This window comes from Njordella aestuarii (genome assembly GCF_056494165.1).
Genome location: NZ_CM151397.1, coordinates 3,516,785 through 3,574,455, shown reverse-complemented (window position 1 = coordinate 3,574,455; position 57,671 = coordinate 3,516,785). Strand labels below are relative to the sequence as shown.

39 protein-coding genes and 1 tRNA gene (1 of these 40 cut by a window edge) are annotated in these 57,671 nt (G+C 51.1%); 20 read left to right on the top strand and 20 right to left on the bottom strand.

What is annotated here, in order from left to right; all coding sequences use genetic code 11:
- Positions 1–11 precede the first annotated feature (11 nt).
- The 4 genes from SH451x_RS14325 to SH451x_RS14310 all read right to left on the bottom strand — a co-directional run bounded on the left by SH451x_RS14325 (position 12) and on the right by SH451x_RS14310 (position 6,420).
- A complete protein-coding gene (locus SH451x_RS14325; protein WP_479357665.1) occupies positions 12–389 on the bottom strand; it encodes a GspE/PulE/PilB domain-containing protein in 378 nt (125 codons plus the stop codon).
- A gap of 206 nt (positions 390–595) precedes the next feature.
- On the bottom strand, positions 596–1,036 hold the full coding sequence (locus tag SH451x_RS14320; protein WP_479357664.1) for a CBS domain-containing protein: 441 nt from the start codon (positions 1,034–1,036) through the stop codon (positions 596–598).
- 273 nt (positions 1,037–1,309) lie between these two features.
- Positions 1,310–4,855 (bottom strand): carbohydrate-binding domain-containing protein, encoded by a 3,546-nt coding sequence (locus SH451x_RS14315; RefSeq protein WP_479357663.1) that lies wholly within the window; start codon positions 4,853–4,855, stop codon positions 1,310–1,312.
- A 233-nt stretch (positions 4,856–5,088) separates the two neighbouring features.
- Positions 5,089–6,420, bottom strand: coding sequence for a carbohydrate-binding domain-containing protein (locus tag SH451x_RS14310; protein WP_479357662.1), 1,332 nt, complete (start codon positions 6,418–6,420; stop codon positions 5,089–5,091).
- 329 nt (positions 6,421–6,749) lie between these two features.
- Here SH451x_RS14310 and SH451x_RS14305 point away from each other — a divergent pair, with 329 nt between their 5' ends.
- Positions 6,750–6,944 (top strand): hypothetical protein, encoded by a 195-nt coding sequence (locus SH451x_RS14305; RefSeq protein ID WP_479357661.1) that lies wholly within the window; start codon positions 6,750–6,752, stop codon positions 6,942–6,944.
- 560 nt (positions 6,945–7,504) lie between these two features.
- Here the strand turns inward: SH451x_RS14305 and SH451x_RS14300 are convergent.
- Together SH451x_RS14300 and SH451x_RS14295 are read right to left on the bottom strand one after the other, a co-directional pair.
- Positions 7,505–7,578 (bottom strand) — tRNA-His (locus tag SH451x_RS14300).
- Between the two features lie 168 nt (positions 7,579–7,746).
- Positions 7,747–9,216: a thioredoxin family protein gene (locus SH451x_RS14295; protein ID WP_479357660.1), complete on the bottom strand. Its 1,470-nt coding sequence runs from the start codon at positions 9,214–9,216 to the stop codon at positions 7,747–7,749.
- An 848-nt stretch (positions 9,217–10,064) separates the two neighbouring features.
- Here SH451x_RS14295 and rho point away from each other — a divergent pair.
- Together rho and SH451x_RS14285 are read left to right on the top strand one after the other, a co-directional pair.
- A complete protein-coding gene (rho, locus tag SH451x_RS14290; protein WP_479357659.1) occupies positions 10,065–11,381 on the top strand; it encodes a transcription termination factor Rho in 1,317 nt (438 codons plus the stop codon).
- Positions 11,382–11,448: 67 nt separating this feature from the next.
- The gene (locus SH451x_RS14285; RefSeq protein ID WP_479357658.1) at positions 11,449–12,468 is read left to right on the top strand and encodes a hypothetical protein; all 1,020 of its coding nucleotides are present in this window, start codon (positions 11,449–11,451) and stop codon (positions 12,466–12,468) included.
- Between the two features lie 11 nt (positions 12,469–12,479).
- On the opposite strand, the gene SH451x_RS14280 is transcribed toward SH451x_RS14285, so the two are convergent.
- Positions 12,480–14,807, bottom strand: coding sequence for a YncE family protein (locus SH451x_RS14280; RefSeq protein ID WP_479357657.1), 2,328 nt, complete (start codon positions 14,805–14,807; stop codon positions 12,480–12,482).
- Positions 14,808–15,071: 264 nt separating this feature from the next.
- Here SH451x_RS14280 and SH451x_RS14275 point away from each other — a divergent pair, with 264 nt between their 5' ends.
- From SH451x_RS14275 to SH451x_RS14260, 4 genes are all read left to right on the top strand, one after another.
- The gene (locus tag SH451x_RS14275; protein WP_479357656.1) at positions 15,072–16,058 is read left to right on the top strand and encodes an aldo/keto reductase; all 987 of its coding nucleotides are present in this window, start codon (positions 15,072–15,074) and stop codon (positions 16,056–16,058) included.
- A 116-nt stretch (positions 16,059–16,174) separates the two neighbouring features.
- Entirely contained in the window at positions 16,175–16,501 is a 327-nt protein-coding gene (hisE, locus tag SH451x_RS14270; RefSeq protein WP_479357655.1) for a phosphoribosyl-ATP diphosphatase, read from the top strand.
- A gap of 165 nt (positions 16,502–16,666) precedes the next feature.
- Entirely contained in the window at positions 16,667–17,062 is a 396-nt protein-coding gene (locus SH451x_RS14265; protein ID WP_479357654.1) for a DUF4440 domain-containing protein, read from the top strand.
- Between the two features lie 54 nt (positions 17,063–17,116).
- Positions 17,117–18,070: a sugar phosphate isomerase/epimerase family protein gene (locus SH451x_RS14260; protein ID WP_479357653.1), complete on the top strand. Its 954-nt coding sequence runs from the start codon at positions 17,117–17,119 to the stop codon at positions 18,068–18,070.
- A 17-nt stretch (positions 18,071–18,087) separates the two neighbouring features.
- On the opposite strand, the gene SH451x_RS14255 is transcribed toward SH451x_RS14260, so the two are convergent.
- The gene (locus SH451x_RS14255) at positions 18,088–18,492 is read right to left on the bottom strand and encodes a class I SAM-dependent methyltransferase (RefSeq protein ID WP_479357652.1); all 405 of its coding nucleotides are present in this window, start codon (positions 18,490–18,492) and stop codon (positions 18,088–18,090) included.
- 303 nt (positions 18,493–18,795) lie between these two features.
- Between SH451x_RS14255 and SH451x_RS14250 the strand changes: the two genes are divergently transcribed.
- Positions 18,796–18,903 carry a PEP-CTERM sorting domain-containing protein gene (locus SH451x_RS14250; RefSeq protein ID WP_479357651.1) on the top strand — a complete coding sequence of 36 codons (108 nt, stop codon included), beginning with the start codon at positions 18,796–18,798 and terminating at the stop codon, positions 18,901–18,903.
- Between the two features lie 317 nt (positions 18,904–19,220).
- Here the strand turns inward: SH451x_RS14250 and SH451x_RS14245 are convergent, their stop codons facing one another.
- Positions 19,221–20,153 carry an HDOD domain-containing protein gene (locus tag SH451x_RS14245; RefSeq protein WP_479357650.1) on the bottom strand — a complete coding sequence of 311 codons (933 nt, stop codon included), beginning with the start codon at positions 20,151–20,153 and terminating at the stop codon, positions 19,221–19,223.
- A gap of 175 nt (positions 20,154–20,328) precedes the next feature.
- Between SH451x_RS14245 and SH451x_RS14240 the strand changes: the two genes are divergently transcribed.
- Positions 20,329–20,877 carry a DUF456 family protein gene (locus SH451x_RS14240; RefSeq protein ID WP_479357649.1) on the top strand — a complete coding sequence of 183 codons (549 nt, stop codon included), beginning with the start codon at positions 20,329–20,331 and terminating at the stop codon, positions 20,875–20,877.
- Between the two features lie 179 nt (positions 20,878–21,056).
- Here the strand turns inward: SH451x_RS14240 and SH451x_RS14235 are convergent, their stop codons facing one another.
- Positions 21,057–22,286, bottom strand: a complete 1,230-nt coding sequence (locus tag SH451x_RS14235; protein WP_479357648.1) for an ISL3 family transposase — start codon at positions 22,284–22,286, stop codon at positions 21,057–21,059.
- A gap of 224 nt (positions 22,287–22,510) precedes the next feature.
- On the opposite strand from SH451x_RS14235, the gene SH451x_RS14230 reads away from it, so the two are divergent.
- On the top strand, positions 22,511–23,245 hold the full coding sequence (locus SH451x_RS14230; protein WP_479357647.1) for a PEP-CTERM sorting domain-containing protein: 735 nt from the start codon (positions 22,511–22,513) through the stop codon (positions 23,243–23,245).
- On the opposite strand, the gene SH451x_RS14225 is transcribed toward SH451x_RS14230, so the two are convergent.
- Complete coding sequence (locus tag SH451x_RS14225; RefSeq protein WP_479357646.1) at positions 23,235–23,879, bottom strand: hypothetical protein; 645 nt, start codon at positions 23,877–23,879, stop codon at positions 23,235–23,237. The two genes, SH451x_RS14230 and SH451x_RS14225, sit on opposite strands and share 11 nt — an antisense overlap.
- Before the next feature lie 538 nt (positions 23,880–24,417).
- Here SH451x_RS14225 and SH451x_RS14220 point away from each other — a divergent pair.
- The 5 genes from SH451x_RS14220 to SH451x_RS14200 all read left to right on the top strand — a co-directional run bounded on the left by SH451x_RS14220 (position 24,418) and on the right by SH451x_RS14200 (position 31,246).
- A complete protein-coding gene (locus tag SH451x_RS14220) occupies positions 24,418–25,650 on the top strand; it encodes a cation:proton antiporter (RefSeq protein WP_479357645.1) in 1,233 nt (410 codons plus the stop codon).
- A gap of 401 nt (positions 25,651–26,051) precedes the next feature.
- Positions 26,052–26,357: a hypothetical protein gene (locus SH451x_RS14215; RefSeq protein ID WP_479357644.1), complete on the top strand. Its 306-nt coding sequence runs from the start codon at positions 26,052–26,054 to the stop codon at positions 26,355–26,357.
- A gap of 311 nt (positions 26,358–26,668) precedes the next feature.
- Positions 26,669–29,038, top strand: a complete 2,370-nt coding sequence (locus SH451x_RS14210) for a SurA N-terminal domain-containing protein (RefSeq protein ID WP_479357643.1) — start codon at positions 26,669–26,671, stop codon at positions 29,036–29,038.
- 221 nt (positions 29,039–29,259) lie between these two features.
- The gene (gene argJ, locus SH451x_RS14205) at positions 29,260–30,465 is read left to right on the top strand and encodes a bifunctional glutamate N-acetyltransferase/amino-acid acetyltransferase ArgJ (protein WP_479357642.1); all 1,206 of its coding nucleotides are present in this window, start codon (positions 29,260–29,262) and stop codon (positions 30,463–30,465) included.
- A gap of 190 nt (positions 30,466–30,655) precedes the next feature.
- Entirely contained in the window at positions 30,656–31,246 is a 591-nt protein-coding gene (locus SH451x_RS14200) for a GNAT family N-acetyltransferase (RefSeq protein WP_479357641.1), read from the top strand.
- 194 nt (positions 31,247–31,440) lie between these two features.
- On the opposite strand, the gene SH451x_RS14195 is transcribed toward SH451x_RS14200, so the two are convergent.
- From SH451x_RS14195 to SH451x_RS14180, 4 genes are all read right to left on the bottom strand, one after another.
- Positions 31,441–32,712: an acyltransferase family protein gene (locus SH451x_RS14195; RefSeq protein ID WP_479357640.1), complete on the bottom strand. Its 1,272-nt coding sequence runs from the start codon at positions 32,710–32,712 to the stop codon at positions 31,441–31,443.
- Positions 32,713–32,819: 107 nt separating this feature from the next.
- Complete coding sequence (locus SH451x_RS14190; protein WP_479357639.1) at positions 32,820–33,494, bottom strand: hypothetical protein; 675 nt, start codon at positions 33,492–33,494, stop codon at positions 32,820–32,822.
- Entirely contained in the window at positions 33,491–34,384 is an 894-nt protein-coding gene (locus SH451x_RS14185) for an ABC transporter ATP-binding protein (RefSeq protein WP_479357638.1), read from the bottom strand. Before SH451x_RS14185 ends, SH451x_RS14190 begins: the two co-directional genes overlap by 4 nt.
- Positions 34,381–34,779 (bottom strand): GntR family transcriptional regulator, encoded by a 399-nt coding sequence (locus tag SH451x_RS14180; protein WP_479357637.1) that lies wholly within the window; start codon positions 34,777–34,779, stop codon positions 34,381–34,383. Before SH451x_RS14180 ends, SH451x_RS14185 begins: the two co-directional genes overlap by 4 nt.
- A 366-nt stretch (positions 34,780–35,145) precedes the next feature.
- On the opposite strand from SH451x_RS14180, the gene SH451x_RS14175 reads away from it, so the two are divergent.
- Entirely contained in the window at positions 35,146–35,496 is a 351-nt protein-coding gene (locus SH451x_RS14175; protein WP_479357636.1) for a hypothetical protein, read from the top strand.
- 179 nt (positions 35,497–35,675) lie between these two features.
- The gene (locus tag SH451x_RS14170; RefSeq protein WP_479357635.1) at positions 35,676–36,122 is read left to right on the top strand and encodes a hypothetical protein; all 447 of its coding nucleotides are present in this window, start codon (positions 35,676–35,678) and stop codon (positions 36,120–36,122) included.
- A 273-nt stretch (positions 36,123–36,395) separates the two neighbouring features.
- On the opposite strand, the gene SH451x_RS14165 is transcribed toward SH451x_RS14170, so the two are convergent.
- The 5 genes from SH451x_RS14165 to SH451x_RS14145 all read right to left on the bottom strand — a co-directional run bounded on the left by SH451x_RS14165 (position 36,396) and on the right by SH451x_RS14145 (position 47,828).
- Complete coding sequence (locus tag SH451x_RS14165; protein ID WP_479357634.1) at positions 36,396–38,984, bottom strand: M56 family metallopeptidase; 2,589 nt, start codon at positions 38,982–38,984, stop codon at positions 36,396–36,398.
- Positions 38,977–39,390, bottom strand: a complete 414-nt coding sequence (locus tag SH451x_RS14160; RefSeq protein WP_479357633.1) for a BlaI/MecI/CopY family transcriptional regulator — start codon at positions 39,388–39,390, stop codon at positions 38,977–38,979. The genes SH451x_RS14165 and SH451x_RS14160 overlap by 8 nt, the downstream gene beginning before the upstream one ends.
- Positions 39,391–39,703: 313 nt before the next feature.
- Positions 39,704–41,050, bottom strand: a complete 1,347-nt coding sequence (locus tag SH451x_RS14155) for a proprotein convertase P-domain-containing protein (RefSeq protein WP_479357632.1) — start codon at positions 41,048–41,050, stop codon at positions 39,704–39,706.
- Positions 41,051–41,066: 16 nt separating this feature from the next.
- On the bottom strand, positions 41,067–43,547 hold the full coding sequence (locus SH451x_RS14150; RefSeq protein ID WP_479357631.1) for a secretin N-terminal domain-containing protein: 2,481 nt from the start codon (positions 43,545–43,547) through the stop codon (positions 41,067–41,069).
- 501 nt (positions 43,548–44,048) lie between these two features.
- Positions 44,049–47,828: a S1 RNA-binding domain-containing protein gene (locus SH451x_RS14145; RefSeq protein ID WP_479357630.1), complete on the bottom strand. Its 3,780-nt coding sequence runs from the start codon at positions 47,826–47,828 to the stop codon at positions 44,049–44,051.
- Positions 47,829–48,214: 386 nt separating this feature from the next.
- Here SH451x_RS14145 and SH451x_RS14140 point away from each other — a divergent pair, with 386 nt between their 5' ends.
- From SH451x_RS14140 to SH451x_RS14130, 3 genes are all read left to right on the top strand, one after another.
- Positions 48,215–48,610, top strand: a complete 396-nt coding sequence (locus SH451x_RS14140; protein ID WP_479357629.1) for a hypothetical protein — start codon at positions 48,215–48,217, stop codon at positions 48,608–48,610.
- Positions 48,611–49,008: 398 nt separating this feature from the next.
- Entirely contained in the window at positions 49,009–49,482 is a 474-nt protein-coding gene (locus SH451x_RS14135) for a hypothetical protein (RefSeq protein ID WP_479357628.1), read from the top strand.
- Positions 49,483–49,726: 244 nt separating this feature from the next.
- Positions 49,727–57,671 carry the 5' portion of a choice-of-anchor M domain-containing protein gene (locus SH451x_RS14130; RefSeq protein WP_479357627.1) on the top strand. The gene runs 449 nt beyond the window's last position, so 7,945 of the gene's 8,394 nt are visible here — the first part of the coding sequence; it begins with the start codon at positions 49,727–49,729; the stop codon falls past the right edge of the window.

Genomic DNA, 57,671 nt, shown 5'->3' with positions numbered 1-57,671 from the left:
TCTGGTTTCAACTATCGAAAATATAATTCGTTCAATCGTGCCTGTAGCACACTTCTATCACAGTAGACAAAATGAATCGGCCGATTCAATATAAATTTCAACCCTTCTTGAGACTCGCGGGATGACGTTTTGGTTAGATTAAGTGCAATTACCATTCGCTCGTCATCCTCGTTGTAGGGAAGACATTGCATTTCGCAAGCAACCGATGGCGGGATCTGTTCAAGTAACGCATCGCTTAGTTCGCAGCATTCAAGCTTCGCTGTGACATCTAGTAATCTACGCAAACATAATGGACATTGTTTAGCTGCGGCATCGTGTGCTGCTGCGATAAAGCCCTTGCATAGGTCACAGCCATTAGGTCTTTGAGAGAGATCGTTCGTCTGAATCACGCTTTACGTCAAATTTAAAACGGGCATAGCTATTTGCATAACGGCTGCGATGACTCGGTCGCGGCCTAAAAGTTTCCATTTAATTACGGCCGACCCGTTATTGAGGTGCCTGGCATAGCTTTGAAACAGACAATGACGCATCGACAGAGCACAGCGTCATTGTGTTCAAGATTCAGGTCTAGTATCCAACGAGCTTAGCCGCTCGATCAACCAACGTCTTGGCCTTGCTGGATGTAGACTTTCATGTAATGGTTCTCAACCGCCAAGTCATCGAATTGCGATTTGACTACGTCGCCGATTGAGATCATGCCAGCTAGATTGCCGTCTTCGATGATAGGAAGATGGCGAACTCGATGGTTCGTCATTTTGCCCATCACTTCGGACAGATCATCTCGAGGATGACCCACCACGATGTCGGTCGTCATAAAGTCCCGCACCACCAGGTCCTTCAATGGTCGCTTCTGAGATGCGATCGCTCGTAAAAGATCTCGCTCAGTTATGATTCCGAGAACGGAGTCGTCTTTACATACCATCAGCGATCCAACATTGAATTTGACAAGCCTCTCGACTACGTCTGCTAACGTTGCATCCTGCGATATCTTGTAGACAGAATCGCCCTTTACACGAAGAACATCTTGCACGCGCATACCAACACCTCAGCTAATTAACGTTGTGAAACTCAACAGACGTACCGACGGTGTGCATCCTTGGTAAACAAGCCTCTTTTGCATACCTGCGTCGAATTCGAGTACTACTCGTTCGGGATTCTTAGGCTTCGTTCTAGGACGACAATGCGATTCTAACCGCCGTAGAATGGTTTTTCAACCATGCTCACGGGAATCGCCGACAGACAAGTTCAAAGAATTGCAAGGTCTAAAGTTAGCCTTAGAAGTAGACGCTCGCGTGCTAAAGGTCAATTCTCACACAAACAGCCAGCGACCGATTTGGCCGTTGTCAAGGTCGACGTAATACAGAGTCCCATCGATCCCATGCACGATCTGTGTCACATAGTTCGCTCCGGTGGTAAACGTGCTGACACTCGCCACGCTGCCGTCTGGGTTGAACGCTACGTTGCTCACAATACCCTGACCTAGGTCATTGTAGAACAGGTTGCCTTGATACTGCGCTGGATAGACGTCGCCGCGGTAGACGGCACCTGCCACAATCGCATTGATCCCAGTTGCAGCATGATTCAAGCCCAACAACGGTGCCACGACCGTTTGCCCACTGCCGTAGAAGGCCTGTGCCTGCGCGAGGTCCTCATAACCGCCAGTTCTCAACGAAGTCCCGTTGCCGCCTTCAAAATAAGGCCACCCGAAATTAGCTCCCGGACCGGCGGCATTGATTTCTTCCCAACGCGTCCAGCCCACGTCCCCAACGTACAACTGACCCGTTACCGAATCAAACGACATGCGGAACGGATTCCTTAAACCGAGTTGATAGACCTTGGAACGGTTGGCGTCGACATCGCCGTTGAAGAACGGATTGTCCGGTAAGCCTTCACCAGTCAGCGGATCGATTCGCAAGATCTTGCCGGAGAGATTATCGATGTCTTGAACTCGCACTGTTCGAGGATCGACGCGATTGTACGACGTACCATCTCCGATGGAAACATACAGGGCTCCGTCGAGCCCGAACTCGACAGATCCTACCGTATGCGATTCGCTATCGGTCGCGATGAAATCTTGGATGTTGGTACCGTTTGGCAGGATGCCAGCTGGCGGTACATCAAAGTTACTTGTGCTGTTCACAAAGGCATTGAAATTGGACCAAATGCTATTGTTTCCCAGCAGGACGACTTCACTTCCGGCCACCGCTGTGCTGTAGATAGTTGCAGCGTCGGCCGTGACGCGAATCAGTCGACCCGCGCGATTCCCATTGCGGTCGGGCCCAGCCAGCGGATGGGACGCGTTCTGGTAAACTTCGGGCGGATCGTAGGTAAACAACAAGTACACGTAGGGGTTGTTTTCAAAGTCGGGGTGAACGGCGATATCGAGCAAACCTCGATCGCGCGTTCCATTCACTTGGGCGCTAATGTCGACAAATGGTGTCGCCAGTCGCTGGCCGTCACGTACCACAAAAACCTGTCCAGCTTGTTGCGCCACATAGAGGTTTCTTCCATCAGGTGAAAAGTCCATTGATGTGGGTTGGCTATACCCGGAAGAAACAATTTGACTGACCAATTGCGTCCCGGGACTCGGAGGATCGATCGTCGGAGGTATAAAAGAAAATTCCCAGTCCAGAATGCGATGCCGGTTCGACGCACCACCGGTTGCTGCCGTGAAGCCCAGATAGCCTTGACTGCCCACAACCGCCTCTAAATTGAGGTTTGTCACTAACAACGCAGTGTCTGGTTTCGTTGATCCGTTGGAGACGAATAAGGCTAACGACTGAGCGTCGCCGTTGTAATCAATCCACGCGCGAAGCGTGGCTCCACTGTTGAAATCAATATTCGAGTTCCGCGTGATCAGCGCCGTCGGGGAACCATTGATCACGACAGACACATGGTTGTTCGAGACTTCTCCTGGATTCTGGTAAGTATCAAACTCGATCACCAAGCTGCGGTCGATTCCAAGATACCCCAGCGTTCCGCCAGCGGCTGAACTGATCGCACCGGCACCGGCTGCTGAATTTTGGATAATGAAGGAAAAACCATCGGCGCCGGAACTACCTTGTCCTCCGTCTAACGTAAACCCAAAACTTGTCTGAAACGATGTCGTTGCATTGATGGGCATCGGCGTTGCGAAATAGGTACTGCCTCGGAGGTTATTCACGGCCCGCGTCAGCCGCAGGGCTCCATTTTCCAGGGAAGTATCGCCATTAAGCTGGAGTGACTGCGACGAAGTAAAGCTCGTGAAGTTCGGAATGACCGTGTCGTCGTCATTGATCAACACAGTTGCCGTACGAGGAGCGGCTAGAGTGCCATTGCCGCGCATGTTGTCGACGGTAAAGCTGAAGGTCTCATTACCTTCGTAAAGTGCATCGTTCAAGATCGGGATCGACACGGTGGCTAATGTCTGGCCGGGTAGGAAGACCAGAGAACCGCTGGTGCTGACGTAGTCTTGTCCAGCAAGCGCGGGCCCTGGAACGGTCGCGTAGTCCACAATCAACGTTCCATTCGCGCCACCTTGGCGGCGGATGTCGATGTTGACCGAGCTTTGGGTTTCATTCACTGCATAGCGGCTGTTGGCCAAAGAAACCGCGCCTGGGTTGGTTCCACCCGACGTATATTGAAAGAGCCCTTCGGTGTGCAAGAATTCACTTTGAGGAAATCCTGGAAAAACTCCATCGCCATTCCATGTGCCATTGGAGAACACGCTCGACGACTCCGTCTGAAACTCGACGCCGTCAACCAAAATGCGATCGACCCTCAAATTGGCATCGAACACTCCAGGGATAAAACTATCGCCGACGAATTCAACTTGAATCTGATCTGCGGTTACAGCGGTCGCCGCGCGGTAACCATAGACTTGAAAAGCTCCGTTGTTCGCACCTTGATCGACAAACCAACTACGTACCAACTCGCCGTCGATCCTCAGGTTCATCTGCTCGCCACCTTCGGATCCGCTCGCAACGATCAGTACCTGACTGCCTTGATTGGTCGTATCGGAACTAAAGGCAAAGTAACCATTCGTGTGAAGGATTTGCGAACCGAAGAAGCCGGGACGTACATCACCCGTCTCACTTCTCCACGTTCCGGTGCTCAGGACTGTTGGCGAGTCGGTTTGGTAGTCGACGCCGTCAACGGTGATCCCTTGAACAAAAAGATTTCTGTCCAAGCCAAATGGTGGATCGAAGAAATCGTTGGTGAATTCTACGCGAATGCGATCTGCCGTGACGAATTCGTTCGCGTTGTAGTTGAAGGACCGGAATATCTGTTCGTCAGGAATGCCCCCAACGTTGCTCCATGATGCAACCACATTTCCATCAATAAGCAAACGCATCTGCTCCTGTGCGGTCAGCCCCGCCGCTCGAACGGTAATTTGCGATCCGTTTCCTCCCGCCGCAGCAAATTGAAAATATCCGTTGGCATGCAGATACTCCGATTCCCGAAAACCGGGTGTTACGCCATCTTCAGCTCGCCATGTCCCGGTAGAAAAAACCGAAGGCGATTCCGTCTCGTAGCGAATCTCATCCAACACCATCGCATCCAAGCGAAGATTCGCATCGACTCCGTTTGCAGGATCATACGAGTCGTTGAGAAAGGCGACACGAATCCGATCGGGGGAAAGCGTATCGGGCGATTCGTAAACGTAGCGTTGCAAGTTCCCTTGGTCGGCGCCCTCCTCTAGTATCCAAGTCCAAACGGGAGCCCCGTCTACTTGAAGTTCCATCAACTCATTGCCCGCCGACCCTGCTGCAAACAATTCGACTGTCGATAACATGACTCTGGGTTCAAGGCTTTCGCAAGCCAGAGACAATTCACCGGAGTTATCGGACTTCAACAAGCGTTTGATTTTTAGCATCGGACAACGGCTGGAGTTGGGAGTTGTGGAATCGGACCCTGTTGCTGGACAAGCCACCAAAATCTTCTGCCACGATATCTGCCGAGTCGGTCATTTCAATCGTCAGAATCGCTCCATTATGAAAAAGCTGGATATTTCGTCAGTCACATGATGTCGGTGCGACCGCGAAGTCTACAAGTTTCCTGAGCAGCATTACATGAGCTAGTGGGCTAGATTGCATCGTCCGCGGAACATCAGCTTACGTTCGTGCGATTCAAGCTTCCTGTATTGCGACTATTGGCCAACGAAGAAGCGGCCAAGTTGGGGGCTCCCGTCGAGTATTGGAAAAAACCATCAATATGTAAGAATTCACTTTCCGGAAATCCGGGAACGACCCCGTCGCCAATCCACGTTCCGTTTGAAAAAACGCTCGACGACTCCGTCTGAAACTCGACACCGTCAACCACGATACGATCGACCCTCAAGTTAGCGTCAAACACTCCAGGATTATAGCTATCGCCGACAAACTCGATCTGAATCTGATCAGCAGTGGCCGTCGATGCGGTTCGGAATCCGTATACTTGCAAAGCTCCGTCGTTCGCACCTTGATCGACAATCCAACTACGGACCAACTCGCCGTCGATCCTCAGGTTCATCTGCTCGCCACCTTCCGAACCACCAGCGACGATTAGAACCTGACTGCCTTGGCTGGTCGTGTTGCTGCTGAAAGCAAAGTAGCCGTTGACGTGCAGGGCTTGCGAGCCAAAGAAGCCTGGTCGAGCGTCGCCAGTCTCACTCCTCCACGTCCCGGTACTGAGAACGGATGGAGCATCGGTGCGGTAATTGGTGCCATCGATCGTAATGCTTTGAACAAACAGGTTGTTATCGAACCGAGTCGAAGGATCGTAGGCATCGTTTGTGAACTCCACCCGAATCTGATCGGCGGTCACGAATTCGTCGGCGAGAAAGTTATAACTTTCCCATAGCTCCAGACTCGCACTTCCCCCCACGACAAAGAGACTGTCCCAGGTAGCGACGACTTGTTCGTCGATCAACAATCGCATTTGCTCCTGACCGGTCTGTCCGGCTGCTCGAACTGTGATCAGAGATCCATTCGGTCTAGGTGCATCGAAATGGAAGTATCCGTTGGCATGCAGATACTCCGATTCACGAAAGCCGGGTGCTACGCCATCTTCAGGACGCCAAGTCCCGGTGGAGAAAACTGTTGGCGATTCGGTTTCGTAGCGGATACCATCAAGCACCATGGCATCCAAACGAAGATTCGCATCGATTATTCTTCCACGGTCGTAAAAGTCGTTGAGAAAGACAACGCGAATTTGGTTGGGTGAAAGCGTCTCCGCGGATTCGTATACGTAGCGCTGCAGGTTTCCTTGATCAGCGCCCGCTTCTAAAGTCCAAGTCTGAACGGGCACCTCATCGATTTGCAGTTCCATCAGTTCGTTGCCTAACGAACCTGCTGCCAACAATTCGACCGTCGACAACATGACTCTGGATTCAAGGCTTTCGCACTGAAGATCAAGGTTGTTTGAATTGTTGTGTTGCGTGAAGCACTTTAGTTTTTTCATTGCGTAATTCCGGAAAAGCGCACGTTGAAAAGAAGAGCCATTGATGTGTCAACATAAACATAAGCATTGCCAATTCAATCACTATACTGTCATTCGAAAGAAAATCGCAGACTTAGGGGCGTTTTTTGTTGATCTTGTAGATCCGAGAAAGTTGCCTTCAGAGTGCCGGACCGAAGAGCTTCGGCGAGCTTGTTTTGATTTGTTATGGGGGCTTGGCGCTGGCATTTAACAACCTTAGCTGAGGAAAGACTAAACGCAAGATAGCGCAGTTGATCCACCGTAGTCCCTTGATTACAATTTTTCTTTTTTCATTGATAGGAAGATCTCGGATGCTGTTCTTGGTTATTTTGCTAGTGATGTCCTTCCTCTACTACAGCAGTGTTGGCATTCGCGTGCTGTTGATTGCATGGGGGGCAATGATTGGGCTCATCATCCTTGCTCCGCTTCTCGGTCTTGGCATACTGGTCACGCTTCCGTTAGGAATTGGGATATTGGCGTATGTGTACTATGAAGCGAACAGCTAAAAGGATTGCTTGCCAGGGAAATGCACCCGAGTTAGGTTGAGAAGCGGCATCGAGAAGATGCATCGTCAAGTGTATTCTTGGCCGAAGTTCAAATACGGTTTCCGTCTGCCGATTTATTCCTGACAGGATAATTTAAATCGGCGAGCCAAGCGATGGCCTGCCGAAGGACGCGAACGGTTGGTAGTATCTCCTGGCTAACACAGTTGAGCTCCGGAGGCTTTTGTTGTTGCGATGAAGCAATCGAGCCGGAATTCAGCTAGACAGATTTCCAGCAAATGGACTGGGCAGTTTCTTGGGTACAGCTTATTCGAATCGCGCTTCCGAGGGTGCAATTGCGGCTAGCAAGATGTCTCACACACTAGAAAGTTTCTGCTACCGCGAATAAGGGCCACACCAATCTCGGCGGCCTACGACGCGCAACAGTCGGTTCTGGAAGAAGGATCAAGTCCCTCCCAGCGGGCAAATTCTTTGTTTACCAACCTGCCAATTCAAGATTTCTTGGCGTCGCAGAAACGCAGAACACACGTTCCGAGCTGTAAAAACACTGGTAAACAAAGAAGGGTGATAAACGGGACTCGAACCCGCGACCTTCGGAGCCACAATCCGACGCTCTAACCAACTGAGCTACTACCACCATGTAATTCGGTCCGCAAGTTTATCGACGCTTTCACTTCACGTCAATTGTTCCCGCGTAGTCCACACTTTTTTCCCGATCTTCTCGCCAAGCAACCCGTTTCATGCGTCCAAGTATTTTCACGATCTGCCAACTGAACGTTGCTTCCGGCGGGTGGTCCGGTTCGCCTTATCTTGCACTGGTCCACTGAGGTGCGTTCGCGATACGGCCACCAGACTCGTCCGATTCAGCTGGTTTGAGCGGGTTTGCAGGTTGAATCGCTTCGGCGGTCGCCGCAACTTGCATCACGTTCTGATCAAAATACTCTCGATTCTCGGCTGTCGCGAACAAATACACTCGGCCTCGGTACCAGCAACCGTATTCCCGCAATCCATCGGCAAAGTCACCTGTGCGAAGAAAATGGACTAGGTCAAAGCCGCTGAGCATTGGTGCAAATCGGTCTGGCGACTCGAGAAACTTTTTCTGAGCTTGGGCGGACGATAAATTGTAGATGCGGCCGCGATGACGTACCGAGAATGATTCCGACCCCTCCACCCACTCGGATCGTTCGTCCAAAGCGACTGGGCAATAACCATTCATTGCTGGACCCGAAATTCGTGTCTTCGCAAGTTCAATTTGCTGTGCAATCGCATCATCCGTTAGCCCCGAAACATTGGAGTTCTTGTTGCTGACCAACTGAGCTCTGACAGGTTGCCCAAAGGACGGTTGGGTCGGACGCGAAGTATTAGGAGTTACAGGTGCATTTGTCGGTTGTGCTGCCTGCGTTGGGCTCATTTGTGGTGAAAATGAGGCCGCTTGTGCTGGTACTAGAAAGCGGTTGTTAGGGCTTGGCGCAATTGCGGCCTGAGCGTTGAACTGTGGTTGTGGTGGGGCTATCGCGGGTGGGATACTGGCTCCGGTTGGGGCGGTTTGCGCTTGAGCGATTGCGTTTTGCGGAGTCTGTTGTCTCGGCTGCGCATATTGTAGAGCTGGATGAGTTGGAGGTGCTACGCAGAATGAGTTTTCCACTTCGCGGTTATTTCCAGTTGCGGTGAATCCGTTGTTTGCGCCTTGTGGTGGTGCACCAGTCGATGAAGATGCTTCCGGCGATGCATTGTAGGTGACTTGGAGCGTGGAGGGTGTTGTTGTGTTGGCTGATGCGAAACTGGGCGGGTGGCGATCGTTCGTGCTGGACGACATAGCCATCTGTTGCGAACGAGTTGTCAGTACATAGTCGCGGTTGCGGAGCTCAACGCGTTCTAAAAGCTTGAGATAGTCCGCGGTCTTCTGAGGCGAAACGGTGCGAACCAGTTCGGTCCCGTCTGCAGCCAAATAGACGTCGGTTGGCCATCTTGTAACATGATATTTCTGGGCGACTTGAGGCGTCGAATCGACATGGATCTTAACAGGAATAACGGTCATCTTAATTTTGTTGATGAGACCGGGATCTTGGTACGCACGGCTGTCGAGCATCTTGCAGGGAACGCAATTGTCTGAGTAAAAGTGCAGCATCACGATTCCGTCACGGCTCATTGCGGCTCGGCTGGCAGCACCAATGTCGTTAGTCCAGGGGATCTGCGCTTGAGCGTCGGCTGTATAAGCGAACTGAACGACGCAGGCCGCAATAATACTGAGAGTCTTGACGAGAGTTCGATCCATTCCTGGTGTCCCTGTAAAGTGGAACTTTCGAGCGGGCCGTCGCACGACAAGCTTGAGCGATAGCTGTCAGTTGCAGACGACGATAAGTCCGGCACGGCTCAATCCCCACAGAGGAATGCTAGCTAGCAAGCTTTCGAGATGGAGTGGAGCTGTATCTGGTGGATCGGTTGTGACGATCGCATCGCTTGAACCAATTTTGGCGAGATTATCGATTAAGCTAGTATTTTTGTCGAAAAATTCATGGCGCCCTTGACATTCGGTTGCTGCGATGCAAAAGTATCGGGGACGCTATTGAAAGCTCTTTTCAAAGTTGTACGAATAAGATTGCCGAGCAACATTGCGGCGAACTGCATATTATTGCAGAAGACTGCCCAGTCTTTTAACAGTTTTAGCTCATCAAATTTTTCCGCTAGTTGTGGATTGGTTTGAAAAGTATTTCGAAGGATTCTTCGAGTTAGACATTAGAAGGAAACGTCTTGCTGAGTTCCCCTGAGTTGGTGGTACTAGTGACAGCGGATGACGAATATCGCTAAGTGAATGGTTGTTGGAAACACCTTTTACATACCCGCACACAACCCGTGTAGCATTGTCTTGATTTATTGTCCCTCGTAGTTTGTCCATCCATGATTGATTAATTCCGAGTGACTTATATTATTGGTCCGCAGCAACAAGCGATTGGTGCTGAGGTTTTCTCCGTTTCATCCTTTATAGGTTTGGACTCTTTGTCGAGGGAGTCCTCAATCGATCCGTCCTGATTTTCTGTACTGACAATACGATTTTCCTGCCCCATCTGGGCTCGTTTGTCGCAAGCATACCAGGGCAAATATTCATCTTCTGGATAGTTCTCAATGCCAAAGAAAAAGCGTTTTCGTTCGCGGTTTAGTGGAAGTTCCGACGGTTTTGAAGGTAGCGGTCCGACGTCATCACGTCCGCGTCCCAAGCGACCTCGCAGTGGCGGTCCACGCCGAAATTTTCCCGGTACTCGGTCTGCCGATGCGGGTGGTACAGCCGTCGATGAAGCACCACAGGATGGCGAGCCCGAAGTAGTCAAAGAATTTGTTGGGCTGCTTGAAATGCATCCCAATGGTTATGGGTTCTTACGAAGTCCCGAGAATAACTACTCGCGTGAACGTACTGATCCATTTGTGCCTGGCACGATGATCGAAAAGTTTCAACTGCGGCCAGGTGTCATGGTTCGTGCTCAATCGATCCATGCTCGAAAACAGCAAGGGCCGCGAATTAAAGAGATCGTCGACATCGAAGGCATGTCGCCGGAAGATTATCTAAACGTAAAATCTTTCGACACACTAACCGCAATTAACCCCGAGCAATGGCTACAGCTTGAGATCGGTCAGACGCCGTTGACGAATCGCGTTATCGATTTGCTTGCTCCTCTTGGGCGTGGGCAACGTGCACTGATCGTCGCGCCGCCAAGGTCTGGCAAGACCATTATGTTGCAGCATATCAGCAAGGGTATCGCGATGAACTACCCAGATGTAAAGCTGATTGTTCTACTGGTTGACGAACGACCTGAAGAAGTGACCGACATGCGCCGCAGTGTGCTTGAAGGAGAGGTTATCGCTAGCTCGCTAGATGAAGACGTCGACTCGCACGTACGACTGAGCCAATTGGTGATCGAGCGTTGCAAACGTATGGCTGAAACTGGCAAGGACGTGTTCTTGTTGATGGATTCGATTACGCGTTTGGCGCGTGCCTTTAATAAGTGGGTTGGCAACGGTCCGACGATGTCAGGCGGTGTGAACATCAAAGCGATGGACATTCCCAAGAAGCTGTTTGCAACCGCGCGAGCTTTCCACGAAGGTGGCTCGTTGACAATCGTTGGTACGGCGCTAGTCGATACTGGGTCGCGGATGGATGAGCTGATTTTCCAAGAGTTCAAGGGAACCGGTAATATGGAATTGGTGCTCGACCGTAAGCTTGCCGATCGCCGCGTTTGGCCTGCGATCGATATTTCGCAATCGGGCACTCGTCGTGAAGAACTGTTGCACGATCCTGAAACGTTGCATGCCGTTACGATGATTCGTCGAACGCTTAATTCGATGAACCCTGTAGAGGCGATGGAGCAACTTACAACGCAACTTGGTAAGTTCAAGACGAACCAAGAGTTCTTGAAGCTGATCGCAAACGCTCGAATCCTCGATTAGTGGACCAAGGTTGAGGTCTAGGTCTTGAACATAACACCACGTTGGCACTTCGATCTGGATGTGAATCTTGTCGCAACGCGTGACTATCGAGTTAAGATTTGGTGCAGTTCTGCTGGCCGCATTGCAAGCGGTCAGTATTTTGGCAACGGATGCGAGTGCTGAGCAAGCGACCGTGTACTGGGACAAGCCTCAGCGGTCCGACGAAAGCGTTATATTCAGTCAACGTGTCCAAGCTATAACCGGTGAAGTTCAAGAATTCTCGGGCAAGCGGATTGTGGTCCAGCAAGTTGGTCGGACCGAACCAACGGTAATAGCCGTCGACCAACTCACGGGAGTGAGAGTTATCTGGGAGTCGGAACCGGCCGTTCGAGCGCACGAGCATTTTCGGATTGGCAATTGGAGAGACTGCATCTTAGCGACCAAGGAAGCGAACGATCTTCCTGATGTGCCCGACTGGCAGCGGAAGATGTTAAGTCTGCAAGTTGTTTCGGCGGCAACGCATTTTGAAAAGCTTGAGACCGCAACTCTTGTTTTCAAAGCATTGCGGCAACGCGATATGCCGAATTTTGGTTATGCATATCTTCCTGTGGCTTGGAGTACGGTTGCCCCTAATTCGGCCGTCGTGCAAGCAGCTGAGAAGTTTGCTTCCGATACGGACGCTGCCGCAAAGCTGGTCGCGGCGACTTGGTTGCTCGATGGTCCTCAACGCCAAACAGCTGTTAAAGCACTCGAATCAATTGCTCAAGGTAACGAGCCTGTGCTTAGTCAAATTTCGAAAACTCAACTTTGGCGAACCATTGCGCCGCAAGAATTCGTAACAAGTCACTTGAGTAAGGCGATAAATTTCCGCGATTCAATGCCACTTTATTTGCAGGCTGGCCCGACGGCTGTAATTGCGGATCGGGTAGAACGTTCTGGAGACTTAGCAGGGGCGTGGAATTATTGGCTGGAGGTGGCGATGACGAGTCGTAACTCGCAATTGCCCGTTTTTAATACCGCGATCGATCATCTCACAGATTTAGCTCAGCGCACCGGACGCGAAGCGGATTGGCTCGCAATTCGTGAAGCACTCAAAGTGACTGAGTAAAAACGCAACTTCTATTGCGCAGTTACTTCCTCGGCGGTTGTTGTGTCGGAGATGGTTTGCTCGGTGTCCGAAGCCGAGCTTTCTTGTTGTCTCTCCTGCTCTGCTTTTTGTTGGTTCAGCAATACGCGGTAGGCATCCAAATGCGTGATCCTTCGACTAAGCAAACCGTATCGTCCGTTATCGTTATAGGCAAATTTTGACGCGCTGGCAAAGTTGGTGATATGGTAGTCTGCCAAGCGAGTCACTTCTGGCATGCGATGAAGGTAGTATGCAATTGCGATAATTCTTTCACAGGTGTCACGAGTTAGCAGACCATCATCGAGCAATGATTCGCCACCTCGAATCATTCGAGTGAAATCGAAATTGCCTTCATTCGGATCGACCAAAGTGGGCCCAAATGGGTTGGTCAAACCTGCGATGGAATTCGCGTAGACTTGGTCACGAATGGCTTGCGGATAGAGTTGGCAAACATAGTTAAGATATCTCTCTCCCGCGCCGGGCGAACCGCCCCATCGAGGCAACAACTCTAATAGCACGAGCGAGTGAATTTTTGTATTTGCGGGATAGAGCTTAATGCAGCGTGTAACAACTTGAATGAGATCGTCATTATCTCCGATCCCTTCTTTCATTAGGTCGAGTTTCAGCTCGAAGGCCGTAAACGGAGGTTTTTCAAGTTTCATCAGATCTACGACATCTGGGTTGGCTTTGCGGAGGTACTTGTGAAACTCATCGAAATCATGGTCTGAAACGGTATCGGCATAGCCTCCTCCTCGGTGCGACAATCCGAAGTTGTAATAGCGAAGTGCAGATGCGCATTTGGCCACCTCTCCTCCCTTTTCATACCACTGCCGAAACTGCTCGGCTATTTTTGGGGCTTCTGGCTCATTGGGGTTCGAGTCAGTCCATTTCCAAGCGTAAGCTATTTTTTCGATCAAGTTTCCGTAAAGCTCTTCGCCGGTTACCATTTTCGAAGGCCAGTTTCGTTTACGAAGTTCTTGCCCAATTTGCTCTAATAGTTCGAGTTTATCCTCGTAAGCGTATTGGCCGATATATGTGACCATTTGCAGCCCCGTCGGATCGTCAAAAACAGGTCGTTGAAGAACTTGAATTCCGGACTCAGTATAAATTGCGATGCGCGAGCCCGAAGTGTTCGTTCGAAGTCGGTCAACGCGATCGGCGTCTAACGGCAACAACTTGCTACAAACATAGCGAGAGCCGTCCATATCAATCGACGTAACTACGGTTTGCAGCGGGAGCTTGCCATTCATGATCTTGCCAACCACAACTGACCATCCGTTTATTTGGTTGTAGCAACAAGCCGTCTGGTATGCGCTAATCCCCATGTAGAAGGGATCTTTTCCGTAAACAGGTAACGCTTGATTAAGCTTATCGCCTTGGAACTCGTGCATTGAGACAGAGTCGAACCAGCGATCGGCATCGAATCCACTATTAATCGGAGTGTAGCCCGTCGCGAATCGTTCGAAAGTCATAGTTTCCTTCATCTGATTCTCAGATTCCGGAAACCATCGAAGCGCTTGAGAACTCAACGTTCCAAGCACAAATTTACCTTCTGGATGGATTGCAACAGTCTTACTCTCCATACGGTATTTTTCGCAGGTGACCAAGGACATTGAATCTCCATCGATAAAGAAAAGTAGGCCGTCGAGCGTGACTGCGCCGATTTTATTTACCTTCGTGGCGCGGTTCCATTGGGCGACAAATCCCTCGGGCGCATCAATCGTCGCCAGTGTTTTCTCGTTTTTCCAGTCGAACTTGACCACCTGCGCTGGATTAATCAGGAACAGTTGCTCCCCTTGAACATCCACCAGTAACCCGTAGGTCTTTTCGAGCGGGCTTTTGACCCTGGCAATCACTTTCTTCGTATCAACTTCGACGACAGTAATCATGTCCTCCTTATCGACTACGTATAAATGATTGCCATTGCGGTTTATGTCAAAACACAAGTGTGAAGGCAATTTCTTGTTAGGCAGTCGCAACAGTTCCGTCAAGGTAGGCTCCACTAGAAATTGATCCATGATTTGACGAAGACCGTCTGGCGTGCCTTCAGGGTAGGACCATTCCTCAGAATCAGTCGCTGGAATAATGGATTCGAGATTCACGTCCTCTTTCAGCTCGTCCAGCGGGCTCAGATCCAACTCCGTGTACCATGGGCTAGCCGAATAAACGACTTGTGGAGTTCCTGAAGCTGCTTTAGTACCAGTAATTAGATCCCAGACTCGTTGGCAACCTGCAGTTGCAATCAGCATCGCAAATAGGGCCGATAGATGCATCACCCAATCTCGGGACGAACGGTGAGCAGAGTTGCGCGGAAGTACCATGTTTTTCTCGTCAAATAGATTTTGGCCGACAGATGGGAAGAGACGTAGGTGCACTTGAGAACGTCCATTCTATCCGCCAGAGATACGTGTTGCGCGATGAGTAACTGCAATTTTTTAACATTTGTCTCAACTGCTGGGTTCCAATACAGACCTACGTTTTCCCCTCATTTGAGAATTGCCGCATTCGGCTACAATATCGCTATCTGACAACTTCATGGACGAACTAACGCTTTATTCCGCTTACCAATCAAACCGCGAATACCTATGACCAACTGCAGAGAGATTTCGATTAGCCAAGAATCAAAGTTACCCACCCTGGGCCTTGGGCTTTGGAAGATTGAGCAAGATCGCACGGCTATGATGGTTGAGGCGGCGATTCGTGCTGGGTACAGGCATATCGACGCCGCCTGCGACTATGGGAACGAAGCTCAAGCGGGTGAAGGCATTGCAAATGCTATTTCCAACAAGGTTTGCACTCGAGACGAACTGTGGGTCACCAGCAAGCTTTGGAACACTTATCATCGTCCTGAAAATGTGCGGCCTGCTATCGAGCGAACGTTGAAGGACTTGCGCCTTGAGCAGCTAGATGTGTATCTCATTCACTTTCCGATCACGCTTAAACATGTTTCAATCGACCAGCGTTATCCACCCGGTTGGTTCTATGACCCTGCCGCGCCGCAACCGCGGATGGAACTTGACTCGGTGCCGATCTCGGAAACGTGGGGAGCCATGGAGGAACTTCATAAAGCTGGCCTTACCAAACATATCGGTATAAGCAATTTTGGTTGCTCGCTGATACGTGATCTTCTGTCGTACGCGTCCATTCGCCCCGCCGTTCTCCAAGTAGAATCGCATCCATATTTAAAGCAGGAAAAATTGCTGCGGTACTGTCAGCAAGAATCGATTGCGTACACGGCGTTTTCGCCATTGGGCGCAGGCTCCTACGTACCGCTTGGTATGGCGACGTCCGACGACAGTGTGCTTGAGGAAGAGACGGTCCGCAAGCTTGCCGCCGAGCACAACAAGACAGCTGCGCAGATCGTTTTACGTTGGGGCGTGCAACGTGGGACGGCGGTTATTCCGAAAACTGGACGCACGGAGAGGCTAAAAGAGAACATCGACATATACGACTTCGAGCTGACTGCTGAAGATATGGCGGCGATCAATGCGCTTGATAAACACCAAAGGTTTAATGATCCGGGAGTCTTCTGCGAAGCTGCGTTCGGTCGTTACTATCCGATTTTTGATTAGTTCAATGCGACCCGCGATAGAAGACTTAAGAGGCGATAGACGTTTGCTTTACAAAGCGTTGCGGTTAAACTGTCAGCCTGATACATAAACTGAAACGACTGTGTAGAGTTGAATGAATGAGCGACGACGTCCTTGACCGATTGATGGCACAAATTCACGAGCGCGTGCGTCAGATGCCCGAAGGTTCATATACTACCAAGCTTGTGCGAGGCGGTTCGGCGGCCATGGGTGCCAAGATTCGCGAGGAAGCCGAGGAACTGATTGAAGCGGCTGACGAGGATGATCGCCAACATTTCATCTACGAAGCCTGCGATTTGATCTATCACACCTGGGTTCTGCTGGGCAGCAAAGGGGTCACTGTGGATGACTTGCGAACGGAACTCGCGCGTCGCGAAGGCACTAGCGGGATTGCAGAGAAAAATAGTCGCCCGCCCAAGTCCTAGAAAATCTTGCGCAACCTCGCAGTTCTGCCGCTTTGGTGGACTAGATTCTCAGCAACCGGCAGAATCTCGACTGCTCTACTAGCAGAACGCATCGGCATGCATTAAAACCGCCAGTGTCCGTGCAAAGTCACGGTTTTGAGTGGAAAAGATACTGAAGAAACAATCATGAGCATTGAAGACGATCGCGAAGAAATCCTGGAGTTGACTCAGCGTGTTTTGATGGCTGCGACCAGCGGCGACTGGGACTCGTATGCGGAGTTGTGTGATCCGTCGCTAACTAGTTTTGAGCCAGAAGCGGTTGGTAATTTGGTGGATGGTCTGGACTTTCATCACTTTTACTTCAAGCTGGGCGGCGGCGACAATTCCCCTGTTCAGTCGACGATTGTTGCTCCTCACATTCGTGTGATGGGTGATTGCGCGGTCATAGCGTACGTCCGATTGACTCAAAAAATCGGAGACAACGGTAAGCCAACAACGACCGCGATGGAAGAGACTCGAGTCTGGCACCGTCAAAAAGGTGGCTGGAAGCATGTTCATTTCCATCGCAGCCCTACCCACTAAACAGTTCGGCATTTTAACATCGGTGCCGATCGAATTCCTTTCATCGAAGTCACCATGATACAAAACTCTCGCCGCGAAGCGTTAGCTTCGCTTGCCGCTGGCGCTGCTTTGTCAGTTCTTTCGCCGTCGAAAGTGTTTGGTCAAGCGCCTTTGGATGTAGTGTCCGCGAAAGGGTCGGCTTCTTGGCCAATCGCCGTCTTTGGGAAGATTTTTGAGGGGCTCGATTACAAACGTTTGGGCGAGACTTTGGCTCAAATAGACGCTGACGGGATCGAAGCGACGGTCCGACCAGGTGGCCATATTGAACCCGATCGCGCACCTGACGAAGTTCCCAAGATGGTCGCGGCGTTGAAACAACACGACCGATCTCTATTGATTGCTGCAACGGCCGTCAATGATGCGAACGAACCTCTGTCTAGAAAGTTACTAGAGGCCTTGGTCGCAAGTGGCGTCCGCTACTACCGCATGGGGTACTACCGGTATGACTTGAGTAAACCGGTACAGCCGCAGCTAGATATTTTCGCCGCCCAAGCTCGAGAACTAGCTCAGTTGAACAAAGAAGTAGGCATCCAAGGGCTCTATCAGAACCACAGCGGATCTACTCTTAAACAATCGTACGTTGGGGCGCTCGGGTTTGATGCGGTTAGGTTGCTGGAAGGCATCGACGCGAACGCAATTGGGCTGGCGGTAGACACGCTTCATCTGCGTGTTGAAACTGGATCGAGTTGGCCGACGGCTGCCTCGGTTTGTAAGCCGAAGATGCGTGCAATCTATATCAAAGACGGCAAGTGGGCCGGAGAAAGAACCGACAACTTTGAAAGTGTGCCGCTCGACACTGGGTTCGTGAATCGCCAGATGTTTGACACGATTCGTCAGGACGCACCCATGATGCCGCTCTCGGTGTACATGGAATGGTTAGGCTATAGGGTGTTTAAAGTCGACGAGCTGCCAAGTGCAATCGAAGCGTACAATCGCGACATCGCGACGTTGCGAAGCTGGCTTGTCTAGTCCAGTGCTCGCAGTGGTCAGAACAGATTCGCCTGCGATAGCATCAAAATCACGTGTGCGATGGTAGCGATAGCCGCGCTAGCCAATGCAGCATACTTCCCAATTTCAAAGTAGCGTGACAAGCGGCGGTGATTGCCCCAGAACCATTGGAAGTGCATGAACAGTCCGAGGCAAGCTATGGTGATCCCTAAGCTGACAGCCGTTGCACCTTGAACTTTCTGCAAGCCGAACCCGCGGTCTTGAGGAAAACCAAAAACGGGCAAACTCAGTGACGTGCCTTGTTGTACTGCGACGACATAACAGCCGTATGCGGCAAGTATACCGGCGGCGAATATTCCACTACCCCAGCTCCACAATGGCCCTCCGCCCGGACCGCTGGTAAGCCAGTCGGCGAAATCAGTTGCGCGTTCGTTCTTTTGCATGAAAAAGAGCTCTCAAGCTAAAACGGAAGACGTGATTATCCACACGTGTGGATAGTCGCATTGTAGCTCATCTCATGTGCATCGTGTTCGACGTTGCTTGGGCACAAGTCACAGACGGCAGATCATACTTGGTGATCCCTGGGGAATTACGCATTCCTTGCTACACAGGCGTAACGCATTGGAGAGCGAGAGCGGATGGCCGCAAGCTAATGACTGTTTCGCAGCCTTTGAAACAATAGTGGCGACGGTGCAGCAACTCCTCCTCCATTCACGTCAGCAACGGTTTATATCGATAACCTAACCGTGACCGCGAATCCAGTCGCTGTGCCTGAGCCGACATCTTTGGGGATTCTGACCTTAGCTGGTATCGGCATTCTCAGGCGTGCTCGCAAGGGCAAGAAATCGCTGTAGGTAGCGAACCAAGAAACTGCGACATGCAGTAAATAATTTTTAGAAATGTCGATTTTGAGAAGGAAGACATCGAATCGACAACGGTCCACCGATTATGTTTCGGTGGAAGTAGGCCGTAGGGATCGCGAGTTCCAGCATGTCCCGACTGTTAGTTTCTGAAATTGCAGCGAAGCTCACACGGTTCTCAAGCGCGGATTGATGTTTAAATCTGCTACCGTGGAGACTTAAAATTTGTTGCTTCGCCGTTCAACTATGTGCCGTTCGCAGGTGACATCCAGGCAAAGCACGTTCACTCAGGTGTGAGTGCGTCGATTAGGTTACTTTAAAACCTTAATATTGGGGATAGATCGGGCGGCGTGGACGAGCCACATTTCAAGCGTCTTCTTGGGTGGTGCGAGCTTGAGCAGCGGAGCAAATTCGGCTGAGATCGTGTCGACACGTGTGAACATTGCTACAAAGTCAATCGCAACACCGTGCATTAACAAATCAATGGCCTGGAAAAAGCGATGTTGTTCTGGCCACTCTTCATCGGCACACGATGGTGTCATGGCCGCGACCGCGACGCAGGCTGCGTCCAATCGAGGTTTTGAACCATCAAGTAGTGCTAATGGATTCGCATGTTGCTCAATCAAGTCTGCAAAGGAATCTGGCAATGACCAGTTGCGGCAAAGTGCGGCGGCAGCTTGGGCGTGGTTCCAGCCGAGTTTTTCTCGTTCAATTTCTGACAATCGGCGATGCAATTGCGCTCGTTCGCTGATCATCGGTTCGTAAATTTCGGGGATCGCTTTTAAAAGAATAGGAATTGCAATGTCTTGAAGCAGCGCCGCTGCAAACAATTCTTCACTGTTAGCAAGCTTCAACGCCTTGCCGAACTCGCGTGAAAGGATGCCGCGGCGAAGCGAGTCTTGCCAGAGTTTTTTGAGGTCGAACGAGCCGAATTTGGGGCTTGGAACAAGACTAAAGACGGCACTCCAAAGTGCAAAGTTTTGGATGGGACGAATGCCGACGAGTGCAATCGCTTGCTGAACGTTGGTTATTTCCCTAGAAAATCCGAAGTATGACGAATTGACAAAGCGGAGCACTTGGCCCATAAGTCCAACGTCAGCTTCAATTGGTCTGGCGAATTCGGCTGGTCCTGCTTTTTCATCTTGAGCAATTCGTAGGATTTCGACAGCACTGGTAGGAAGTGCAGGCAATTGTGTCGATGCAAGGACATCGTTCAACGATAGATTCATAGTATTCGTTGACATGCGACAGCCGTCGGAGAGTGTTTGTATGTGGCGATGCGTATTTAGACTACTCGTAAACATAGCTTGGCTTTCAAGGCTCAATGATGAAATCGTCCTTAGATTGGGTGGTGGTTAAGCCTTGCATCAAATCGAAAATCGTCATAATCGGTTTAACTCTTACGAACGGATCTGAAGAATGTATATCGATGTTTTGATTAGTATTTGCATCACGTTGTTCGCTTTGACGGGGTTGGCGATAACGATTGTTGGGCTGCCTGGACCGTGGATATTGGTCGCAATTGGGGCGGTGATGACGTTTTACTTTAGCGACTCGCGGTTGCCCGCCATGTCGATATTTGCGTTTGCCTGTATCGTGGGTATCGCTGCACTGGGCGAATTAATCGAATTTGTTGCAGGCGCGGCGGGTGTCAAGAAGACTGGTGGTTCGCGCCGCGCGGCGGCATTGGCCATTGTTGGGTCTATTGTCGGAGCCATCGTGGGACTGTTCGTCGGCACCCCCGTGCCTGTCATCGGTTCAGTCGTCGTATCGTTGCTATTGGGAGGGCTTGGGGCATTTACTGGCGCGGTCTTAGGAGAGCGTTGGAAAGGCCGCGTGTGGGACGATTCGATCGCCGTCGGTAAAGCTGCATTTTGGGGCCGCCTCGCAGGAACTCTCGGCAAAGTCATCTGCGCAGCAACGATCATGTCGGTCATAATCGGAGCCGCTTGGCTACCTAATTCTTAATCGCCAATGCTTAAGGCGTTTGCCAGAAATTACGGCTCAGGCCCATTGTCAGCAGATTCAAACTTTCAAAAAAGTCAATCGTTGTCGAAGCGAGCGAAGCACGAAGGTTTGTATCCCCCGCGAGGAAGTAAGAACACGCCGAAGAACCGGATGAGCTAAACAAAATGGTCCATCCGGGATTATCGTGGGTAGAGATCTAATCCGCCGCAGTGGAAGTAAACTGCAGTCTTGAAGTTCTCTACGTTGCGATAGCCGCCTACTCGCCTTTTGATCGACATGATCTTACTGTTCATCCCTTCGGCCACTGCGTTCGTGATCCGATGCGTACAGTAACTGACTACGTTGCCCAGTCGCTCTTTGATCGTCCGGGCTACGGACTTCATCGGCTCAAGTTTCGTATGGATCACGCTGCGATACCACTTGTTAAAATACTGCGTCGCTGTGCTCGCATCGCACTGGTCCCAAAGTCCTCGAAGAATTTCTTTGGAGCACCAAGCTTTCGCTGTTTGCATCGTACCATGATAAATCGAGGCGAACGTTTCGCTTTGTGCTTCGCTCAAACTCTCTTCGCCTTTGAGCCACAAGTATTTTGTCTTGCTAAGACGATCATCTCCCAACGACAGCAACGAGCGATGCTCTTGCCGACGCACTTTATCAACCGCCTTATTCGCTAACTGCATCACATGAAATCGATCATGCACGATCTTCTCTTCAGCAAGGGGAATTGTTTCTTTGGTGGCTCGCACAAAGCTCGGGCTCATATCCATAGCGATCGCTTGTACTGAAGCGATTTGATCCTCAGAAAGCTGAGAAAAACAGGCTTTTGCACTCTCGACATCATGCCCTTCACTTATAGCTTCGACCGTACTGTTTTGCAGATCGTAGAGCATGGTCACATAGCTATGACCTTTGCGAAAAGCTTTTTCGTCGATACCAAGGTGCGGGATTGGTTTGGCTTGCTTGCGAGCTTGGCCACGATCGACAGCACGCTGCAGGATGTTCCAGGCTTGGTCCCATTTAATGTCTAAGATGTTCATGGCTCCTTTGACCGTTTGCGTTGCTCGCAGCACGTCGATTGCCAAACGTTCGAAGAGCAAGGTGAACCGGCTATGCTTTTCTGCCCAAGGCACCGCGACATTCTTGATACCATGCGTGGGACATTGGACGCGCGGAACACGTGCCACAAGGATTGTTTTAAATTGACACGAATCCAAATGCCGCCAGCGTCGCTCTTCGGCATGATCATAGCATGCGCCAGTGTGAGCACACTGCGAGCATGAGAATGTTGCTTGATCTGGGTGGTTTACTCGAACGACAATCTCTTTGGCTACTTGATCCAGAACGACTTCTTGAACAAACCAAGGATTGTTGAGTCCAAGGATGTGTTGGTACAATTCTTTGTCTTGCATGGCTGATTTCCTCCAGCCCAGATTCTACCAACTTCACGAAATTACCGGATGGACCAACAAAATATCTAAACAAGCGAATTGACGCATTTGTTTGAATGAAATTTGAAACGTAACAACTACTATTCTCAGTGCTCTTTATCATAATATACTGATCGAAGCTCGGGCAGCTGCATTTTTATACTCTCTTCATTCATTGTGTCAGGCGTGGTTCCATGAATCGTCAAATGTTTAACCCACTAGTGATGTTGTTGTTATTCCTGCATTTTGGAATTGGTTCGGCGTCGGCAGATGTTATTTTCGAAGATGATTTCTCAACTTCAACCCTTCATCCGTTTTGGACTACTTTAACGGATTTGCCGGGTTCTTCTGTGGTTCAAGATGGTGGGGTGGTTTCGGTTCACAATCCCGTTGCGCCAAACGACCACTTTGATTCCGGTATTCAAACTGTCGGGCGATATGGGAATACTAATTTTACTGCCAGTGTAGATTTTCGAGTTCCTCAGGGGAACGCAATGGCATGGTTGATGATCGGACAAGATGAAATTGTTAGCCGTGATGTATACGGAATCTACTTTTACGACGCTGTCGACTATCGTCGCTGGCTGGAGAATGATCTTTTCTTCGGCAACAATTTCGTGCGTCCGCAGTTCGGGAACGAGCGAACTGGTTGGCACAACTTCGCGATCTCCTACGATTCCGAACTCAAGGTCGCAAGCGCCTTTATTGACGGAGTTCTTTTCGCAACCGACCCTGTCGATCTTTCTAACTCCTGGATCCGATTGAATATGAAGGATGCTAATTTATACGGCAATGGGCCATCAACAGTGCAGTTTGATAATTTTCGCTTGATTGTGGCAGTCCCAGAACCGACGACGGCTTCAGCTATCAGTTTGATTAGCGGGGCAATGTTTTTCGCTCGCCGGCGAAGCCGCAAATTGAAGTCTGCGGTTAAGTTTTAACTGGAAGTCGCTTGCGATCGCGTGCTTTCAAAAACTTTCGCCCGAGAATCGCGGGACTGATGGCCAATAGCAACAAGCTCGTGGTAGGTTCAGGAACCGAGCTAATCGAAACGGTTTGACCATTAGAAAGTACTGCTAAGACAATAGGACCGTTGTTCAAGTTCGTTCCAAACACCGCAGCAATGTTTGCGTTCGGAAAGAGTGCGTTTGGACGAATCGAAACCGGATCACCTACTTGAAACGAAGTTGGAATCTCGAATGCAAACACTGTTAAGAATCCAGTTTCACCAAACGCAACATAATCGCCTGTATTCAGCAGGCTATCGCTGACGACGTCGGAAATGACGATATCTTGCAATGATGTAAGGCTTGATACAAACAATCCAGTAGTGAGTCCTTGCCCGCCTGCCTGTAGCAGCGGAAGTTGTCCAGAGGAAATGTGGTTCAGGTAATTGTTATCTGTGAAAGCTGGAGTATCCAGCAAGAGATCATTCGTCTGCAAGACACCTCCCATCGTCATTAGGAGGCCCTCACTTGTGTCTTGAAACAAGATTACGACATCAGCTTTCGCATGCGCACAGGAGAAGACTGCTACCAGCGAAACTGTCGTTAATTGAAGCAATGTTCTTATCATAATTGAATCGACGATGACGAACCTGAGGATGCGCAAGATTAAAGTTTCGATAATATTCCCCGGCAGAGCGAATTGCAAGCAGCCGTCGATTTACCCTTGGCTCTTCCGACTAACTTCCCAAACGAGGAACTCTTCGCTCAAGGAAAACAAAAGCCAAATCAAGCATTTTGTCAACTTTCAATGTCTCAGTGGCAACTCTTACGCTTTCTGATTCGTTAGGAATCGGAGCCTGAAAAAGATTCACATTAGTGTGCTGCTCCTGAGTCGAAACGCGGTAGGTTGAAGAGGACTGCAAAGCATGGTCTCAATGATCGTTAGAACCTATTGTTCGTTAGGTGGCATTCGCTTTGCCTCCAGCCAGATCTTTATATTGTGTGTCGAGTATTGATCTTTCTGGCACACGGATAGCAGGTCCGGTTCTGCATCTGCGACCTAGTACTCTCTGGTGACATCTTCCTACGTTGCACGCTGAACCACCATTCATTGACGGCCTAGCTACCAACCCGCTTTTACCGCATTAACGTCCTGCCAGTTTCCCATGGACCTGACGCTGCCTCTTCAAGACGTCATCTTGCAATTTACGGTTTTATTGACTGCCGCGCTTGTTGTGCAGTTGACTGTTGAGCGGATCAATTTGCCTGGATTGGTCGGTCTACTTGTTATCGGCATGTTGATCGGTCCTGGCGGCTTTCATGTGCTACCGCGCGAGCCTGTTGTTGAACTATTGGGCCGCGTCGGACTGGTCTACATCATGTTTCTTGCTGGCGTCGAGATTAACCTGGAAGTTGTGCGACAGCATAAACGTGAATCGCTTGTGTTTGGACTAACAGCGTTCTCGTTGACCTTCCTACTTTCCGTTGGAGTCGCGTCGATCGTGGGCCTTTCGTGGCGAGGTGGGCTGCTGATGGGCACTGCACTTTCGTCGCATACCTTGTTAGCGTATCCCATTGTTAAGCGGCTTGGACTGGTGAACCGTCGGCCTATAGTTGCAGCCATTGGCGGGACCGTGTTGATCGATACATTAGCTTTGATCGTTCTTGCGTTGGTTGTGCAGACGGCAAGCACTGGTGAGTCTAACGGACTGAGTTGGCTATTTCCACTTCTGGCGTTAGCGGTTCTCGCGATCATTTCACTGCTCACTCTTCCGCACTTGGGCCGCTACTTTTTCAACCACGCACGGCCGCGACGTGCCGAAAAGGCGCTCTTTGTTTTTGTAGTGCTGTTGGGGTTAGCGTCTGCGACAGAACTGATAGGAACCGAAGCGATCCTTGGAGCATTCCTGGCGGGATTGTGCTTAAATTCCCCTTTGAAAAAGCAAGAAGAACTTCACGAGCATGTTCAATTCGTCGGACGGATGTTGTTTATCCCGTTCTTCTTTATTGATACAGGGATGCGACTTGCACTGGACGTGTTTACCGGGCACTATCGTATCTGGCTCACAGCCGCTTTGTTGTTAGGAGCGATCGTAATCGGCAAAGGCATTTCTTGCTGGCTATGTGGTTGGTTTTTCAACTACAGTAAGTGGGATCGAACTGTAACGCTTGGTCTTACGATTCCTCAAGCAGCCGCGACCTTAGCTGTTACCGTTACCGCAAGTCGTGAAGGGTTGTTTGACTATGAGATGGTCGACGCAGTGATTGTTGTTATCTTTATCACATGTCTGATTGGCCCGTTGATTAGCAGTTACGCGGGTAAGAAGCTAGCGGCTGCGCCCGAGCCCGAAGTGCAGACTGGCGGCGGACAGGATGTAGTCCAGCAGTCAGAAGTATGACGTTCACGCAAGCTTGTTCTTGATGAATCAAAGATCTGATTCAAGTCCTTCCAGAATGTTCGGAAAGACGGGCATCGAGCCTCGTCCTTCGTTCCAAATGAGATCTCCTCATTCAATACCAACTCCGATCGACGGTTAATACCGAGCATTCTTGGCGAACAGCAGTCATGCGCGAGGGTAACTGCAAAGAAATGGATTGAAGCGAAAAAGCGGAGCACCGAACGGGATCGTTTTTTGAATAATGACTGGATTTACGTAGGAAACGCTTGCTGATTCATCGAACCAAGCGTTAGGATAAAGGCTACTTGAGCGGCAAATTGGTTACCGCCGGTCAGTGAGGTTTCCTCTTGGCCTTTCGGCACTACTGCTCCTCTGCCCTGTTTTTTCTGAGTGCAAATCGAATGATTCATCACACATGCGACCGTTGCAAGCAAGAGATCGACCCAAAATGCGACTTGCGGTACGTGGTACGTATTGAGGTCGAGGCGGCTCTGGATCCCTATGAAGACGACTTCGGTTCCGGAATTGACCATTTGGACGAACTGTCTGAAGTGCTTGAAACCGCCGATGATTTCTGCAATTCGTCGTTGGGAGACGATCTGTACCAACGTAAACGCTACGATCTTTGCGGCAACTGCTACCGACAGTATATGAAGAACCCATTGGCTCGTGAATTCAACGTGCCCTTTGGTTTTAGCCAGAACTGAGATTCTGAGTGCAATCGCAGATCAATCGACGGCTGAATTTTGTTTTGAACGAGGTTAGTCGGTTAGGCTGCGGTTTTCGAAAGTCGTCCTGCTGGCAATGCGCGACGTCTTTTCGAGGACCTGCATATCTATTTATCGTAGGTCTTTTCGTAAAAGGACCGCGGCGGAGGCATCTTTTCTAGTAATCCCGCTCGCTGGAGGTGATGTTGGAATTGCGTCAAAACTCCAACTCCCTAGAATTGAGCGGTTTAAGTTCGGCCGTAAAACGCTGTGGCACTCTCAATTTTACCCATACTGCTCAGGTCTTCAGGATGTCGAGTCCGTTCTCCATTTTTCGTAAGAATCAACGTGGCTGGATGGCCGCTCTGGTTGTTTTGGCAATCATTTCCTTTATCGTTCTGCCCGCATTCGATATGGCTAACAGCAATCGAATCGGAGGAGTCGACACGGCTGTTCGCTGGAAAAATGGAAAGATGAGCTTCAAGGACGTTGAAGCTTTGACCCATTCTTACCAACTCTCCTACCAGTTCCTTGACCGACTCGCGCGCGATACGATTCAGCGCGGTGGCCAGCCGAGTGTGCCTAACTTTGCTCAAGAGGGGCAAGAGATTTTTATTGGACTCGAAAGACCTACGAGTCCTGAACTAGTCGTTCAGACGCGCCTGCTCGCCGAAGAGGCCGAACGGCGTGGCGTCGTTGTCGATGATGCAACGGCTGACCTTTATATTCAGCAGTTGACCGCAGGCAAAATCAACCAGCAGCGTTACCTTGAAATCCTCAAAGAAACTGCGGGCCGAGACCTGACGCAACATAGTGTGAATCGTTACATCAAAGATGAAATAAGCAAGCAACTTCTGTTGCAGATGCAAGCTTCCGCTGTCGCGTTCGATAACAGTCCTCTGATTACACCTGCAGCGAACTGGGAGAATTTCCGACGGTTTGAGCAGCGTGCCAAGATCGAAGCGTTCCCTGTGATCACCAATGATTTTATTGACCAGATCAAGGAGCAGCCTACTGATCGAGCGTTGCGCGACATTTATGAGCAAGGTAAAGAGTTTCTGAGCGTTTCGGATTCTCCTGAGTTTGGATTTAGAAAGCGTTATGCTGCTGATGTCGAGTTCGTTAAAGCGGATCTTGATAAATTCATCAACGCTGAAAAGGAAAACGTTACGCCTGAGCAGCTTCAAGCAGAGTATGACCGAAGAGTTGCAGCGGGTCAGTACAAAGTAGAAGACAAAACTGGCGAACTTGAACCTACAGCGGAAGAGACCGCGCCAGAGACAACTTCAGCAACGGAGCCAGCTTCCGCGACTCCAGCAGCCAGCGAGACACCCGCACCGGCCGCAGAGTCGTCCAGTGCGCCGGAGGAAGCTGCGACGCAGGAACCAGAGTCGCCTGCTCCAAGTGAATCTGATGCGCCTGAGTCACCAGAGTCGCCCGCGACTGAGGACGGTGCTTCTGCAGTAAGCTCGAGTGGCTACAGGCTGGTGGCGTTCCAAGACGAAGCTTCCGAAGAAGCTGTCGTCGAGGCAACTGCTTCGGAAGAAACCCCGGCAGTGGCGGAAGAAGTGCCCTCCTCAGAAGGACAGCCTGCAGCCGTCGAACCGAATGCCGACCAAACACAAACAGATGCGACTGCAGAAGCAACCAGTTCGACTTTGACAGTGGGGGATGCCGCTGCCACAACGCCAGCTGCAAGCGAAACGCCAGCAGACGAGAAGCCGATGCGGACTCAGACGCTGGACGAAGTCCGTGAGCAGTTGCTGCTCGATATGGTCCGTGAAACCGCTCGCAACAAGGTTTCGCAACAATTAGAAGCCGTTAAGAATCGAATGGAAGCTTATTCGCTCGATCTCCAACAATACAGATCGGAAACTGAAATGGGAGTTACCGATGTGAGCGAGCCTGCCGTATTGAATCTCGCGAAACTTGCCGACGAATTTGGACTTGAGTACGGCAGTACGGGCATGGTCGACGCCCTTTCGGTCCGCGATTTGGAAATTGGCAAAAGTGTTGTGATCGATCGACTGAATTTTAACATGCCAAGTTTTGCGCAGGCTGTTTTGATACCAACCGTTCCATTGCTTACTCCGGTTGAGTCGACTTCGTTTGGACAAGAGTCGTCTGTTGCCTACTTCCTCTCCTGGAAACTTAAAGAAGAACCTTCGGTGGTTCCACCATTCGAAGCTGTCCGCGACGAAGTGGTGAACGCCTGGAAGCAAGAACGTGCACGCGAGTTAGCTCAAGCTAAAGCAACCGAGCTTCAGCTTAAGTTGCAGGCGAGCGGTGATTGGTCGTCGGAACTAAGCGAGACCGAACAGGCTTTGGTTGTTAAACCCGGCTCGTTCACTTGGCTGCAACCACCTCGCAGTCAGCAGATCATGACATCAATCGTGGAGCTTGTCGGTGCTGTTACGAACGAATTTATGTCAGAGGCCTTCAACACTCCGATCGGGAGCTACGCAGTTGCTGCTAGTGTAAATAAAGATCGATATTTTGTAGTCAAACCCGTGGAACGAACGCCCGGCGAAGAAGATTTGCGATCTAGGTTCGAGAAGAGCCCTTTGCAAACTTCCTCGCAACAGCTAGCCGCCGCACAGAGCCAGTTGGTGCAAGCTAGTTGGTTCGAGAAATTTCGTGATGAAATAGGCTTGGATATGAGTCCAATGTTCCGCCAGTAATTTACGGTCGAAGTGTAACAACTGTTTGCGATCATTCATCCAGCGCGGCGGATGCGTGTCGAACCGTAGAAGGCAGCGGGACGATGCTGGTTAGTTCGCATTTCCGCTGGGGCTTTGGCTCTTGGATTCGAAATCGTTGACGCGGTGTGCTGGGTTGTTGTATGCAATGAAATTTGCGTGTGGCTGTTTGTCGTCTTAGAGTCGCTTGTTCGAGTTAAAACATGAAGCTACCAAACGGATTTCAGTATTCTGGCGTCCCTGCTGGAATTAAGAAGAAACCTAACGCGAAGGATGTCGCGTTGGTCGTTTCGGACGTTCCCTGTACCATCGCCGGGGTTTTCACGACAAATCAAGTTGTGGCGGCTCCCGTGATAATTTCGCGATCACGATGTCCGGGCCGAGGCCTTCGAGGGATCGTAATTAATAGCGGTAACGCGAATGCTTGCACCGGAGATGTTGGGTTTGCGAACGCGGTTAAGATGTGCGACCTTGCCGCCGAATCAGTCGGCAAAGTACGCGAAGAATCATTAACGGGTGAGCAATTTCTGGTTATGAGTACCGGGATTATCGGCCACCAGCTTCCGATGGAGAAGATTACGTGCGGCATACGTGAAGCAGCGCAAGCTTTGGTCAGCGAGGAATCTGGATTTATGCTCGCCAGTGACGGTATCATGACCACTGACGCAACGCGTAAGGTCGGCAGCCGAGAGGTTGAGCTTAACGGGAACTCATATAGTATGGTGGCGATGGCCAAAGGTGCGGGTATGATCGGCCCTATGATGGCCACCATGTTGGGGATTGTCGTTACCGATGTTCCGCTGAATCCTACTCAAGCGCAGCAAGCCTTGCAGTATGCAGCAGACCGCTCTTTCAATTGCGTCAGTGTCGAGGGGCACATGAGTACCAACGACTCGCTAGTCTTGATGGCCGCCGATGCGTCTGACAAGCAATCGCTCGATGAGGCTTCATTCGCAGTTTTTCGCGACGAACTAACTGGTTTGTGCGTTGATCTCGCCAAGATGATTCCTGACGACGGGGAGGGCGCAACGCACTTGTTGGAAATCATTGTCCGAGTCGCAAGAACCGACAAAGATGCTGACATCATTGCTAGATCGGTTGCTATGAGTAACTTAGTAAAAACCGCGATCTATGGTGGGGATCCAAACTGGGGCAGAATTGTTTCCGCAGTGGGTTACGCAGGAGTGCCTGTTCGTACAGATGTCTTGACGCTCGTTTTGAACGGATATCAAATATTTTCAAACGGCCAACCCGCAGCTTTTGATGCAAAAGAAGTCAGTGGAGCGATTAAGAACAATCGAAATACAATCATTGAGCTGACCGTAGGATTTGGCTCTGGCAGCGCTACGCATTGGACCAGTGATCTCGGTTGTGCTTACGTCGAATTCAATTCGGAGTATTCCACATAAATAGAACATGCTTTGAACTTTCCAGTGTTCTGTGCGCCTAAAATGTTGGAATGATTGAGGCAGAAGTCCAATGAGCGGCGTACCCGAAAGGGCATGCCAGCATGGGCTCCTGACGCTTTACCCAACCCGAAGCACTTGCATTACAAACAATTACGTTGGAGAAGTGCTCTTCTAGTGCTGCTGGTTACGCATGAAGAATAACCTTACATACAAACTTGAGGTCTTGAGCCGACGGATTGTACCTGCGAGATTCTTCCAATGGCGTTTGCAGAGGATCGGTCGCATGAATTTGGTAGAGCCGGTGTTGGACTCACCGAGTTCATTGGTAACCGTGCAACTGATGAGTCGCAACGAAACCGAATGTCGTCAAGTCGAGGAGCAGTCTGGCAGCTTGGCTTACAATTTTCGGATGGCTGCGGGTGATTGCGCGGTAATCGCTAAAATAGATTCCAGAGTTGTCGGAGTTTGCTGGCTTGCGTTTGATCGTTACCTTGATCAGGATACTGATACGAACGTGGAGTTGAGTGCTGATGAAGTTTGGTTGTACGGAGCTTGGGTTGAGCGTCAGTATCGAGGACGAGGGGTTTATAGAGACATTGTATCCATGGCGAGTGAACATGCCCGCCGACTCAACAGGAATACTTTTCTATTTGCGGTCGATTTTTCAAACCATGTATCCCGCAGCACGCACGAAAGTCTAGGGGCAAACTGGATTGGCTACGTCTACGGAGTAAAATTGCTTGGGCTTGGTGGTTTTCGCCTATCGCTTCGGCGTGCTTAAATGACGCAAAGGCAGATACTTTAAGCGTATGTTCAGACGCTGATTTCCTGCGTTCGTGCTGTCGGGGAAATCTTTAATCTGTGCCCCTGCTTTGAACGTGTGCAGAGATCTTGATTCAGCAACTTCCACGACGGATCATGTTCGCATTGGAGAATGAAGGCTCGGGGGCACGCATATGTTAAGGTGTCGCGTGCTCATTTAGGCGTAGCGATTTCTGTTCGCTTGAACAAATGCCAAGGGAACTTCTTCCTTCCATTGAGCATCCAGCCGATAGGCGTATATCTGACGAAAACTGCATAGAGAGCTATGCTAATTGCAAAAGTTCCAGTCGTAGAGACCAAAAACTTCAGCCAGATATTCCATTCCAAGTTGCTAATTGCAACTTGAAGTATTAGCAGGATGGGAAGATGAACCAAGTAAATCCAGTATGACGCATCTGAAATGTAACGCAACGATTTGCTCGGCATGCTTAGGAATTGCTTACCGAGAACTAGCGAAGCAACGACCATGCTGATCGAGATTATTGCAGTAAGTGCTTGCGGAATGATTAGTTGGGAAGTTGAAACTGCCTCCGGTGACAACGGTATTTCCGAGACTGTCATCTGTCGTAACACGACATACAAGCAAAGCGAAATGGCTAGGAGCGGAAGCGCGAAGCGTTTGACACTTTCGACAAACTGCTCGCGACCAAACATGTGCCAACCTGCGAAAAAGTAAAGTCCGTAAAATCCAAACGGCCACAGTTGCGGCGTAAAGGACTCCGGTGCTGGAATGCCGACTCCCGCGCCGAACAGGCTAGGCAAAAGTAGGGGCGCAAACAATATTGGCCATAACCCCGAGTAGAACCAGTTGAAAAAATTGCTCAATCGTTTGCTCTTGAAATTACTTGCGATAGCAGCCACGAGACTAAACATGGCGAGATAGTACAAAAACCACATATGCATCGTCGTAAGTGGTGGCGGTTCTTGCTGAGCTCCTGAAGCAGCAGCTGACTTTGCCGCTTCCATCATTGGTGGTAAGTGATTGCAATATTGAATGGCGAATATGATTCCAACGGTCATGGCTATAACGAGCGGGATGTAGAACACGAGAAATGGTAGGACAATTCGGATGCCGCGGTTCTTAAGGAAACCAGAGACGCCCCGACGAGCCACAAGTAGCTTGGCGAAATAGCCAGCCACAAAGAAGAACAGTGGTAGTCGGAATAAATGTAGGAAACCCATTAAGCCATCCAAAAATGACGAACCATTTTTGTCCGCAACAATCCAGAAGTTTCGAGTCGGCTCAGCGTAAGTTAGTGCGGCATGAAGGACTACTCCCAGCAGCATCGCAATCGCGCGAACGTTGTCAAGATAATGTATCCGCTCTGAACCACTCGTCGTGGTCTTCCTCACACTTAAAAGAAGCGAAGGATCATAAGGGTTGATGTTGGTATCTTCTACGATTGTTGCATCGACGGTCGACATTGCGATCTTCCTAAAGGGTTAAGTTATGGTTGGAATTGGTGGGTGCGCAGCAGCGACCACACTGGTTCAGTGGATGAAAGAAAATTCGTATCAGGAGTAAGAGCGAGTTAGGTCTCGATCTTTTTCAACAACGGGAGCCAACTGTTGGCGGCGAACAGGCAAAGTGTGAACAGAATCTGACAGCCTGCAATCATCAAAGCTTCGGGCGAAAAATGGACGCGATCGCTCTCCATCGTCGCAGTCATGCCCGGAAGTCCTGCGACAAGAGGGATGAAAAAGTTCACAAATATGTTGTTGGCAACCATTACAATGATCGTCCAGCTCATCGCTCCGGTCCAAATCGCAGTTGTTAAGATTAGCGAAAACCCCGCAAGTAAATTGATCAGCACGAGAAGAACAAAAACGAGCATTCCGTCCGGGATCGCTGGCAAGGCTAGGATGACAGCGGTCGATCCAGCTGCAATCAAACCCCAGATCATGCAGAAAATTGACGTCACCGCCGCCGATTTGGCGACCGTGTAGTCAACGCTCGAGATGGGCAAGCTCATGACGAAGTTCTGCGACTTCTTCACACGCTCGTCCAACACCAATTCAAAAATAACGTGAACTCCGCTGCCGATTACGATTGTGATCATAAAGATTGCAGCAGCATAAAAGATCTTGGAGTTTGGAACACAGGCAAGTAGCAGGCATGCGACGGTGCAAAGCGTGTACAGCGCGATGTTATGTTTCCATAAGCTCCAGTCTTTTGCGATCAAACGTTTTATCATCAGGGCGTTCATTTCGCGAACTCCTCCCTTCTCATCATGACGGAACTAACAAAGATCTCTTCGAGAGTCATTCGTTCCACTGAACGAATACTTGCCCCAATCTCCTGTAATAATGGCAAAACCTTCTCATCAAAGGCTGGCGTTACGATTACACCGTGGCGACTAGAATGTTGTTCGACGTGCCAATGATCAAAGTGCGGAAGCGCCGCTAATTCGGGAAGTTCAACTCGGATCCTTTGCCATCGATCTAGATACGTTGTACAGCATTCTGAAGCGATTACCTTTCCACGATCCAAAAACGTGATTGTGTCGCAAAATTGTTCGACGTCGGCTACATTGTGCGAAGAAAATAAAATCGAGCGGCCTTCGTCTTCCACTACACGCATCAATTCTGAATTGACTTCATGGCGAGCAACCGGATCGAGTCCGGTCGTTGGTTCATCGAGTACCAACAGTTTCGGATGACGCGCAAAAGCCAAAAGCAACAGTGACTTCACTCTTTGCCCCTGCGAGAACTCTTTGGTTTTCTGGTGCGCGATCAACCCGAAGCGTTTTAGTAACCTTTCTGCATAGGTTTGGTCCCAGGCTGGGCAGAATGACTGGATCAGTCGCATATGCCATCCCAAAGTCGCGTGACCATGCAGTTGCATGCTATCAGAAACGTAGGCAACGTTTTGTTTAGCAACGGCGATTTCCGCAGGAACTTGGTGGCCAAGCAAACGTATCGAACCCGCATCCGCGGTAGCGAAGCCCATCAGTAATTGTAAGGTAGTCGATTTGCCTGCTCCATTCGGTCCGATCAAGCCCATCACGCTGCCTTCTTCAACCTGAAAGCTTACGTCGTTCAGGTGAAAGTGCTCGTACTTTTTGGAAACGTTTTGAATATCGATTGCCAGCGTCATTGAGAACCTCCGTTGGCCAGATCAACCGCAGCGGCAATTTGCTTCTGCAGTTGAGACTTACTTACGCCCAGCGTTGCAGCGAGCCGCGCAGTCTTTGCGACGAGGGCTTCAAGCTCTTCCAGCTGGACTTGCGGCTGAAGATTCGGATTATCAGCAATGAAAGAACCTTTACCTTGTCGAGTAATGATCACTCCGTCTCGTTCCAGTTCTAAATAGGCACGCTTGACCGTTATAACGCTAACACTCAGATCGGAAGCAAGCTGGCGGATGGATGGTATTTCTTCACTTGGCCGCAGATCGCCAATAGCCACGCGCTGCCGGACCTGCTCGATGATTTGCAGGTACAGCGGCCGCCCGTCGGCTTGAGATAAAACCACCCAGCTGTGCTTAGTCATATACACAGTATATACACAGCATCAGCGGCGACAAGAGGTTTTCAAAAAAAGAGTGTCAAATGAGCGCGGCTGGAATGGACGATCGAGAAACCAAAGAAGTTTTCCCCCGTCTTATTTTCGAAAGTAGGGCGTGCGAATTACGATTTAACCTCTGCATTGGTCATCGAATTGGCTGTGTGCTTAAACGGCCGACCGCGAACGATTTGTCGATAACTATCTAAACCACTTTGGCGATAGACTGAAAGGCAACATGATTTGGGTCCGCTGAATGAGCTACGATGAAACGTTATCTTTCGATGCTTGCGCCTGAGACTTACTATTCTGGCGGACGCATTGTTCTAAGACTCTTTTTTGTTAGCTCACTACATGAACCAAAACATAATTGGACTGACAATTCTAAAGGACCGGATTGATGTTAGTCACTCCTTTGGCTTTCCGCTAAATAGATTACTGAACGTACTGTCGTGGCTAGGACAAAATGAATACACACGAATAGCTTTGGCGGGAATTGAATCCGATGTTCTTAGAGAGTTTCCCGACGACTTTGATAACCCTTGGTTTAAAATCGTCTGGGACGACACTGGCTCGATCGCTGTCTACTTGAACGGTGAAATGCCGATCAAACTTGGAAAAGATTTGCTGGGCGCAATCCGCGAATCAACCGGATCTTCGCCTTCGGTAAATATAGTCACACGGCAAGGTCGCCCTGAGTTATGAAATATGTATGCGATAGGACGCATAGGAAAATGGTTATGGTTAAGTTCGGGATAGGCACCCGAGTCGTGTGTTGCATAATGTGAAGAAACGTGACCGCAACCGCATGATTGTAGTTGTTATTTGGCAAATACATGATCCGGTTGGCGCAAATCATTGGGCTCAAACGTTTGGGAGACGCAATGTTGAACAGTTCAGAGCAGAAACCATTCGCCAGTCGCAAGAAGCCAATCGCCGTAGCCGTCGCGCTAATCATTCTGGCATTCTGGGCTCTGTACACAGTTGCTCCCTTTGTTGTCTTCTTCGGCCCCTTTATATTCGAAAGAACAATTAGTGTCTCGAGTTCACCTTTGGACGCGATCCCCGAGCGGTTCCACCTGCATTTCAGTCCGAACGCACGGGGCGTAAGTGGCGAATATTCCAGTGTCACACGACAATGCAGCTTTAAGTACTCATGCACGCACGAGGATTTCAAGGCGATGATTGAACGTGAAAATCTCACGGTCAACAACAACATGCCAGTCAAGAATGGAACGATAACAACTTCTCGACAATGGGGGCCCGGTGTTGCTTGCTATGAGTTCTTCCCGGACTCTGAAACAGCTACAGTTGCTGCGTCGGCGTTGTAATTGGGCTTTGTGCTGAAAGCACACTAACTCGATCGTTATGGTTCGCTGGATGCAGGACGTCTTGGTGAGAAGCCAAGCGTTCTGATAGTCTACAAAAACCGGAATGTTCGACTGCAATGTGTTGGTCGCAGTGCCGCCGGTCACTTTATTCCATAACTCAATATTGGTTGGCCGCAACCCTGTTAAGGCTGCGGCAACTTTCCCTGTTCATACGCGAAGGAAATTCGCTTCACACGGCTACCCAGTCTTTTGTTTAGTGCAAAAGTGCAGAACCTACGGCAGCGCCAGAGTCTCGCGTCCGTCACGTGTGAGCATTGCTTCTAAAATTTTGCGGTCGATGGTCTTGCTCAGGTACTTGATCGAACCATCACCAAACAGGGCGTTCATTCCTGGCCCTTCAACAGACTGGATGTCCTCCGGCGCAAACGTGGACTCTTCGGGTTGTGTCCAGGCGATTGGTTCGCCAAATTCAATCGCCGCGATCGTTTTGGACAGTCCATCTCGTGCATCGGTCATGGAAATGCCTTTGCCGTCCTTACTGCCTAGGAGTCCATGTTCGCCGCCGATAGCTCGAATGCGCGTCTGGGGCTTCCGGCCATCCGCAGAAAACACTGGCACAATCGTCTCTGCAATCTTCATATTCTCAGGGCTATCCCATGGTAAGTCTTTGCGATAAGCTTCATAAAGCGCAGCTTGTTCGATATAAGGCAATATTTCTACTCGCCATGATCGCTTGACTCCGTTCTCTTCAAGGACGCTTGGCGGGAAATGTCCGTGCGCGTCATGATAGTTGTGCAGCGCGAGCCCAATTTGTCGAAGCGCATTCATTTGTTGCACTCGAGTTGTATACTCTGAAGCAGACTTAAAAGCGGGAGCAAGGAATCCGGTGGTGATCGGCGCGAAGTGTTCTACTTTCGTGCTAACGACAACCTGACCATCTTTCCTTTCGATCGCTAGTACGTCGAGGCTAGGACGAACGACATTTTGAACGTTTGCCATCCATAAGTCGAATGGACCGGAAACCGAATATCCGCCAGACCTATTTCGCGTTTGACCTCGGAACCTTTCGGTAAAGTTTTTGGCCAGTATTTTTAATGCTTCTAGCGTTGATGCCACTGAATCAGGCGAAGATGTATGGAGCGTCGAGCTGAACTCTAGATCTTCACCACTGACAGAAGCAGTCAGCGTTCCCGTATCAACATCTTCCCACAAAGGAGCAAAGATGGCTCCTTCGGGAGGCATCTTTGCGCCGATGGCTTGGGAGTGCCAAGCGACGGAGATTAACCCACTCTTCTCGTTGTCCAATAGTTCGCTTAGTTTGCTTCCTTTGCCGATTCGTCCAGCCACGATCATGCTAGAAGCTGCCGCGGATCGATCTTGATCGCAGAGCAAAAGGGTTCGGGAATCTAGCTGGTGGATTTGTCCATTTGGCAGTGTAAGGGACTCCCAGCGAGAGCCTGGTTTAAGTCTTACTATTCCCATCGGAGGTTTTTCAGTCTCCACTATTACGATAACAGACTCTACATCACCGAGTTTAATACCCGTACCGCGAAAGCCTTCTTCATTTGTGTACGGTTCAGACGACTTAATCAGATCGCCAATTTCCCGTAATTCCAAGATTTTCTCAATTTCAATCCTGATCAATGCTTGCGCCGGAATCGCCGCAGAATAGATTGAAAGCGGCGCGATAGCATCATTCAACGCGTTGCCCGGCACTGGCTCCGTGGCAAGCGTTTGCTGAGCTATAGCCGGTCGCCAGAAAGTCACGGCCGCAGATGCGAATAAGAACGTTGCGAACGTTATGGCAGACCCCATGCGACTCCATCGAGTCGGTTTTAGACACAAGTTACGGAACATTTCAAGCCTCCTGACAAAGGTGCTTCGGGATGGAAGGAAAGTGAGCGCAGACCAGCTCATACGCACGTTGGTGCGTCGCAGAGCGAGGCTAGCAAGGTTTTGGAGATACTTTTGCTGGCCACCAACCACTGGCGCCGCTAATGAATCCGCGGCAAGCTCTTGATTCAGCCTGACTTGACGCAATAAAAGATGAGCGAGCGGGTTGAAAAAATTAAACGCTAAAGAAATTTGAGCTACAACATTGATGAACGGATCGCGACGACGAAGGTGCGCGAGCTCGTGTGCAATCGCCGCGACTAGTTCTGCTTCACTCCAATCTTTCCAAGAGACAGGAAGTACGATCGAGGGGCGTTTAAGTCCTAAAACAGCAGGCGATGGAATATTAGGATGCTCAAGCCACTCGATAGGGAAGCGAATATTGAGTTCTTGACTGATCCCCAGGATACTGAGGAGCAGGTGCGGGTCGCTGCAGGGTTTTGCTTCTAAGGTGATTTTTCGGACTTGCCACCAACCAGATAGCAAACGTATGCATCCGAGCAATACGAAAGCGACTATCACGATTGGAAACCAAGGAAGTCGTCCTTGGACATTGTCAGCAGCAGGCATAGCTTGAATTGCGCCATCAACGTTTTGACTCAAGCCTGCAAAGGTTTCAGTAATGTTCGCTGTCAATTGAAAAAAGGATTCCGAGAATTGTTCGGCGGGTGTAAGTGCTACAGGATCTAGATCGTTAGCCAATCTTTCCGATTCAGGATTCGCACGCGGCGGAAGGCGGTTTTCTGAAGAGTCATTAATACTTAGGCTTAGCGGCATGCCGATCTTGGTCGGGACCAACATTATTAGTGGCATCACAATCATCCACAGCATTGCAATAAGAGCAACTTGTACGCGGACACGCGGCGTAAGGCTTCGATTGAAGTGCAAGATCGCAAGAGCAATCATTGCAACCAGTGAGCCTTGAAGGATTCCCCAAGACCAAGCGTTTGTTATCAGGGTTTCATTCATTAGTTCGGCCTTTCTTGCTGGGGATTTCGGGGTGCCCACTGGCAATTCGTTGTAAGATTTCACGTTCAGCAGCTGTGAGCGAACTCTCTTCCATAAGCTGAAGTAGAAGTGCTTCCCGCGAGCCTCCAAAGACGCGCTGAACCAGGTCCATGACCATACGACCGGATACGTCTTTGAACGAGCGACGCGGCTTGAACTGGTGTGGGCGCTGAGTCGTCGTTTGCTTGAGAAAACTTTTCTCGATCAAGATTCGCACGAGCGTAGCGACCGTCGTATACGCGAGTTCTCGCCCGTCTTTGTTCAGAAACTCTTGCGCGTCGGCAATGGTCAATTCTCCATGTTGCCAAAACAAGTGCATTACTTCCAGTTCCCGTTCGGTCAACTCTTTCGCTTTGGGCCTTGCCATCAATCCATTCCTCTAACTTTGGTTTCTTAGTACTTTGGTTTTTTAGTATTTGACGCGTGGGCTGTCAAGCGATTTTTGAAAATTCTTTAATCGGCGCGAAGAATGACGGCTTAAAAGCGGCTATCGAGTCGCCACGAGAAGGTTCGATAAAACGTGCATTTCGACCGAATTCGCTTCGATCTAGGCCGGGCAATGGCCATGAAATCAGCCCGCTCGTTTCCGTTAGGCAGTCCCGATCCGGCCAAAAAGTTACGCGGCGGACCAAATCAACTTTTTTCAGAACAACGACAAGGAAAAATTGTTTGAAAGCGGTTCACTTCGCTGTAACGTTTTCGCTTTGCAATGCCTCGCCGGGCAAAGCCTTTTGCTTCCGAGGAACAACGAGTAGCGCCCAACTGTGTAAAATTCCGAATCGCTGATTGCGGTCGGCGTCGATTACCAATTGCCACTGCCCTTTGAGCGAAGTGTCCTGAAGGCTATTCAAACTCGGTTCTCCCTTCTCGACAGCAAACGGCTGATATGTTCCCCGAAACGGAGCCGTCGCACGTTGAATTCTGTCGCCAGATTCGTCGTCGAATATCGTTGCTTCAAAGTGGTCGCCACTACCTCCAACGGAACGAAACAAGTCAATCCGTTTCCCGTCAGGCGTCTTGATATAGGCCGATATTTGTTCTGTATAATCGTGTGTTATCGACAACTGCACCCGCAGTTTTTCGATAAGTATATCGTCGTCGACTTCAATCATCGAGGTCGCGGTCGTGCGCGGCGAAATGAGAGTTGCCTTGGCGGAGGTGTAGGTGCCTCCGATAACCGACTTTGCCTCGGCCAGCTCAATGGCGGTGATTACTCCGTCGTGGTTTGTATCCATTGAATTGAACTGATCAAGTAATTCATCAGACCAATTGTCGGTAAACTCGGCCATTGACACTTGTTGATCGCTGTTGGCGTCCTTTTCGAAAAACCAATCGGGCAGCACATCAGAGAGATCGCCGACTTTTTCATCGATCTGCGAGTCGATCCATTGGTAGAGCTCGGACCCATCGATTAAATCATCGCCATCTTCATCGATACGCGATACATCGATACCCAAGTCTTTGCGTTCAAAAGAGTCAAGCTGCCGGTCCTGGTTTCGGTCAAAGCGGCTCATGATATCGTATGCTAGTTCGCGACTTCGTCGGTTTTCGCTGTTACCTCGGACGCGTCTTCGTCGCGTTTCGACTGCTACCGGCGCTGCAGCCTCGCGACGCAGTTGGTCTATAACAGAGTATCGCTTAACCTGCGGTGACGGCCCATCACCATTCGTGCGTGACGCTTGTCGCTGCGCCATCTCAATGACGCTAAGCCTGCCGTCACGATTGAAATCGAAATCGTGCCACTCGCGAAATCGCCATGCCGCTCCTTCGTTAATTTCGTCAGCATCCAGCATCCGGTCGCGATTCTTATCGTACCTAGCTATAAGACCTTCGGCGCGTTCAAGATCGGACGCAGTGTAAGGGACCACTACGACATCATTTCCGAAGCCTTGGAATTTTACGATTCCATCATCTGACCCAAACGTCCGCGGCCTCTGGTCTGAATTGTCCTGCCCATACCCACAGGTGCAATGGTAGCACAAGAGAAGTCCGCTGATGGCCAAGACAGCAGGAGTAAATAATTTCATGCTTGTATACTTTGCTTTAGCGTGACCTGCGACGTTGGCGACTTTGCGATACCCCACTTTGCGGCTGGAGGGTTTCACGCAGCATCTCAACCCCTTCCATGCTGGGGTAGTAGATGACTTCAACAGCCTGTTCTGCTTGTTGGTCTAACTTTTCTACAAGTTGCTTAACGTCTTGGAACAGGGTATCCGGTGCCGTGACAACGATAGAGTTGCTGATTTCATGCACCGCAATGCTCATTTGCGCCTCCTGGTTACGGCTCGCTTGAATGTTGTTGTCGGAAACGGCATTGCCACGCTCGCGTGCTGCTGCCTGTTGAGCCCGTTGGGCATTCTTCTGTTGAGCGTTTAGAGCCACGCGATCTCCATACGTGTCGCGAAGCACGTCCGCGATGTCTTCTGCCTTCGCATTTTGAAGTTCGATAACATGGGAAACGCCATGGGTTTCTATGGATGTTAAACTTGAGTCCTTGTCGATGACTTTAAGGTACTGCTCGACCAACTGAAGATCAGAAGTTGTTCCAACGCAGATCAACCGATTAAGTCGAGCGTCAGAGATGACGGTTAAAGTGCCGGAGGTGACAAGCTTTGAACCATCCTTTGTTGACCGTAAGTAGCTTCCTAGCAAACTCATGCTCTTGCTTGATGGGACGGCACCATTTACTAACTTCGCGGTCGTCGAACTATCAACAACACTCGAGGCCCCATCGATGAGGTCTGCAAGCAAGTGCGTCGCCTCATCTGCCGACGCGTACTTAAGATAGTAAATAATTGTTTCAACTTTCGACGTTTCTTCGCCGTTGGCCAAGGTTCTCAAGTGTGTTTCGAAGTGATTCAAAGCGTCGTAATCCTCGGATTCAAGCACAATACCGCGAGCCGTCACTTTTGCCCCGATTGATTTAGGGTCAGCCTCTTGAGGTTGATCGGTTCGTGAGCTAACAAAGTCACCACGTCTCAACTGCTCATCATCGACTTCGGTGGCATCACGATGCTCGGCGTTCCTCATTCCGGACGATGCGTCCGGAGCGATGTGGATAGTTCGCTCAATAACTTCGGTCTCAATCTCGTTGGCTTTCTCTGTTGCGTGTATTGGATTTTCTCCGGCCCACGTCGACTTCGCTTGATCCAGCACACTTTCTGCACGCGCTCCGAAGATCGGCACGACTCTTTCCGATTCTTCGCTCCCTTGTCCATCCAATTCCGCAACAACTTTTTGTATCTCTTCCACCTTATCTTTGGGACCTCTTACAAAAAGCCGCATGCCGCTTGGGTCGGCGTCGATTTTAATTCCTCGAGCACTGTTCTTATTCGTTGCGAGGCTCAACTCGAACATTTCATCAAGCAGCGTTATTGTAAAATACGGGTCGATCGTCCGGAGAGGAATGATCGCGAAGATGTTTTCCAAGCCTTCTAGTTCCACGATTGTGCCTTCAATGATCTTATGAGTCGCATCACTCGCAAGTGCAACAATACTATTGGTCGAAGGTTCCATCGAAAGCCGCACTGATTGGCCGACCAGCACCGTTTGCAGCACGTCATAGACAGTAGAAAGATTCTGGTCGCGTACGCGATGCGACTTCAGTGCTGAGGCTTCTTCGACCATTGGTTCCGTTGAATCGGCAACATCGACGACCGCAATGAGGCTCTCGAGCAGCTTTACCGCTTCTAAAGTCCCCGACACGAAGAGTTTCTTTCCCGTGTTATCGCTTGAGATGTTGATCTCTTCATTATGTGCCAGTCCGGGTTCGATGCCCAAATGTGGACGAGCAACAGTCAGCAGGTCTTCCAAGCCAACGTGCTGCAAAACGAATGGTCGCACCAGAGACTGCTTGGATTCTAGGGCCGTTCGCATACCGTCGAGAATAGCCTGAACGTTACGCAGCTTTCGAGCTGTATCGATCACCACCAACTGCTTGCTCGCCTCTAGTGCGGTGGGTTCGGTCATCAGCTGAAGTCGCGAAAGTTCACTCGTCGCCTCGGAAGGCCGTAATTCCTTCAAAGGAAAGAAGCATTTGACTATTTCGTGATCATCCGACTTCTGGAGTTCTTCAGGGGCAATCGTTCTCGCCAACGCATCTAAGCGTTGTAGGCTACGGGCGTCGCGCAAGTTTACGACCGCCAGCAAGCCTTCGGAGCGAACGAGCGAAAATCCGTCGGGTAGCAGGAACATGTTAATGCGATCAATCGCACTGGCGGTCGAATAGGAGTTTGGATCACTGTAGGTAAACGTGCCGCTTGGCACTTCGGCAACATGGAGTGCAAGCCCGGCTTCGGCGGCAAGCCAAGTGAAGACGTCTCGCCACTCCGTCCGATCAAATGAAAAGCGCAGGTCTTGTTGCGGTTCTGAGGATGCCTTCAGTTCAGATTCATTGCTTTCAACTGAGGCGTCAGCCGAAGGTTCCGCCGGCGTAATCTCGCCCTCTTGAGCAAAAGCGAGCAGTGGGAGCAACCCAAAATGTAGGACTAGGGCGAGTCGTATCGAGCGACTAGGAAACAACATACGGAATTGCGGATGTTAAGGGAGTTGAGTGAAGCCGCAAAGTCGAGGTTCTATTACGAAACCGAACAATGGGAGCTTTTAGATTCGCGACGTCTGCCTTGTATAAAGCGAGAGATCGACAGGAAGTTTCAACGGCGGGAAAACGTAAGCGTTTGACAAACGCGGAGGCGGGAATAATAAGGTCCGTTCACTTTGGCTGCGAACGGGCCGAACTACTGGGATCTATATAGTAGCACAAAAGGAAGGGGGCGTAAACGTTTTTCCAGTACGCGCCACCTTAAAAGTAAGGCACTTTGCCTTATATATAAATCCTGGAATCTCCCCGTCAAAATAACGTGTCAGGAACGATATTCACCAACTACGAGGAGCAAGACCATTAAGACGCAGCGTGTTCAAACCCAATAGAACACCTGCAATTTTTGCAAAAAAAGACTTGGCAACGTAGGGCATACGCTGCCAAGTCTCTAGAGCTAGGTTTTTTTAACGGGCAGAGAAAACGGTTCAGCTCTCGTTTTCACTGGTACCTTCCGGCGAACCTGAAGAGGTAGGCTTCTCGGAGACGGGCGCTTGTTTGGCTTCCTCATGTTTAGTCTGAAACCGGGCAAGTAGATCGCCGAATGATCGCATAGGCTCGTTGCCGCTTGCCGGTTCGGACGATGCAGAGTTTCCTTTCCGCGCGGACGCCGGAAGCTCTTTGCTCGGCAAGTCAATCACGGTAGCCGCGCCTATGTTGGGAGCCCCACCCCGTCGTTGATTTCGGTCGTTGCCTCGACCGCGCGAGTCGCGTCGGTCTGGACGACCACCACCTCCGCGATCAGGTCGCGAGCCACCGCCTGAACCAGCCGGTGCTCCCGAGGGGGCGTTTCGATCTCTACCACCACCGCTCCGAGCTCCTTGAGGGGCTCCGCGGCCAGCGCTACCTGCACTCTGAGGGGCACCTCTGCCTGAGCCAGCGCCTTGCGGACCACCTCGGCCCGCTGGTCGTGAAGATGAATCTTGAGAAGCCGAACGATAGTCAGGTCGAGTATTTCCGCCTCGGTTGTCCTGCCTTGGCCCACCGCGGCCACCGCCTCGGTACTCACCGCGTTCACCCCCATCGGAGTAAGGACGTGACTCTTGAGCAACGCCTGGCGGGAGTGCGCTCAGCGAAATACGACGTTTTTCAGCATCAACATCGACGACCCATACTTGTACTAAATCGCCAACATTCACAACTTGGTGGGGATCTTCCACATAGTTCCGCGACAGGCGCGAAACGTGAATCAACCCACTGCAGTCAGGTCCAAGGTCGGCAAAAACTCCAAAGTCAGCGATACCGCTTACAATGGCCCAAAGTGTTTCGCCACGTTGTAGTTCATCGATCTTGGGTACACGACGCATCAGCGGAATTGCTGCTGACAACTCGCGTGGATCATCAAACGGATGTTGCAAAACTTGAGCGACAAACTTGAGCTTTTCTCGGCCAACTTGCCAGCCCCGTGCAAGTTTCTCCACATCAACGCTCAGCTTCGTGGCTTCCTTTGATTCGGTCGAGAAATCTCGAGAAATCGGTGCCAAAGGATGCCCGCCAAACGTCTTCACCTCTTTGACTTTAGGAGTCGACGGCTGAGCAACACCACCGACTGATGCTTCAATATTCTCGGAAGCGACGGTTGTATCGTTTGCCACAACCTCAGTTTCGGTAACTTGATCATCGGCAGTCGAATTGGCAGAAGGCGACTCCTGCGTATCAGCTTGTTCTGCTTCCGTATCCGCAGTCACATCAGGTGTGCTATTTGATTCTTCAGCGACTTCCAAGGGCAATTCGGCTGCAGACGCGTCCCCGGTATCAGTTTCGAGAGCCGAAGCTGATTCCTCGCTGACCCCGTCGCCAAAGTTCTCATTAGCCGGCGCGATGGTAACTTCAGCACTATCTACTTCGTCAGCAATTGCGGCAGAAACGTTTTCAGGCAACCTAGCTGATTTTGTCCAGCCCTCGGGAGTAGCTGGTGGTTGGCCCAGTTCCGAATTTTCGATCAAACGTTCCGCCAGTCGATAGTCATCTGGGTGGATCAACGTACCATCCAAAGACTGCTCGGATCCGAACACTCGCAAGAACCCGATCGCCTGCCGCAGTTTGTTCGGCGGCAGCTTTTCGGCCAAGGCGAGCAATAACGCTTCGCGTGACGCAGGGCCTTCGGAATCTCGAATCTCGCAAACAGTCCGTGCCAGTTGATCATCTAAACCTGGAACACAGGCCAAGGCTTTTTGGTGACCGTTCCAATAATCAATACCGCGCGTTGCTACGGATGAAGCGACGGCCTCTTGCAGCGATTCTTCGACAAGCGTCGGCGGCAGTTCCGCTTGGAATACAGCAAGTCGTAGCCGCGTTGGTTCGACCTTTAGCAGTTGCACAAGCGGATCTTGCATTCGCCAGGCGAGCCAAGCTGCTGCGCGATGCCGACGCGAAAGCGTGGGCAACTCCTGCAGTGCCAAGCGAGTCGTACAGTATGTGTCTGCACCTTCACGATCGACCATAGTCCATCGAATCGTGTCAGGATCGGACTGGCTCATGAATTCGCGTATCGAATGCATAAGGTACCGTCGGGCAGGACCGGTGCTGAGAGCAATCAAGCTAACGTTGTAGTCATGAGCCCACTCGCCGAGAAGCCGCACGTTTTGATTGACAGCGTCTGGGCGCATACTGTTGCAAGGCAGCTCGCCAATGTGATCGATCTTGCCTTCGGGATCGACAATAACGACCGCGGCGCTCTTGGTACCGATCGCATCAATCATCAAAATTCGATGACCACGCACGGGCCGCTGCATCAACAACGTCTGAAGATGTTCGACAGAGTACTCGATGAGCTGCTGTTGAGCGTGCTCTTCGGCATCGGCAAACACTTCTTGCTCAATGCGATTGGCAAGCAGACCGTTCATCGCTTCGTCGACCGCATTGTCGAGGAATTCGGCGAAGGGATGCTCGCGGTTGCCTAGTGACTCGCGGGCCATGCGAGACACGGCTTTGCGATCGTAGTCGAGTTCGACCTTTAGGATTTGGGAACGATTGCCACGCCCAAGCATAACAATTTGGTAAGGCGAGAGCTTCGTCAACGCTCGACGCAATTTGCTGTAAGGCTCAAGCTGGATCTTTAGCCAGCGTCGACGACGTTGTCGTGGCGAAAGTTCCTTTGCGGAAACCGCCCGAGTCGTTTTGGTTTTGCGGTTTTCATCAAAGCCGCGGATCTCGCCAGCATCAGCAGGCTTTGCGTCGTCGGTGACAACAGCTTCACCTTCCGTTGTCTCTGAAGTGGCAATTCCATTGTCTACTGCATCAACATCATTGGCTGCGGCTGCGTGCTCGACGGAGTCGACTTGCGTTTCTTCCGGCACAACAGGCTCTTCGCCGCTTGATTGTTGTTCCTGTGTCGATTGAGCATCATCCGCATCGTCTGACTGACCCGCTTGCGATACGATGGCATTTGTTGGTTGGACTGATTCAGCCGCGGGCTCAACCTGATTGCTGGGTTGAGGTTGTGATTCTGACGGCACACTTTCTGCGCTGGGCTGTTGGCTAGCCGTTTCGCTTTGCGAATTCTGCGAAGTTTGGTCTGTCGATTCGCCTGCAGGTTTATCTGAGCGTTTACGTTTCTTGCGCTTGCGTTTGTTAGCCGATGCACCTTCTCCACCCGCATCGCCACCACTGGCGTCAGCCGGGGTTTCGATCAGCGAAGACTGAACGACCGCGCGGTTTTTCACCAAACCAAAGATCTTGGCAATCAGGCCGGAATCTTCCAGCAACAGAGCTTGTAGATACGCTTTGACGTTCGCCAACATCGGTTCGATCTGAGCGTCATCGATTTCGACTTGCTGCTTGATCCATGCGTTGAAGTCGGCTGGTGCTGGACCGCTGGCCATCAATATCTCAGTCGCCACCTTGGCCGCATTGGGATCAGCAGTGGCAATCGCCGTCGAACTGCGTCGGGACCTAATATTACGAGTCAAAGCTTGAACTTCAGCAGCGCTACCCGCGGCAGAGACCGCAGTGGAGATCGATTCGCTCCACCATCCCTGCTCTTCTCCATCTTTACGCACGTCCTCCTTGATTTTTTCAAGGTTGTCGCGGTACCGCAACGCGCGGCGCAGTCGAGCAAGGGTGGCAGCATCTAACTGATTGAGCTCGTCAGGACGAACACGAGCCAGATAAGATGGATCATACCCTTGTCGAAGTAGATCAGCAGGTAAACGAAGTTGTTCTTCGGGCCGGCGCAGATCGCGAGCGATCGCTTCCAGTAAAGTCATAGGTTCTTAGACCGCTCTTGTCGGCGTGCAAATACCAAGGTCGCCACGTGGCAAGCAGAAAACGAGGGGATATTTTTCTCAGACGACCGCAGCGAGAAAGCCCTGTTCCCTGATAACTGATTCAGCAATTCGGAATCTATGGTAGGGCGTATTGGTTGTCAAGCTATGAAGCGATTTCTCCCCGATTTACCTCAAATACGTGCCTGAAATGCGCAAACTGCCCCGCTTCGGCAAAACCCTGCGTAGCGTTCCCAGTTTGCTCATGCCCCCTCTCTTGAACATGTCTGAAAAATAACTTAACCGTCAAAGTCGCTCTATCCGATAAAGTTCATCGTACGTTAAAGTCCGCCCTCGTATCGCGTCCTGGAACTCCGGAATTACTCTCGATGAGCAATGATCACGTGCCTTTTCATTTCAACTTTAGCAGCCTTTCGAACCAAATGGCCAACGAAAGCTCAGCCAGGACCCCCAGCAGCTATTCGATATTGAAGTCAGCTGTTCGCGAGTCCAAACTTCATTCAACGACTCCGACCCAAGGCGAACGAAAGCTGGACAAGCGACCAGTAGCCAATCAGTCACCACGTGCAAAGCGTGCTTGGGAAGGCTCCGAAGTCAAAGTCCAATTGAAAGACTTCTTGCCCGCCCTGCTGCAAGCCGCAGTTGATCAAAGCAGTTGGCTAGACGATTTTGCTACGGAAACCATCGTCGTGAGCAAAGACTTCCACGAAGTACTCGCCACCTTCCACCAGCTACGCCAATCCGAACGCCGCCGCGCTGCTTAATTGCGTTGGCGCGATCTTTCGTGGACCAGTAATATGGAACCTTCTTGGTTACCATTATTGTTCGCGACAATCAACGCATCATGGTGATACCTGAAACGTTGCGAGTTCCATGCGACGGTTATGCCAAAACAAAAGCTCACCGCACCGTCGCCCGTGGGTAGCCAACGGCAGGTGCCGAGCAGCATGGAATTTTTCGTGAGCTCGTCCAGGCAGACCAAGTTGGGGGCTTTGCAAGTCATCGATGCAAGCAGTTTCGCTTGAGTAGCATAGCGATTCCTGGTAAGTCAGCACGCTTGGGAAAAATAAACAACGACAAGTAGTTGACATTCGACAGCAGATGCAATACGATTGCATCTGGTCGGACCGCATTCTATTAAACTGCGGATCCAAGTTAAGCGATGCTCTCGCGACAAATTATTACACTCTGCTTGCTCGTCGGTTATGGCGTGCCAGCCATGCTCGGGCCGTTTTGGCACCATCATGGGCCGTGCCATGCCGACCAATGCTGTGAATCACACAGCATCGATGGCACGCGGGCAGCGCCGCGCCCGAGTGATTCGGATGATGTTGCCAAGACCACTAGATCTGTTTGTAGTTCTGGTCGTTGCTGCGCACATGAGCATATTGTTGTTTCGCATCCGTCCAAACAACACGAGCAACCGAGTGTTCTAAGCGAGCTTGGTTCGGCGGCTGTTGGTCACGGAAGTTGCGCGATTTGCGCTTTCTACAGCAGTTCTCAGGTCGCGGCGGTAAGTTTCAGCGTCGACAACTTCAGTTCGCCTTCCCCTGCTTTCCTCGCAGTAGCGACAGCGAAGGTCGATCTTCTGGTTCTTGGCTTCGGTGCGCGTGATCCACCTCTCTGGCATGCTTGATGCTTCACGCTGCGCAGCTTGCTTTTTTTAGCAAAAGTATGCGCAGGAGTAGCGTTTAGCAGTCTTTCTTGCTGTATACGACGCGAATTGTTCGCGGCCCCCCCTGTTGTTCGCACATGCGTATAAGCGGTCCTGCTCGCGCTCGCGAATGCTGCTTTGAATATTTGCATCGCTCACGTTTGCGAGCGAGTTCTAAATATAATTCTGAAGTTCAAATACTAAAAATTGTTGGAAGTATCCTCTCATGAGATTGTCGTCACTTGAAAAAATCTTTCGCTCACCTAGATCTACAAGTTCTCAGCGTCATAAAAATTCGACTCGCAAAAGTCGCAAGGGGATTACAGTTGAGCAACTTGAGAGTCGGCGACTGATGGCTGCTGACTTGATCAGCATTCTACCGCATGGCTGCGTTATCAATTCGGCGTTGGAGGATTCTTCAGCAGCACCGATGGCGGCTTCGACTAGCGAATTTGTGATGGCACTGAGTTCTGGAGAAGTGAACGAGCCACCTACTATCTCACAACTGAGCTTGAGTATACCTGCTCCCGGCGTAAGTATCGACGCCAATGGCAATATCGAGATGATTGCAGGTACGAGCGTAACATTCAATTACACTCTAGGGGATTTGGAGACTCCAGTAACTGGCTTGATTCATGGACCTGCGAACGTTACCAATACGAACACAGAGCTTTTTGCTTCGATTGGAACGTCGTCTTCGTCTCGCATTCGGCTCGGCGGGTCGGGGGCAAATCGTACTATTCGTCTCAATCCGAATGCTGGTGAGTATGGGGAGGCGACCATTCAGCTTGCCGTAAGCGATGGGAATGGGCTCACGACCACGCGCGACGTGTCGGTTGTTGTTCGTCCCCGCGCGGCTGCTGACAGTTTGTTCGTGGTTGCTGATTCAACGAGTACGCTTGATGTCCTGCGCAATGATACACCGGCCGCTCAGCCTGGATCGCTAGTTATAACTTCGGTTTCGCCGGCGATTTCTGGTTCGGTTGAGATAGTAAACAATGGCCAGTCGCTCAGGTACACGCCTTCGTCAGGTTATCTTGGTGAAGATTCGTTTACTTACACAATCACCGATCTTTCAAATGGTTATGCCACCACCGCTGCAGTTAATCTGACCGTCGGAGAACATTTGGTCAATGAATCTTCCCACAACGATTTTCGATTCTCGCTGCAGAATGGTGAATGGTTCATGGAATCCCAAATTGACTTTGACGGTGGAACGGTCACTGCGGACTGGGATGAACTCGTGGTGTTGGCCAATCCCGACAGCATTGAAAGTTTCCCCACGTCGCTTGATGCGAATCAATATTCGTTTCTAGGCGAACCGCTCGGTACGCCAATCTGGATTCTGCCGCAAAGCAACGATGGAGACATTGCTTGGCCTGGAATATCGACGGAGGGCATACCGTCTTCTGCGGTTCAAGCGTATTCGCCCATTGGTGATCCACGAGCGACGGCTAATGCACGATGGATCCGGATCGAAATGGTCGGAGCCAGAATGCCGGCAGACGCTCAGTTTTCAGCCTTTCAATATGGACTGGTTGGGCCAGTGGTGTTTTGGGATACCATCGATGGCATAAGTCAGTCGGAAGACCTAACGCATGGGAGCAACGTAAGCGATACTTTCTGGATCACTCCGGGCACGCATGCGCATATGAATTTTGCCTTTACGCGTGCTGGTCGCTACGAAATCGATGTGCGTGCAACAGCATTCGCACTCGTCGAAGGCGTGATGACGGAGATTGCTAGTCCTGTCAACACGATGTATTTCGACGTCGATACGATTCAAGGGTTACCCTTGCGTGAGACTCCTCCCACTGCGAGAGATGATTCGGCGGCGGCGACCGCTGGCTCGGGCGCAGTCGTAATTGATGCACTGGCCAATGATTCATCGTCTCCCGACTTCAACGAAGATCTTCGCATTACGACTGTATCTAGTGACGGTCAGGGGCTTGTCGAAATCATCGAGGATGGAGCTGCGATTCAGTACACTCCCAACGCGCTTTTCAGCGGCATCGATTCGTTTACCTACACAATCACCGATGAACATGGCGGGACAGCGACAGCGACGGTAACGGTGGATGTGGCCGCCATTCCACCTGTGCCGTTTGGTGTGGCGTCGTTCCACGGTGGGACGTCGATCGGCGGAAACAACCTGATCACGGGAGACTTCAACGGAGACAGCTCCGTCGACGCTATCACATACGGGACCAGCGTACTTGGCTACTTTGAAGGGGCCGTTGACGGCGGCTTCTTGCCTAGCGTCGCCGTAAACGATGCCGCGGGCGTTGTCGCTGGTGTTCCAGTTGCCGCCGACTTCGACGGCGATGGCGACCTGGATGTGATTGTCGGCGAAAGCACCGAATCAGAAGGGGGCTATGACGGATCGTTAGTCCTTTACCGCAACGACGGAACGGGGGCGTTCACGCGCACCGTGCTAAAGACCGGCTTCAATTTAATGCGGGGTGCCGCCGTCGGAGACTTCAACAATGATGGACGGCTCGACGTCGCCTGGAGCGATTACCGGTTTGTCGAAGATCCGGAATACATCGAGGATGGTTCGGTCAATTTCGCACTACAGACAGAAACCGGCGAACTCGGAGCGGTGAACACACTGTCGACCAACCATATTTATGGCAAACTGCTCGCTGAAGACGTGGACGGCGATGGAAGCCTCGACATTATTGGGAAGGAGGGCTCGTACAGTCCCGAGGCGGAAGTAAACGAACTGCGCATCTACTTCGGAAACGGCAACGGGACATTTGATCCGCCGGTTGCATTCAGTCCGACCGCGTTTCCGGATTTGGTACAAGTTGTCGATATGGATGGTGACGGCCAGCTTGACCTGTTGCTCGTCGACGGGTTCGAAGACAGTCCGTACTTCTACCTTCCACAGCAAGCCGACGGAAGCTTCGGTGAACCCGAGGGTTTACATGGCGTTGACTACAACCAAGGTATTCGCGTCGCAGACCTCAACGAGGACGGAATAGTCGACATCCTGGCAACCAATTTCGATGGGCTGATGTGGCTTCCAGGCCTGGGAGCAGGTTCATTTGGGAGCGCAATCCCACTCGGTGCCAACGTTGGCGTTGCTCCGCACGTGGTGGATCTGGATGGTGACTCGCATCCGGACATCTTGATGGCTGGGAGTAGTTTCTATGGACCTGGCACCCTTAGCGTTCTGATCAACAAGACGGGTGAAAACCCGATGGAATTAGTCCCGCCTGCGCCCCGCACTCGCATCGGCGGCGAATCGATCGAGTTTCGAGTTCATTTCGGCTACCCCGTTGATGTGACCGGCACGCCGCGGGTCGCCTTAGATCTGGGCGGCAACACGGTTTACGCCGAATACGTTAGCGGCGCGGGAGGACCGACTCTCACCTTCCGCTACACAGTTCAGGCTTCAGACCTTGACCTGGACGGCGTTCAACTGGCGAGCAACTTCGTCGATGTCAACGGCGGCACGCTGACCTACGTGACGGGCGGCAATGCGGAACTGGAGTTCCCGAACACGCCATTCGACGGTGTGATCGTCAACGCTCGTGGGCCGTTGGTTCAGATGATTAGTCGCTTGGATGTAACTCCCACCGAATCAAACACAGTGCGGTTCTCTGTGCAGTTCTCTGAGGACGTCACCGGTGTTAACATCGACGACTTCGCGGTGCGGATGACAGAAGGGAATCTAACTGGTGCTGCCGTCACCACTGTAACCGGTTCAGGCAGCCTGTACGAAGTGGTCATTTCCACCGGAACCGGAAGCGGGACGCTTGGCTTGAGTGTCAACGAGTCCGCCAGCATCGCCAGTCTCAATAACGACGTGTTGGCCAAGGGCTATCCAGGCGGCCAAGTCTACACAGTACGCCAGCAGCCGATCGGCGACATCGATCTTTACTACACTGACGGACACGCCGATTACCGGCCCAAGTTCAACAATGGTGAGTTCGCGTACGATTGGGCAGGAGACGGTCAGGTTCTTAGCAGCGATGAGGTCATTACATATCTTGACTCCAACGCCATAGCGGGTCGGCCAACTGCAACGACTTACAACTTCCTTGGCGTCGATGCAGGAGAGCCGCTCTACATCCTTCCCAGCGGGCAAAACCCATCGCTGCCATTCCTTGGTTTCAGCGGCGACAGTCTTGTCCAAGGCGTGTTCGCTGACTACAGGCCAAGCGACCCCAGAATCACTTCCTCGGTACATCGTGAATACGTGAAGGTCGAGATGGTCGGGATGCGCAGCAGCAGCGACGGTGACTTCTCTGTTTACCAAATTGTCAGCGGTAACCCTCGCGTTTGGATGGCAACTAGCGACGGAATTGATAGTACGGACAGTCTCTGGTTCTTCAACACGCACTTTCATCGCAACATTGCATTCAGCAAGCCGGGCACGTATGAGATCGATGTCGTCATCAGCGGCTATTTAGACAGCAACGCCAACAATGCGCTAGACGCATCGGACGTGTACGTCGAGAGCGGCATCAAGACGATGGTCTTCCACGTCGATACGCTGGGCGCTGTCAGTGATTCCTTCACCGTCGTCGAGGGGAATACCCTTAGTGGCAACGTATCGCTGAACGATGATTGGCACGAAGCGATGGGCGACTACACTGCTTCCGTCGAAACCGAGCCTGCTAACGGAACTCTCACGCTTCAAGCAAACGGTTCGTTCACCTACGAACCAAACGCCGGCTTCGTTGGTCCGGACAGCTTTATCTATCGACTGACCAATGAACGCGGAGGTTTCACGACCGCGACGGTGTCGATCACTGTAGCTGCCAACCGTGTTGTCCCGTTCACGATGCCGAATTTCCTCGATGCTGGTTTGGGAGTTCCTGGATTTCAGTCTCAACTGGCTGATTTCAATGGTGATGGCAAGCTAGACCTGATCGTTGCCGGTTCCGGAGCCGACGCACTTGGGTATCGCCAAGGGGTTGGCGATGGCAGTTTCCTGCCAGAGCAGAGTGTGAATGCGGGAACCGGCTTGAGTGCTCAGGGAATTGTGGCAGTTGACTATGATGTTGACGGCGACATGGACTTTGTGGCTCTTGAATTTATTCAGTCTGGCGCAACCACCGTGCCAGGCTCCGGGGCAGTGACACTCTTCCGCAACAACGGAACCGCCTCATTCACACGAGTCGTGCTGAAAAGCGGCCTTTCCGCTGGTTTCGAAGTGGATTCGGGTGACCTGAACGGAGACGGTCGTCCCGATCTCGTTTATAACCAGGGCACGTCCGTGGCCTATGCATTGCAACAGCCCAGCGGAGAACTCGGGGCTGAAATGGTGCTGCCTGCCTCGTTGAACAGCATATCCGGCATACAGCTCGGCGACTTGAACAACGATGGCGACCTGGACATTGTCGTGGGCAACCGCGCCAACAATCCGAATGCTTACTTCTCCGTGTTTTCTAACGACGGAAACGCCGTCTTTGGTGCACCTCAAAATAAGACGACAGGCATTTTCCCTGACGTACACGCGCTTGCCGATTTGAACGGCGACGGGCGGCTGGATGTCATCACTGGCGAATCCGTTGTTGGAAGTCGTGCCGGGTACTATCCGCAGTTGGCCGATGGCACATTCGGTTCTCGTGTGATCGTTCTGCCGACCAACACGCAACTAAACTCGATCACAGTCGGAGACATCAACGGCGACGGGATCCCGGATATTGCGGCTGGGGCCATTGTGGGAGGCAGGTTCTCATCAGTATGGAGCCCCGGTCTCGGTGGTGGAACGTTCGGTGCAACGATCCTCATTCATCCCAACGAAGGCAACGTCTGGAGCATCCACCTCGCAGATCTCGATGCAGATAGTCATCTAGACCTACTGACGACAGGGAGTCCAGGCACTACCGCTCCTTCAGCTGTCAGAGTTTACATTAACAAGACCGGCGAGAACCCGATGGTGTTGATCCCGCCGGCAGCACGCACCCGCGTTACTAGTGACCCGATTGATGTGGATATCTTCTTTGGTTTCCCCGTCGCGGTAACCGGCTCCCCACGGATTGCATTGCAAGTCGGTTCCAACACGGTCTACGCGAATTACCTCAGTGGTTCAGACACGCCAACGCTTAAGTTCCGTTACCTGGTGACGAACACCGACGTGGACTTGGACGGCGTCCAACTGGCGAGCAACGTTATTCAGTTGAACGGTGGAACGCTGACTGATCCCGTCGGTGGCCAAGCTGTTCTTGAATTCCCGAATGAAACGTTCGATGGTGTAATTGTTAACGGAGCTGGTCCGCTGGTGGCTGGTATCACTCGGCTGGATGCCCGGTCAACAGACGCAGCGACGGTTCGTTTCCAAGTGCAATTCACCGAAGACGTCACTGGCGTCCATGTCAGCGACTTTGATCTGGTGACCAGTGCGGGCGACTTGAGTGGTGTGGCCATTGACTCGGTGACGGGCTCTGGAAGCCTCTATGAAGTTACCGTATCGACGGGCACTGGCAGCGGAACGCTGGGGTTGAACGTGCCAGACTCAGCGAACATCCTTGACTTCAATGGCGATGTGCTTGGCAAGGGATACGCTGGCGGCGAAGTCTACACGGTACGAAAGCAGCCGCTGGGAGAAATTGATGTTTACTTCACCGATGGACATGCTGATTATCGGCCTGTTTACAATGACGGAGAGTTTCAATATTTATTGCATGCTGATTCAGGCGTGCTTCCAGAAACGACCTACAACAGCAACGAAGTTTATACATATGCCGATTCTTCCACGCTTGTAAGTCGCCCCGCAACTCCAAACTATGACTTCACCGGAGTTGGTGCTGGCGATTTGTTCTACGTCCTACCGAGCACGAATGTGCCTGGGCAACCTTACCTCGGGTTGAGCGGCGATAGCTTGGAGGCAGGTGCATTTGCTCGCTATCGCCCATCGGATCCACGCATCACATCGTCGACTCTTCGTGAATACGTGAAAGTGCAGATGGTGGATATGCGAAGCAGCAGCGGCGGTGACTTCTCGCTCTATTCGGGATCAACGCCGACTGTCTGGATGGCGACGAGCGACGGGATTTCTGAAACCGATAATTTCTGGTTGTATCGCACACACTTCCACCGCTCCATTGCATTTAGCAAACCCGGCATCTACGAGGTCGATGTTGTTATCAGTGGCTACCTTGACAGCAACGCTAACAGTGCTTTGGATCCGATCGTCGACACCTACGTCGAGAGCGGCATCTTCACGATGGTCTTCAATGTCGACACGTTGGGAGCTGTTGATGATGCGGTGACGATTTATGGATCCGGCACGTTGCATGGGAATGTTACGCTGAACGACGAGTGGCACGAAGGCGTTGGTGACTATGTGCTAACGCTTGATAGCACAACAACCAAAGGAACGCTGACCCTGGAACCGAATGGTGCTTACACGTACGTGCCTTCAGCATCGTTCGACGGCACAGACAGCTTCGTCTATCGCCTAACGAATGAACGTGGAGGCTTTACGACAGCGACGGTAACCATCACTGGAGCAGATCTGCCAGACTTTGAGGTGACCCTGTCTGAAGGACACGCGGATATTGGTGCGGCTCTGGGGGCTCATGATCATGATGAACATGGAGAAGAGCTCGGAGACGAAGAGGTTGAGCATGAAGATCCCGAGTGGGATCTGCATGTGCACGATGGAGAGAACGACATTGAGTATCATGCCGACGAAGCACTGCTATACGTAGGGATGGAAGCGGTCACACTTCGGCCAGCGGACTCCGCTTTTGCGTTCACGGGCGCGACTGAGGGCGAATCTATGTTCATTCTGCCGCCATCAGAAAGTCCAAATCTGCTGTTCTTGGGCTTCGGAACGGAAGAGATCGACGATGGAACTCTGCTAGGTGGCTCGCTGAACCTGAAACTGAAGTCAGTCAGCGGTCCTGGGCACTTCTCGATCTGGAATTCAACTGGAACTGGTCCCGAAGTCGCCATGGCCACGTTTGATGGTATCACGGAAACAGACATGCTGACGCTGCTTGAAAACAGCCATGCTCACTACAACCTTGGATTTACCAAGATGGGGTTCTATCAAGTCACCTTCCAAGCGATAGGTACATTGGCCGATGGTGATGTGATTGAAAGCGAGGACGTGACCTACTTCTTCCAAGTTGGAAACTCGGTTGATTCACTTGACGTCCAAAACGGACAATCCCAGCGTTCGTTTGTTCGCAACGTCGATCTTGTCT

Excerpts from the sequence above, each read along its gene's own strand:
- SH451x_RS14320 (WP_479357664.1), bottom strand. The coding sequence starts at position 1,036 with ATGCGCGTGCAAGATGTTCTTCGTGTAAAGGGCGATTCTGTCTACAAG.
- SH451x_RS14315 (WP_479357663.1), bottom strand. The coding sequence starts at position 4,855 with ATGCTAAAAATCAAACGCTTGTTGAAGTCCGATAACTCCGGTGAATTG.
- SH451x_RS14310 (WP_479357662.1), bottom strand. The coding sequence starts at position 6,420 with ATGAAAAAACTAAAGTGCTTCACGCAACACAACAATTCAAACAACCTT.
- SH451x_RS14305 (WP_479357661.1), top strand. The coding sequence starts at position 6,750 with ATGCTGTTCTTGGTTATTTTGCTAGTGATGTCCTTCCTCTACTACAGC.
- SH451x_RS14295 (WP_479357660.1), bottom strand. The coding sequence starts at position 9,216 with ATGGATCGAACTCTCGTCAAGACTCTCAGTATTATTGCGGCCTGCGTC.
- rho (WP_479357659.1), top strand. The coding sequence starts at position 10,065 with ATGCCAAAGAAAAAGCGTTTTCGTTCGCGGTTTAGTGGAAGTTCCGAC.
- SH451x_RS14280 (WP_479357657.1), bottom strand. The coding sequence starts at position 14,807 with ATGGTACTTCCGCGCAACTCTGCTCACCGTTCGTCCCGAGATTGGGTG.
- SH451x_RS14275 (WP_479357656.1), top strand. The coding sequence starts at position 15,072 with ATGACCAACTGCAGAGAGATTTCGATTAGCCAAGAATCAAAGTTACCC.
- hisE (WP_479357655.1), top strand. The coding sequence starts at position 16,175 with ATGAGCGACGACGTCCTTGACCGATTGATGGCACAAATTCACGAGCGC.
- SH451x_RS14265 (WP_479357654.1), top strand. The coding sequence starts at position 16,667 with ATGAGCATTGAAGACGATCGCGAAGAAATCCTGGAGTTGACTCAGCGT.
- SH451x_RS14260 (WP_479357653.1), top strand. The coding sequence starts at position 17,117 with ATGATACAAAACTCTCGCCGCGAAGCGTTAGCTTCGCTTGCCGCTGGC.
- SH451x_RS14255 (WP_479357652.1), bottom strand. The coding sequence starts at position 18,492 with ATGCAAAAGAACGAACGCGCAACTGATTTCGCCGACTGGCTTACCAGC.
- SH451x_RS14245 (WP_479357650.1), bottom strand. The coding sequence starts at position 20,153 with ATGTCAACGAATACTATGAATCTATCGTTGAACGATGTCCTTGCATCG.
- SH451x_RS14240 (WP_479357649.1), top strand. The coding sequence starts at position 20,329 with ATGTATATCGATGTTTTGATTAGTATTTGCATCACGTTGTTCGCTTTG.
- SH451x_RS14235 (WP_479357648.1), bottom strand. The coding sequence starts at position 22,286 with ATGCAAGACAAAGAATTGTACCAACACATCCTTGGACTCAACAATCCT.
- SH451x_RS14230 (WP_479357647.1), top strand. The coding sequence starts at position 22,511 with ATGTTTAACCCACTAGTGATGTTGTTGTTATTCCTGCATTTTGGAATT.
- SH451x_RS14225 (WP_479357646.1), bottom strand. The coding sequence starts at position 23,879 with ATGATAAGAACATTGCTTCAATTAACGACAGTTTCGCTGGTAGCAGTC.
- SH451x_RS14220 (WP_479357645.1), top strand. The coding sequence starts at position 24,418 with ATGGACCTGACGCTGCCTCTTCAAGACGTCATCTTGCAATTTACGGTT.
- SH451x_RS14215 (WP_479357644.1), top strand. The coding sequence starts at position 26,052 with ATGATTCATCACACATGCGACCGTTGCAAGCAAGAGATCGACCCAAAA.
- SH451x_RS14210 (WP_479357643.1), top strand. The coding sequence starts at position 26,669 with ATGTCGAGTCCGTTCTCCATTTTTCGTAAGAATCAACGTGGCTGGATG.
- argJ (WP_479357642.1), top strand. The coding sequence starts at position 29,260 with ATGAAGCTACCAAACGGATTTCAGTATTCTGGCGTCCCTGCTGGAATT.
- SH451x_RS14200 (WP_479357641.1), top strand. The coding sequence starts at position 30,656 with ATGAAGAATAACCTTACATACAAACTTGAGGTCTTGAGCCGACGGATT.
- SH451x_RS14195 (WP_479357640.1), bottom strand. The coding sequence starts at position 32,712 with ATGTCGACCGTCGATGCAACAATCGTAGAAGATACCAACATCAACCCT.
- SH451x_RS14190 (WP_479357639.1), bottom strand. The coding sequence starts at position 33,494 with ATGAACGCCCTGATGATAAAACGTTTGATCGCAAAAGACTGGAGCTTA.
- SH451x_RS14185 (WP_479357638.1), bottom strand. The coding sequence starts at position 34,384 with ATGACGCTGGCAATCGATATTCAAAACGTTTCCAAAAAGTACGAGCAC.
- SH451x_RS14180 (WP_479357637.1), bottom strand. The coding sequence starts at position 34,779 with ATGACTAAGCACAGCTGGGTGGTTTTATCTCAAGCCGACGGGCGGCCG.
- SH451x_RS14175 (WP_479357636.1), top strand. The coding sequence starts at position 35,146 with ATGAACCAAAACATAATTGGACTGACAATTCTAAAGGACCGGATTGAT.
- SH451x_RS14170 (WP_479357635.1), top strand. The coding sequence starts at position 35,676 with ATGTTGAACAGTTCAGAGCAGAAACCATTCGCCAGTCGCAAGAAGCCA.
- SH451x_RS14165 (WP_479357634.1), bottom strand. The coding sequence starts at position 38,984 with ATGAATGAAACCCTGATAACAAACGCTTGGTCTTGGGGAATCCTTCAA.
- SH451x_RS14160 (WP_479357633.1), bottom strand. The coding sequence starts at position 39,390 with ATGGCAAGGCCCAAAGCGAAAGAGTTGACCGAACGGGAACTGGAAGTA.
- SH451x_RS14155 (WP_479357632.1), bottom strand. The coding sequence starts at position 41,050 with ATGAAATTATTTACTCCTGCTGTCTTGGCCATCAGCGGACTTCTCTTG.
- SH451x_RS14150 (WP_479357631.1), bottom strand. The coding sequence starts at position 43,547 with ATGTTGTTTCCTAGTCGCTCGATACGACTCGCCCTAGTCCTACATTTT.
- SH451x_RS14145 (WP_479357630.1), bottom strand. The coding sequence starts at position 47,828 with ATGACTTTACTGGAAGCGATCGCTCGCGATCTGCGCCGGCCCGAAGAA.
- SH451x_RS14140 (WP_479357629.1), top strand. The coding sequence starts at position 48,215 with ATGAGCAATGATCACGTGCCTTTTCATTTCAACTTTAGCAGCCTTTCG.
- SH451x_RS14135 (WP_479357628.1), top strand. The coding sequence starts at position 49,009 with ATGCTCTCGCGACAAATTATTACACTCTGCTTGCTCGTCGGTTATGGC.